This window comes from Pseudomonas ulcerans (genome assembly GCF_036324125.1).
Classification (GTDB): domain Bacteria; phylum Pseudomonadota; class Gammaproteobacteria; order Pseudomonadales; family Pseudomonadaceae; genus Aquipseudomonas; species Aquipseudomonas ulcerans.
The window spans coordinates 1-56,058 of record NZ_JAZDQN010000008.1 but is presented as its reverse complement, the minus strand read 5'-3'; the positions used below and the strand labels follow the sequence as shown (position 1 = coordinate 56,058).

General features: G+C 63.4%; 51 protein-coding genes (1 of these 51 only partly in view). 28 read left to right on the top strand and 23 right to left on the bottom strand.

The window, feature by feature from the left end; genetic code table 11:
* The 3 genes from V0R59_RS09700 to uvrD all read right to left on the bottom strand — a co-directional run.
* Positions 1-270, bottom strand: the 5' portion of a protein-coding gene (locus V0R59_RS09700) for an SMI1/KNR4 family protein (protein ID WP_330072864.1). 138 nt of this gene lie to the left of the window's left edge; only the first 270 of its 408 coding nucleotides appear in the window; its start codon is at positions 268-270; its stop codon lies beyond the left edge, outside the window.
* Positions 271-388: 118 nt separating this feature from the next.
* Positions 389-1,246 (bottom strand): Tim44 domain-containing protein, encoded by an 858-nt coding sequence (locus tag V0R59_RS09695; RefSeq protein WP_330072863.1) that lies wholly within the window; start codon positions 1,244-1,246, stop codon positions 389-391.
* Positions 1,247-1,425: 179 nt separating this feature from the next.
* Positions 1,426-3,606, bottom strand: a complete 2,181-nt coding sequence (gene uvrD / locus V0R59_RS09690) for a DNA helicase II (RefSeq protein ID WP_330072862.1) — start codon at positions 3,604-3,606, stop codon at positions 1,426-1,428.
* Positions 3,607-3,841: 235 nt separating this feature from the next.
* Between uvrD and V0R59_RS09685 the strand changes: the two genes are divergently transcribed.
* Complete coding sequence (locus V0R59_RS09685) at positions 3,842-6,712, top strand: putative bifunctional diguanylate cyclase/phosphodiesterase (RefSeq protein ID WP_330072861.1); 2,871 nt, start codon at positions 3,842-3,844, stop codon at positions 6,710-6,712.
* A gap of 16 nt (positions 6,713-6,728) precedes the next feature.
* On the opposite strand, the gene zwf is transcribed toward V0R59_RS09685, so the two are convergent.
* A complete protein-coding gene (zwf, locus tag V0R59_RS09680; RefSeq protein ID WP_330072860.1) occupies positions 6,729-8,171 on the bottom strand; it encodes a glucose-6-phosphate dehydrogenase in 1,443 nt (480 codons plus the stop codon).
* 103 nt (positions 8,172-8,274) lie between these two features.
* Between zwf and hexR the strand changes: the two genes are divergently transcribed.
* Both hexR and V0R59_RS09670 read left to right on the top strand, forming a co-directional pair.
* Positions 8,275-9,141, top strand: a complete 867-nt coding sequence (gene hexR, locus V0R59_RS09675; RefSeq protein ID WP_330072859.1) for a transcriptional regulator HexR — start codon at positions 8,275-8,277, stop codon at positions 9,139-9,141.
* Between the two features lie 132 nt (positions 9,142-9,273).
* Positions 9,274-9,492: a PA3496 family putative envelope integrity protein gene (locus tag V0R59_RS09670; protein ID WP_330072858.1), complete on the top strand. Its 219-nt coding sequence runs from the start codon at positions 9,274-9,276 to the stop codon at positions 9,490-9,492.
* Here V0R59_RS09670 and V0R59_RS09665 read toward each other — a convergent pair.
* Positions 9,434-10,381, bottom strand: a complete 948-nt coding sequence (locus V0R59_RS09665) for a LysR family transcriptional regulator (RefSeq protein ID WP_330072857.1) — start codon at positions 10,379-10,381, stop codon at positions 9,434-9,436. The genes V0R59_RS09670 and V0R59_RS09665 overlap by 59 nt on opposite strands.
* A 204-nt stretch (positions 10,382-10,585) precedes the next feature.
* Here V0R59_RS09665 and V0R59_RS09660 point away from each other — a divergent pair, with 204 nt between their 5' ends.
* Both V0R59_RS09660 and oadA read left to right on the top strand, forming a co-directional pair.
* The gene (locus V0R59_RS09660) at positions 10,586-12,001 is read left to right on the top strand and encodes an acetyl-CoA carboxylase biotin carboxylase subunit (RefSeq protein ID WP_330072856.1); all 1,416 of its coding nucleotides are present in this window, start codon (positions 10,586-10,588) and stop codon (positions 11,999-12,001) included.
* A 10-nt stretch (positions 12,002-12,011) separates the two neighbouring features.
* Positions 12,012-13,820 (top strand): sodium-extruding oxaloacetate decarboxylase subunit alpha, encoded by a 1,809-nt coding sequence (gene oadA / locus V0R59_RS09655; RefSeq protein WP_330072855.1) that lies wholly within the window; start codon positions 12,012-12,014, stop codon positions 13,818-13,820.
* Positions 13,821-14,040: 220 nt separating this feature from the next.
* Here oadA and V0R59_RS09650 read toward each other — a convergent pair whose 3' ends face one another.
* Complete coding sequence (locus V0R59_RS09650) at positions 14,041-14,862, bottom strand: amino acid ABC transporter permease (protein ID WP_330072854.1); 822 nt, start codon at positions 14,860-14,862, stop codon at positions 14,041-14,043.
* A complete protein-coding gene (locus tag V0R59_RS09645) occupies positions 14,859-15,680 on the bottom strand; it encodes an ABC transporter substrate-binding protein (RefSeq protein WP_330072853.1) in 822 nt (273 codons plus the stop codon). Before V0R59_RS09645 ends, V0R59_RS09650 begins: the two co-directional genes overlap by 4 nt.
* Before the next feature lie 106 nt (positions 15,681-15,786).
* On the opposite strand from V0R59_RS09645, the gene V0R59_RS09640 reads away from it, so the two are divergent.
* Positions 15,787-16,686: a homocysteine S-methyltransferase family protein gene (locus tag V0R59_RS09640; protein ID WP_330072852.1), complete on the top strand. Its 900-nt coding sequence runs from the start codon at positions 15,787-15,789 to the stop codon at positions 16,684-16,686.
* 108 nt (positions 16,687-16,794) lie between these two features.
* Here the strand turns inward: V0R59_RS09640 and V0R59_RS09635 are convergent, their stop codons facing one another.
* From V0R59_RS09635 to V0R59_RS09625, 3 genes are read right to left on the bottom strand one after another with little or no spacing between them, the layout of a single operon-like run.
* Entirely contained in the window at positions 16,795-17,463 is a 669-nt protein-coding gene (locus V0R59_RS09635; RefSeq protein WP_330072851.1) for a GNAT family N-acetyltransferase, read from the bottom strand.
* 14 nt (positions 17,464-17,477) lie between these two features.
* On the bottom strand, positions 17,478-17,927 hold the full coding sequence (locus V0R59_RS09630; RefSeq protein WP_330072850.1) for a GNAT family N-acetyltransferase: 450 nt from the start codon (positions 17,925-17,927) through the stop codon (positions 17,478-17,480).
* Positions 17,928-17,940: 13 nt separating this feature from the next.
* Entirely contained in the window at positions 17,941-18,570 is a 630-nt protein-coding gene (locus tag V0R59_RS09625; RefSeq protein ID WP_330072849.1) for an FMN-binding negative transcriptional regulator, read from the bottom strand.
* A 93-nt stretch (positions 18,571-18,663) separates the two neighbouring features.
* Between V0R59_RS09625 and pdxR the strand changes: the two genes are divergently transcribed.
* Positions 18,664-20,193: a MocR-like pyridoxine biosynthesis transcription factor PdxR gene (pdxR, locus tag V0R59_RS09620; protein ID WP_330072848.1), complete on the top strand. Its 1,530-nt coding sequence runs from the start codon at positions 18,664-18,666 to the stop codon at positions 20,191-20,193.
* A 94-nt stretch (positions 20,194-20,287) separates the two neighbouring features.
* Here the strand turns inward: pdxR and V0R59_RS09615 are convergent, their stop codons facing one another.
* The 5 genes from V0R59_RS09615 to aspA all read right to left on the bottom strand — a co-directional run bounded on the left by V0R59_RS09615 (position 20,288) and on the right by aspA (position 26,217).
* The gene (locus tag V0R59_RS09615; RefSeq protein WP_330072847.1) at positions 20,288-21,391 is read right to left on the bottom strand and encodes a polyamine ABC transporter substrate-binding protein; all 1,104 of its coding nucleotides are present in this window, start codon (positions 21,389-21,391) and stop codon (positions 20,288-20,290) included.
* Entirely contained in the window at positions 21,388-22,434 is a 1,047-nt protein-coding gene (locus V0R59_RS09610) for a histone deacetylase family protein (protein ID WP_330072846.1), read from the bottom strand. The genes V0R59_RS09615 and V0R59_RS09610 overlap by 4 nt, the downstream gene beginning before the upstream one ends.
* 128 nt (positions 22,435-22,562) lie before the next feature.
* Entirely contained in the window at positions 22,563-23,555 is a 993-nt protein-coding gene (locus tag V0R59_RS09605) for an AraC family transcriptional regulator (protein ID WP_330072845.1), read from the bottom strand.
* Positions 23,556-23,606: 51 nt separating this feature from the next.
* Entirely contained in the window at positions 23,607-24,602 is a 996-nt protein-coding gene (locus tag V0R59_RS09600; RefSeq protein ID WP_330072844.1) for an asparaginase, read from the bottom strand.
* Between the two features lie 190 nt (positions 24,603-24,792).
* Entirely contained in the window at positions 24,793-26,217 is a 1,425-nt protein-coding gene (gene aspA / locus V0R59_RS09595; RefSeq protein WP_330072843.1) for an aspartate ammonia-lyase, read from the bottom strand.
* A 183-nt stretch (positions 26,218-26,400) separates the two neighbouring features.
* On the opposite strand from aspA, the gene V0R59_RS09590 reads away from it, so the two are divergent.
* Entirely contained in the window at positions 26,401-27,330 is a 930-nt protein-coding gene (locus V0R59_RS09590) for a LysR substrate-binding domain-containing protein (RefSeq protein ID WP_330072842.1), read from the top strand.
* On the opposite strand, the gene V0R59_RS09585 is transcribed toward V0R59_RS09590, so the two are convergent.
* Positions 27,311-27,940, bottom strand: a complete 630-nt coding sequence (locus V0R59_RS09585; protein WP_330072841.1) for a hypothetical protein — start codon at positions 27,938-27,940, stop codon at positions 27,311-27,313. The two genes, V0R59_RS09590 and V0R59_RS09585, sit on opposite strands and share 20 nt — an antisense overlap.
* A 258-nt stretch (positions 27,941-28,198) precedes the next feature.
* On the opposite strand from V0R59_RS09585, the gene purE reads away from it, so the two are divergent.
* The 4 genes from purE (at position 28,199) to V0R59_RS09565 (ending at position 30,704) form a co-directional block, all read left to right on the top strand.
* Positions 28,199-28,690: a 5-(carboxyamino)imidazole ribonucleotide mutase gene (purE, locus tag V0R59_RS09580; protein WP_009402441.1), complete on the top strand. Its 492-nt coding sequence runs from the start codon at positions 28,199-28,201 to the stop codon at positions 28,688-28,690.
* Positions 28,691-28,700: 10 nt separating this feature from the next.
* Positions 28,701-29,783 (top strand): 5-(carboxyamino)imidazole ribonucleotide synthase, encoded by a 1,083-nt coding sequence (locus tag V0R59_RS09575; RefSeq protein ID WP_330072840.1) that lies wholly within the window; start codon positions 28,701-28,703, stop codon positions 29,781-29,783.
* 91 nt (positions 29,784-29,874) lie between these two features.
* On the top strand, positions 29,875-30,120 hold the full coding sequence (locus V0R59_RS09570) for a GlsB/YeaQ/YmgE family stress response membrane protein (protein WP_330072839.1): 246 nt from the start codon (positions 29,875-29,877) through the stop codon (positions 30,118-30,120).
* 50 nt (positions 30,121-30,170) lie between these two features.
* A complete protein-coding gene (locus V0R59_RS09565; RefSeq protein ID WP_330072838.1) occupies positions 30,171-30,704 on the top strand; it encodes a DUF3299 domain-containing protein in 534 nt (177 codons plus the stop codon).
* Between the two features lie 35 nt (positions 30,705-30,739).
* Here the strand turns inward: V0R59_RS09565 and V0R59_RS09560 are convergent, their stop codons facing one another.
* On the bottom strand, positions 30,740-31,636 hold the full coding sequence (locus V0R59_RS09560; RefSeq protein WP_330072837.1) for a D-hexose-6-phosphate mutarotase: 897 nt from the start codon (positions 31,634-31,636) through the stop codon (positions 30,740-30,742).
* Positions 31,637-31,706: 70 nt separating this feature from the next.
* Positions 31,707-32,108: an acyl-CoA thioesterase gene (locus V0R59_RS09555; protein WP_009402429.1), complete on the bottom strand. Its 402-nt coding sequence runs from the start codon at positions 32,106-32,108 to the stop codon at positions 31,707-31,709.
* A gap of 361 nt (positions 32,109-32,469) precedes the next feature.
* Between V0R59_RS09555 and V0R59_RS09550 the strand changes: the two genes are divergently transcribed.
* From V0R59_RS09550 to V0R59_RS09500, 11 genes are all read left to right on the top strand, one after another.
* Positions 32,470-33,759: an MFS transporter gene (locus V0R59_RS09550; RefSeq protein ID WP_330072836.1), complete on the top strand. Its 1,290-nt coding sequence runs from the start codon at positions 32,470-32,472 to the stop codon at positions 33,757-33,759.
* Between the two features lie 146 nt (positions 33,760-33,905).
* On the top strand, positions 33,906-36,521 hold the full coding sequence (locus V0R59_RS09545) for an S-type pyocin domain-containing protein (protein WP_330072835.1): 2,616 nt from the start codon (positions 33,906-33,908) through the stop codon (positions 36,519-36,521).
* A complete protein-coding gene (locus V0R59_RS09540; protein WP_330072834.1) occupies positions 36,518-36,982 on the top strand; it encodes a DUF6392 family protein in 465 nt (154 codons plus the stop codon). Before V0R59_RS09545 ends, V0R59_RS09540 begins: the two co-directional genes overlap by 4 nt.
* A gap of 63 nt (positions 36,983-37,045) precedes the next feature.
* Positions 37,046-38,584: a bacteriocin immunity protein gene (locus V0R59_RS09535; protein WP_330072833.1), complete on the top strand. Its 1,539-nt coding sequence runs from the start codon at positions 37,046-37,048 to the stop codon at positions 38,582-38,584.
* 170 nt (positions 38,585-38,754) lie between these two features.
* A complete protein-coding gene (locus tag V0R59_RS09530; protein ID WP_330072832.1) occupies positions 38,755-39,753 on the top strand; it encodes a phosphate ABC transporter substrate-binding protein PstS in 999 nt (332 codons plus the stop codon).
* Positions 39,754-39,890: 137 nt separating this feature from the next.
* The gene (locus V0R59_RS09525) at positions 39,891-42,179 is read left to right on the top strand and encodes an ABC transporter permease subunit (protein ID WP_330072831.1); all 2,289 of its coding nucleotides are present in this window, start codon (positions 39,891-39,893) and stop codon (positions 42,177-42,179) included.
* An 18-nt stretch (positions 42,180-42,197) separates the two neighbouring features.
* On the top strand, positions 42,198-43,868 hold the full coding sequence (gene pstA, locus V0R59_RS09520; protein ID WP_330072830.1) for a phosphate ABC transporter permease PstA: 1,671 nt from the start codon (positions 42,198-42,200) through the stop codon (positions 43,866-43,868).
* Positions 43,869-43,953: 85 nt separating this feature from the next.
* Positions 43,954-44,787 carry a phosphate ABC transporter ATP-binding protein PstB gene (gene pstB / locus V0R59_RS09515; RefSeq protein WP_330072829.1) on the top strand — a complete coding sequence of 278 codons (834 nt, stop codon included), beginning with the start codon at positions 43,954-43,956 and terminating at the stop codon, positions 44,785-44,787.
* A gap of 87 nt (positions 44,788-44,874) precedes the next feature.
* A complete protein-coding gene (gene phoU / locus V0R59_RS09510; RefSeq protein WP_330072828.1) occupies positions 44,875-45,630 on the top strand; it encodes a phosphate signaling complex protein PhoU in 756 nt (251 codons plus the stop codon).
* A gap of 166 nt (positions 45,631-45,796) precedes the next feature.
* Positions 45,797-46,693 (top strand): response regulator, encoded by an 897-nt coding sequence (locus V0R59_RS09505; protein ID WP_330072827.1) that lies wholly within the window; start codon positions 45,797-45,799, stop codon positions 46,691-46,693.
* Between the two features lie 180 nt (positions 46,694-46,873).
* On the top strand, positions 46,874-47,770 hold the full coding sequence (locus tag V0R59_RS09500) for a peptidoglycan DD-metalloendopeptidase family protein (RefSeq protein WP_330072826.1): 897 nt from the start codon (positions 46,874-46,876) through the stop codon (positions 47,768-47,770).
* 6 nt (positions 47,771-47,776) lie between these two features.
* On the opposite strand, the gene V0R59_RS09495 is transcribed toward V0R59_RS09500, so the two are convergent.
* The 3 genes from V0R59_RS09495 to phoB all read right to left on the bottom strand — a co-directional run bounded on the left by V0R59_RS09495 (position 47,777) and on the right by phoB (position 51,402).
* Positions 47,777-49,117: a hemolysin family protein gene (locus tag V0R59_RS09495; protein WP_330072825.1), complete on the bottom strand. Its 1,341-nt coding sequence runs from the start codon at positions 49,115-49,117 to the stop codon at positions 47,777-47,779.
* A gap of 114 nt (positions 49,118-49,231) precedes the next feature.
* Positions 49,232-50,542, bottom strand: coding sequence for a phosphate regulon sensor histidine kinase PhoR (phoR, locus tag V0R59_RS09490; RefSeq protein ID WP_375547333.1), 1,311 nt, complete (start codon positions 50,540-50,542; stop codon positions 49,232-49,234).
* 170 nt (positions 50,543-50,712) lie between these two features.
* Positions 50,713-51,402 (bottom strand): phosphate regulon transcriptional regulator PhoB, encoded by a 690-nt coding sequence (gene phoB / locus V0R59_RS09485; protein WP_075805828.1) that lies wholly within the window; start codon positions 51,400-51,402, stop codon positions 50,713-50,715.
* 150 nt (positions 51,403-51,552) lie between these two features.
* Here phoB and V0R59_RS09480 point away from each other — a divergent pair, with 150 nt between their 5' ends.
* Complete coding sequence (locus V0R59_RS09480) at positions 51,553-51,921, top strand: COG4315 family predicted lipoprotein (RefSeq protein ID WP_330072824.1); 369 nt, start codon at positions 51,553-51,555, stop codon at positions 51,919-51,921.
* Positions 51,922-51,980: 59 nt separating this feature from the next.
* Here the strand turns inward: V0R59_RS09480 and ubiA are convergent, their stop codons facing one another.
* The gene (ubiA, locus tag V0R59_RS09475) at positions 51,981-52,871 is read right to left on the bottom strand and encodes a 4-hydroxybenzoate octaprenyltransferase (protein ID WP_330072823.1); all 891 of its coding nucleotides are present in this window, start codon (positions 52,869-52,871) and stop codon (positions 51,981-51,983) included.
* A complete protein-coding gene (locus V0R59_RS09470) occupies positions 52,871-53,437 on the bottom strand; it encodes a chorismate--pyruvate lyase family protein (protein WP_330072822.1) in 567 nt (188 codons plus the stop codon). Before V0R59_RS09470 ends, ubiA begins: the two co-directional genes overlap by 1 nt.
* A 160-nt stretch (positions 53,438-53,597) precedes the next feature.
* Between V0R59_RS09470 and V0R59_RS09465 the strand changes: the two genes are divergently transcribed.
* The 4 genes from V0R59_RS09465 to V0R59_RS09450 all read left to right on the top strand — a co-directional run bounded on the left by V0R59_RS09465 (position 53,598) and on the right by V0R59_RS09450 (position 55,903).
* Complete coding sequence (locus tag V0R59_RS09465) at positions 53,598-53,765, top strand: rubredoxin (protein WP_330072821.1); 168 nt, start codon at positions 53,598-53,600, stop codon at positions 53,763-53,765.
* Between the two features lie 33 nt (positions 53,766-53,798).
* Positions 53,799-54,947: an NAD(P)/FAD-dependent oxidoreductase gene (locus V0R59_RS09460; protein WP_330072820.1), complete on the top strand. Its 1,149-nt coding sequence runs from the start codon at positions 53,799-53,801 to the stop codon at positions 54,945-54,947.
* Between the two features lie 186 nt (positions 54,948-55,133).
* Complete coding sequence (locus tag V0R59_RS09455) at positions 55,134-55,406, top strand: HU family DNA-binding protein (RefSeq protein WP_330072819.1); 273 nt, start codon at positions 55,134-55,136, stop codon at positions 55,404-55,406.
* Positions 55,407-55,528: 122 nt separating this feature from the next.
* Positions 55,529-55,903, top strand: coding sequence for a helicase (locus V0R59_RS09450; protein WP_330072818.1), 375 nt, complete (start codon positions 55,529-55,531; stop codon positions 55,901-55,903).
* Positions 55,904-56,058: the final 155 nt, after the last annotated feature.

Here is a 56,058-nt window from a genome sequence, read left to right as displayed (position 1 = left end):
CAGCGGAATCAGGTCGCGCGGCACGCCGGCGTCCCAGGCGTTGGCGGCAACGTCCGGCAGGTAGGTGTGGGATTGCGGGTCGGTGACGGTGACCGGCTCCAGGCTGCCGTAGACCACGTCGCTGACGGTGAGGAGGAATTCCTTGAAGACGAACGGGATGTTGATGAACAACTGCTCTTCGATCTCTACCAGCAGGTCTTCGTCGGGCAGTTCGAGCGGTACCGGTACCGGCTCGTTGGCTTCCCGAAGCTGTTCAATGACTTCTTCCACGATTCGCGTCCTCTATGTCCTGTCCTGTTGTAAGCGTTGCGCGTTATACCCTAGTAGTGCGGTGCGCTAAAAGCAAAACCCCGGGCAAGCCCGGGGTTTTTTCTGCAAAGCCTCAAGATCAGCCGTTCTGGCGGATCCCCGCGACCAGCCAAGGCTGGTTTTCGCCCTGGGCGCGTTCCATGTTCCAGCTCTCGCTGAACACTTCGCCCTGGTCGAAACGGGAGGACTTCGACACACCGCTGAAGGTCAGGGTGGCGATGGTCTTGTCGGCGCGATCGTCGACGCCTTCCAGCTGCACATCGAGGTTGTCGATGTAGGTGGACTGGAAGCCGTCACCCAGCTCGGCGCGCTCGCGCTTGAGGAACTCAAGCAGCTGCGGCGTCACGAACTCGGCGATCTTGTCCATTTCGTTGGCGTCCCAGTGCTGCTGCAGCGTCTGGAAGTGGTTGCGCGCGGCAGCCAGGAAGTTCTGCTCGTTGAACCAGGCCGGAGCGTTGATCACCGGACGTGCAGCTGGGGCAGCCGAACCACCGAAGATCGACGGTTGGGCCTGTGCAGGCTGCTGCTCGTAGGCTTCGCGCTGGTAGGCCGGGTGGCCGGCGGCGGCCATTTGCGGCTGCTGCTTGCGGCGACGGGCGGCGATGAAGCGGAAGACCAGGAACGCGATCAGCGCCATGATCAGGATGTCGAAGATCTGCATGCCTTCGAAGCCATCACCCATCAGCATCGAGGCCAGCAGGCCACCGGCGGCGATGCCGGCCAGTGGGCCGAGCCACTTCGAGGCACCGCTGGCAGCGGCGGGAGCACGGCCTGGCGCAGTCGGGGTTGCGGCAGGGTTGGCAGGGGTGGCCTGACGGGCCTGGTGCGTCGGCGCGGCGCCAGAGCTCTTGCCGCCGCCGAAGCGCTTGGCGTTGGCGTCGAGGCTCATGGTGAGACCGATGCACAGCGCCAGGGCGATGCTGAGAAAACGTTGCATAGAAGGGTATTCCCATTTGTGGATTACACGCGCGCCATGGTGCACAAGTTCCGGGGCGCATGACAGCGACAAGATGTTTCTATCTTTTGCCTGAAATTTCTGACTGCCTACACAGGATGCCGTAGGCCTCTCTTTCCTTTGATGAAAGAAAGGCCTACGCCGACGGTCGGAATTATCTTTTAGATGGCTTCGAGCTTGGCGTAGCCGAGCATCAGCCACTTGCTGCCCTCGGCGAAGTTCACCTGGACCCGGGCCTGGGCGCCGGAGCCTTCGAAGTTGAGGATGACGCCTTCGCCGAACACCGCATGCTGCACGCGCTGGCCCAGGTTGAAGGCGGTCTGCGGGATGCTGGCGTTGGCGAACAGGCTGCTGGCGGTCTGCTTGGCCCCGGCGAACGGGCGGCTGACGCTGTTGGACAGGCGGACTTCCTGCACCAGCCCGGCGGGAATCTCGCGGACGAAGCGCGACACCTTGTTGTAGGTCTCGCTGCCGTACAGGCGCCGGGTTTCCGCGTAGGTCATGACCAGGTGCTGCATCGCCCGGGTCACGCCAACGTAGGCCAGGCGACGTTCCTCTTCGAGACGGCCGGGTTCTTCCAGGCTCATCTTGTGCGGGAACAGGCCTTCTTCCATGCCGACCAGGAACACGTAGGGGAATTCCAGGCCCTTGGCGCTGTGCAGGGTCATCAGCTGGATGCTGTCCTCGTGCTCGTCGGCCTGGGCATCGCCGGCTTCCAGCGATGCGTGGCCGAGGAAGGCGGATAGCGGCGAGAGGTCGGCGTCTTCTTCGGTGGTTTCGAAGTTGCGCGCGGCGCTGACCAGTTCCTCAAGGTTTTCCACCCGGGCCTGGCCCTTCTCGCCTTTCTCTTCCTGGTGATAGACGATCAGCCCGGATTGCTCGATGACGGTCTGGGTCATCAGGTGCAGCGGCATGTCGAGCACCTTGGCCGAGAGGTTCTCGAGCAGCTCGATGAAGGCCGCCAGGGCGCTGGCGGCGCGGCCTTTGAGGGCCTTGTTGGCGAGCAACTGGAGCATGGCTTCCCACATCGAAAGCTGGGCATGCCGGGCATGCTCGCGGATGCTTTCGACGGTCTTCTCGCCGATGCCCCGTGGCGGCACGTTGATCACCCGCTCCAGCGCCGCGTCGTTGCCACGGCCCTCCAGCAGGCGCAGGTAGGCCATGGCGTTCTTGATCTCGGCACGCTCGAAGAAGCGCTGGCCGCCATAGATGCGGTACGGGATGCGTTCGCGCAGCAAGGCTTCTTCCAATACCCGCGACTGGGCGTTGGAGCGATAGAGGATGGCGATGTCGCTGCGGGCCAGGCCGGTCTTCAGCGCGCTCTCGATGGTTTCCACCACGTAGCGGGCTTCGTCGTGTTCGTTGAAGGCGGCGTACAGGCTCAGTGGCTCGCCATCGCCGCCTTCGGTCCACAGTTCCTTGCCCAGGCGCCCGCTGTTGTTGGCGATCAGGGCGTTGGCGGCCTTGAGGATGCCGGCGGTGGAGCGGTAGTTCTGCTCCAGGCGGATCAGCTCGGCGTCCGCGAAGTCGCTGGAGAACTGCTGGATGTTCTCGATACGCGCGCCCCGCCAGCCATAGATCGACTGGTCGTCGTCGCCCACCACCATCAGGCTGTCGCCACCCTGCGCCAGCAGGCGCAGCCAGGCGTACTGCACGGCGTTGGTATCCTGGAACTCGTCCACCAGCAGGTGGCGGAAGCGGCGCTGGTAGTGCTGCAAGAGGCCGGGCTGGTCGCGCCACAGGTCGAGGGCGCGCAGCAGCAGCTCGGAGAAGTCGATCACGCCGGCGCGCTGGCAGGCGGCCTCGTAGGCTTCATAGATGCTGCGCATGGTGCCGAGGAACAGGTCGCCATTGACCTGCAGGTGCTGCGGTCGCAGGCCTTCGTCTTTCTGTCCGTTGATGAACCACTGCGCCTGGCGCGCCGGCCAGCGCTGCTCGTCGAGGCCGAGGTCGCGGATCACCCGCTTGACCAGGCGCTGCTGGTCATCGCTGTCGAGGATCTGGAAGTTCTGGTTCAGCCCGGCTTCCTGCCAGTGCGCACGCAGCAGGCGGTGCGCCAGGCCGTGGAAGGTGCCCACCCACATGCCGGCCGGGTTGATGCCCAGCAGTTGCTCGATGCGCTGGCGCATCTCGGCGGCGGCCTTGTTGGTGAAGGTTACCGACAGGATCGAGTGCGGCGAGGCCTGCTCGACCTGGATAAGCCAGGCGATGCGGTGCACCAGCACACGGGTCTTGCCGGAGCCGGCACCGGCCAGGACCAACTGACGCCCGACCGGCGCGGCGACGGCCTGGCGCTGGGCATCGTTGAGGGAGTTCAACAGGAGAGAGAGATCGTCATGCATCCGCCCATTCTATGGGGGCAGGGGATCCAGGGGCAAACCCGCCTGGCAAAAAGACATGCGCGACGACCGACCGGTCATCGGCTCCAGCCCTTGGCCCGCGTGCTTGAGCGGTCGGCTCCTACCAAGGAATGAGAATTGCGGGGTGCGAATTTATGACACAGAGCAGTTTGGCACCGCGCGATGCTTGTGTATGCTCCGTCCACGTTTGTGGCTCACCATTACAAGAACACTGCCCATGACACTCGCATCTGCTCCTGCCGGTGTGCCGCTGGAGGCACGCCGCGGCATTCGCAAGCAATTCGCCACGCAGCTGGCGGTTGAGCGTACCCGCTTGTTGTACCAAGGTTCTCTGTTGCCCACCCTGTTCATGCTGTTGAACGGCCTGGTCTGTGCCTGGTTGCTGTGGAGCCCGCAGCGCTACCTGCTGGTCAGTGTCTGGGTGGTATGGCTGATGGCGCTGGTGTCGCTGCGGGTGATCCAGGTGGCGGCGTTCGACGCGGCGATGCCCGATCGCCAGGCCAAGCCGACCTGGTGGCGCATGTTCCTGATCGGTTCGGCCTTCAGCGGCCTGACCCTGGCCAGCGCGGCGATTGCCCTGGTCCCTGTGGACAACTTCGTGCAGCAGGCCTGGGTCTTCGGCCTGCTCGGCGCTGCGGCGCTGTCCGCCAGCGTGGCCTACGCGGTCAGCTTGCCGGCCTTCCTCAGTTTCGTCCTGCCATGCCTGTTGCCGCCCATCGCCTTCCTGTTCTGGAGTGGCGACCCGCAGCACCGTGGTTGGGGCCTGCTCGGCCTGTTGCTGCTTGGGGCCTTGCTGGTGGTGGCCTGGCAGGTCAACCGGCTGATCGAGAACAGCTTGCTGCGGCGCTTCCAGAACCAGGCGCTGATCGAGCATCTGCAGGCGGCCCATGCCCGCAGCGAGCAGCTCAACAAGGCACTGGCCGACGAGGTCGAGCAGCGTCGCGGCGTCGAGGAACAACTGCGTGAGGCCCAGGCCGGGCTGGAAAACCGGGTGTCGCAGCGCAGCGCCGAGCTGGACGTGGCCAACCAGGCCCTGAGCAAGAGCGAACAGCGCCTGGCCCTCGCCCTGGAGGCCAGCGAACTGGGGCTGTGGGACTGGAACCTGCAGACCGACGAGGTCCACCACACCCAGTTGCGCGAGCTGTTCGGCCTCAACCCCGACGACGTCAAGGCCATGCTGGTCCACCTCAAGCCGCGTCTGCACCCGGATGACGTGCCGGCGCTCAAGCGCACCCTGGTCGAGCACCTCAAGGGCCGCACCGACGACTACCGCATCGAATATCGCTTCCGCCACAACCATGGCCACTGGTGCTGGATCGAGGACCGCGGCCGCGCCGTGGAGCGCGACCACGAGGGGCGGGTGGTGCGGATGATCGGCACTCGCCGCGATATCAGCGCGCGCAAGGCCCAGGAAGAGCAGCAGCGCCTGGCGGCGACGGTGTTTGAGGCCGCCAGCGAGGGCATTGCCATCCTCGGTCCGGACTATGAACTGCTGGCCCTGAACCAGGCGTTCTGCCGCATGACCGGCTACAACCGCCAGGAGCTGCTCGGTCGCAATGCCCTGGAGCTGCCGTGCAGCCTGGATGCCCGGCGGCACTACGGGGCGATCGACCAGGCGCTGGAGCAGCAGGGTCGCTGGCAGGGTGAACTGGTCGAGGCACGCAAGGACGGCACGCTGTATCCACAGTGGCTGCAACTCAATGGCGTGGTCGACAGCCGCGGCAAGATCAGCAACGTGGTGGGCTTCTTCAGCGATCTCTCGGAACGCCGCGAGTCCGAGGAACGCCTGCGCTACCTGGCCCATTACGACGAACTGACCGGCCTGGCCAACCGCGCCCTGTTCCGCCTGCGCCTGCATGAGGCCGGCGCGCGCCTGCGCACCAGTGGGCGCAGCCTGGCGCTGATGCATATCGACCTGGACCGCTTCAAGCTGCTCAACGACAGCCTCGGCCATGAGGTCGCCGACCAGTTGCTCAAGCAGATCGCCCTGCGCGTCGCCAACGCCATGCCTGAGGCGGATACCGTGGCGCGGCTGTCCGGCGACGAATTCGTGGTGCTGTTCGACGGCTACAGCAACCTGTCGAGCCTGGTCCGGGTGGCCAGTCGCCTGCTCGACAAGCTGCGGGTGCCGGTGCGCTTCGACAACCATGAGCTGGTCATCAGCGCCTCGGTGGGCATCGCCCTGCTCTCGGACATGACCCTGGACCTCAACCAGCTGGTCAGCCAGGCCAACATGGCCATGCAGCACGCCAAGCACCTGGGCGGCGACAACTTCCAGTTCTACACCGAAAGCCTGCAGGCCAGCACCCTCGATCGCCTGCAACTGGAAAACCAGCTGCGCAAGGCCATCGACGAGGGCCAGCTGGAGGTCTACTACCAGCCCAAGGTCTTCCTTGCCAGCGGCCGCCTGCATGCCGCCGAGGCGCTGGTGCGCTGGAATCATCCGGTCATGGGCATGGTGCCGCCGGGGGATTTCATCGGCCTGGCCGAGGAAACCGGGCTGATCGCGCCGATGGGCGAGTTTGTCCTGCGCCAGGCCTGCTGGCAGGCCTGTGAATGGCAGCGCCAGGGGTTGGAGCCGATCCGCGTGTCGGTGAACCTGTCGGTCTACCAGCTACGCCAGGGCAAGCTGGTCAGCCTGGTGCGTCAGGTCCTGGAGGAAAGCGGGCTGGCACCGCACCTGCTGGAGCTGGAACTGACCGAAAGCCAGTTGCTCGATAGCGTCGAGCACATCATCGCGACCTTCCAGCAACTGCATGCGCTGGGCGTGAAGCTGGCGATCGACGATTTCGGTACCGGTTATTCCTCGCTCAGTTACTTGAAGCGCCTGCCGGTGGACTACGTGAAGATCGACCAGGCCTTTATCCGCGGTCTGAAGGAAGGCAGCGAGGACGCGGCGATCACCCGGGCGATCATCGTCATGGCCCACAGCCTGGAACTGATGGTGGTTGCCGAGGGCGTGGAAACCGAGGAGCAGTTGCGCTTCCTGCGCGAACAGGACTGCGATGAGGTCCAGGGCTACCTGATCAGCCGGCCGGTGCAGGCCAGCGAGCTGGCCAGGCTGCTGCGGGAAGAGACGGTCTGGTAGGGCTGGGCTCCGAAGCCTAGCCGTGCCAGGACCGTCCATGGCGGGCCAGCAGGCTGTGGGCCTGCTCCGGGCCGTTGCTCCCGGCGTGATAGGGGCGCGGTGGCTGGAAGTGTTCCTGCCAGCCATTGAGGATCGGGTCGATCCAGGCCCAGGCCGCCTCCACTTCGTCGCGGCGCATGAACAGCGTCGAGTCACCGTCCAGCACGTCCAGCAGCAGGCGTTCGTAGGCATCCCAGCGGCGGGTCTGGCCGAATACCTGGGCCAGGTTGAGATTCAGCTCGACAGGTTCCAGGCGCATGCCCTTGCCGGGGGTCTTGGTCATCATCTGCAGGCTGATGCGCTCGTCTGGCTGTAGCTGAATCAGCAGCTGGTTGGCGCGGTCACCTTCGAACAGGCGATGGGGTACCGGCTTGAACTGGATCACGATCTGCGACGAGCGCTTGGCCAGGCGCTTGCCCGTGCGCAGGTAGAACGGCACGCCGGCCCAGCGCCAGTTGTTGATATGGGCCTCGACGGCGACGAAGGTCTCGGTGTCGCTATCGTTGTCCACATCCTTCTCGAAGTAGTAGGCGGGCACTTCCTGGCCGCCGATCTTGCCGGCGCTGTACTGGCCGCGCACGGTCATTTCCTGCACGTCCTGGTCGCTGATCGGCTTCAGCGCGCGCAGGATCTTCACTTTCTCGTCACGCACCGCCTCGGCGTCGAACTGCGCCGGCGGCTCCATCGCCACCAGGCAGAGCAGCTGCAGCAGATGATTCTGCAGCATGTCGCGGGTGGCACCGGCGCGGTCGTAGTAGGCGCCGCGGTTCTCCACGCCGAGGGTCTCGCAGACGCTGATCTGCACATGGTCGATCTGGCTGGCGCGCCACACCGGCTCCAGCAGGGCGTTGGCGAAGCGCAGGGCCATGAGGTTCTGCACGGTCTCCTTGCCCAGGTAGTGGTCGATGCGGAACACCTGGGATTCGTCGAACACCGCGCCGATGGCGCTGTTGATCGCGGTGGCCGATTCCAGCGAATGGCCGATGGGTTTTTCCAGGACGATGCGCGATTCGGTGTCGACCAAGCCGGCGATGTTCAGGTGGGTGACGATGGGGACGAACAGGTTGGGCGCGGTGGCCAGGTAGTAGATCCGCGCCAGGCCTCCCGGCTCGCCGAGGAAGTGCGCCAGGCGGCCGAAATCGGCGCTCTGCGAGGCGTCCATGGAGAAATAGTCGAGGCGGGTGGAGAAGCGGTCCCAGGTGTCTTCGTCGAAGTCGTTGCGGGCGATCTGGGCGCGGCAGCGGCGTTCCGCAAGCTTTTGAAAACTATTGCGCGGCATCGGGCTGCGGGCCAGGGCGACGATGCGCACCGCCGGGTGCAGACGATCCTCGCGATACAGGTGGTAGAGCGCCGGGAGCAGTTTGTGCAGGGCCAGATCGCCGGTGCCGCCGAAGACCAGAATGTCACATGGAATAGTCAAACCCACTACTCTCCTGTCTCGTTTAGCTGGGCGGTTTGCCAGCCATGTAGTATAACTACAAGATTGCTACAACCGGCCAGCCGATCATAACCGAGTCCAGCCATTGAATCTGTTGCAACACATCGCCCAGTCGCGGCATCTGCTACGCAAGTCGGAACTCAAGGTTGCCGATCACGTATTGCTTGACCCTGCGGCGGTCATGCATAGCTCCATGGCTGACCTGGCGCACAGCGTCGGCATCAGCGAACCGACCATCGTGCGTTTCTGCCGGGCCATCGGCTGCTCGGGCTTCCAGGACCTGAAGCTGAAGCTGGCGCAGAGCCTGGCCGCCGGAGCCAGTTTCGGCCAGTTCGCCATCCATGAAGACGACTCGGTCGCCGACTACAGCCTGAAGATCTTCGACACCACCCTGCATACCCTGATGGAAGTGCGCGAGCACCTCGATCCGGTGGCCCTGCAGCGCGCGGTGACCGCCATGGCCCAGGCGCAGCGGGTCGAGTTCTACGGTTTCGGTGCCTCCGGCGCGGTAGCGGCGGATGCCCAGCACAAGTTCTTCCGCCTGCTGCTGAGCGCGGCGGCCTATTCCGACCCGCACATGCAGGCCATGTCGGCGGTGACCCTCAAGCCCGGCGACGTGGCGGTGTGCATTTCCCAGTCCGGTCGTTCCAAGGACCTGCTGATCACCGCGAACATCGTTCGCGAAAGCGGCGCCAACCTCATCACCCTGTGCCCGAGCCAGACCCCGCTGGCCGAGCTGTCGACGGTCAACCTGGCCATCGACGTGCACGAGGACACCGAGATCTACACCCCCCTGACCTCGCGCATCGCCCACCTGGTGGTGATCGACGTGCTGGCGATGGGCGTGGCCATGGCCCGCGGACCGAGCCTGGTCAATCACCTCAAGAGCGTGAAGCGCAGCCTGCGCAGCTTGCGCCTGTCGCCCAAGTCGCTGAAGAACGCTGACGAGTGAATGCCGTCGGGCCTGCCAGGCAGGCCCGACTTGTATCTCATCAGCCTTCACACCCCTGTCACTCTCCCGCCCTCAAACCGTCAACTTGCCACTCCAGTCTGAAGCTCCCGCACTCGATCAGGGAGATATGCAATGGCTCGTGAACTCGATGGCTCGTTTCAACCCAACGCCAAATCCCGCAAGCAGCAGGAAAAGGATCAACGTCGGATGGAATTCCGCCGTGCGATCGAAAGCTATTCCGACCAGCGTCGCCTGCTGCAGGACATCGCCGACTTCCCCGACCTGAAAGACTTCAACGTATGGCAGGTTTCGGCGGCAGAACCCCGGAGAACCGCTCAACAAGCCCGCTGATCTGTGCACGTTCGCTGCGGATGAACGCAAGGAACGCCAAGGCCACCGGCGACTGCCGCTTGGCCTTGGACTGCACCACGCACCAGCTCCGATACAGCGGCAATTCCTCCACCGGCAGCTCGCGCAGCACCCCGGTGGCCAGTTCCAGATTCAACGCGTGACGGGTCAGCAGGGCGATGCCCAGGCCGGCAATCACGCATTCGCGCTGGGCGTCGGCGGAGGCCACCTCCAGCGTCTGGGTGAAGTGCACGCGCTTCTCCTTGAAGTATTCCTCGCAGGCTTTGCGCGTGCCCGAGCCCTGCTCGCGGACCAGCAGGGTATGCGGCTCCAGGTCCTGCAGGCGCAGGCGTTCCATCCGGCACAGCGGATGATCCGGCGGGGCGACGGCGACGATGGGATTGTTGAGGAACGGCAGGAACTCCAGGCCCATGTCCTGCGGGACCATGGACATGATGATCAGGTCGTCGCGGTTATCGGACAGACGCCGGATGGCCTGGGCGCGATTGACCACGGTAAGGGTCAGGTTGACCTCCGGGTGCAGCTTCTTGAAGGCCGCGAACAGGTGCGGCACGAAGTACTTGGCGCTGGATTCCACCGCCAGCTTCAGCTGGCCCTGCAGCGAGCCCTGCATGTCCGAGAGCTGCATGTCGAGGCTTTCCAGGCGCCCGAAGATGTCGCGGCTGGCGCGTTGCAAGGCTTCGGCGGCCTCGGTGAGATAGAGTTTTTTGCCGACGTATTCAAAAAGCGGCTGGCCGACCAGCTCTTCCAGCTGGCGGATCTGTAGACTAACGGCGGGTTGCGTCAGCGCCATCTCCTCCGCCGCCCGGCTGTACGAACGCAAATCACACACTTCATTGAAGATCTGCAATTGACGCAATGTCATACGCATCAATGACTTACGCACGTTATCCCCAGCCCTGTGAAAAACCTTGTTACGGCACTATAAGCAATTGCTAATGGAGCCCCTAATAATTATTGATTTTTGTTTATTCACACACGGCGCTAGGGTGATTGCACGACTGGCCAGTTGATTCTGGTCACGCGCCGACCCGCATTTCCGGGTCGTTTGTCCAGCGGCTTTGGGAAGACTCCAGTGATAAAAAAAATCCTGATCGCCAACAGGGGTGAAATCGCAGTTCGGATCGTGCGGGCCTGCGCCGAGATGGGCATTCGCTCCGTGGCGATCTATTCCGACGCCGACCGTCACGCCCTGCACGTGAAGCGCGCCGACGAGGCCCACAGCATCGGTGCCGAGCCCCTGGCGGGCTACCTGAACCCGCGCAAGCTGGTCAACCTGGCGGTGGAAACCGGTTGCGACGCCCTGCACCCAGGCTATGGCTTCCTCTCGGAAAACGCCGAACTGGCGGATATCTGCGCCGAACGCGGGATCAAGTTCATCGGCCCGGCCGCCGAAGTCATTCGCCGCATGGGCGACAAGACCGAAGCCCGCCGCAGCATGATCAAGGCCGGCGTCCCGGTCACCCCCGGCACCGAAGGCAACGTCGCCGACATCCATGAAGCGCTGGAAGAAGGCGACCGCATCGGCTACCCGGTGATGCTCAAGGCCACCTCCGGTGGTGGCGGCCGCGGCATTCGTCGCTGCAACAGCCGCGACGAGCTGGAACAGGCCTTCCCGCGGGTGATTTCCGAAGCGACCAAGGCCTTCGGCTCGGCCGAAGTCTTCCTGGAAAAATGCATCGTCAACCCGAAACACATCGAAGCCCAGATCATTGGCGACAGCTTCGGCAACGTGGTGCACCTGTTCGAGCGCGACTGCTCGATCCAGCGCCGCAACCAGAAGCTGATCGAGATCGCCCCGAGCCCGCAGCTCACCCCGGAACAGCGCGCCTACATCGGCGACCTGGCGGTGCGCGCGGCCAAGGCGGTCGGTTATGAAAACGCCGGTACCGTGGAGTTCCTGCTCGCCGAGGGCGAGGTGTACTTCATGGAAATGAACACCCGCGTGCAGGTGGAGCACACCATCACCGAGGAAATCACCGGCATCGACATCGTTCGCGAGCAGATCCGCATCGCCTCGGGCCTGCCGTTGTCGGTCAAGCAGGAAGACATCCAGCACCGCGGCTTCGCCCTGCAGTTCCGCATCAACGCCGAAGACCCGAAGAACAACTTCCTGCCGAGCTTCGGCAAGATCACCCGTTACTACGCCCCTGGCGGCCCCGGCGTGCGCACCGACACGGCGATCTACACCGGCTACACCATTCCGCCGTTCTACGACTCCATGTGCCTGAAACTGGTGGTCTGGGCGCTGACCTGGGAAGAAGCCATGGACCGCGGCCTGCGCGCCCTGGACGACATGCGCGTGCAAGGGGTGAAGACCACCGCCGCGTACTACCAGGAAATCCTGCGCAATCCGGAATTCCGCAGCGGCCAGTTCAACACCAGCTTCGTGGAAAGCCATCCGGAACTGACCAACTACTCGATCAAGCGCAAACCCGAAGAGCTGGCGCTCGCCATCGCCGCCGCCATCGCCGCGCATGCAGGCCTGTGAGGAACCCATAATGTCCAAGAAAATCTTCGTAACCGACACGATCCTGCGTGATGCCCACCAGTCCCTGCTGGCCACCCGCATGCGCACCGAAGACATGCTGCCGATCTGCGAAAAGCTCGACAAGGTCGGCTACTGGTCGCTGGAAGTCTGGGGCGGCGCGACCTTCGACGCCTGCGTGCGCTTCCTCAAGGAAGACCCGTGGGAGCGCCTGCGCAAGCTGCGCGCCGCACTGCCCAACACCCGCCTGCAGATGCTCCTGCGCGGCCAGAACCTGCTGGGCTACCGCCACTACAGCGACGACGTGGTCAAGGCCTTCGTCGCCAAGGCCGCCGTCAACGGCATCGACGTATTCCGCATCTTCGACGCCATGAACGACGTGCGTAACCTGCGCGTCGCCATCGAAGCGGTGAAGGCCGCCGGCAAGCATGCCCAGGGCACCATCGCCTACACCACCAGCCCGGTACACACCATCGATGCCTTCGTCGCCCAGGCCAAGCAGATGGAAGCCATGGGTTGCGACTCGGTGGCGATCAAGGACATGGCCGGCCTGCTGACCCCGTTCGCTACCGGCGAGCTGGTCAAGGCACTGAAGGCCGAGCAGTCGCTGCCGGTGTTCATCCACTCCCACGACACCGCCGGCCTGGCCGCCATGTGCCAGCTGAAAGCGGTCGAGAACGGTGCCGACCATATCGACACCGCCATCTCCAGCTTCGCCTGGGGCACCAGCCACCCGGGCACCGAGTCGATGGTCGCCGCGCTCAAGGGCAGCGAGTTCGACACCGGCCTGGACCTGGAACTGCTGCAGGAAATCGGCCTGTACTTCTACGCCGTGCGCAAGAAGTACCACCAGTTCGAAAGCGAGTTCACCTCGGTCGACACCCGTGTGCAGGTCAACCAGGTGCCGGGTGGCATGATTTCCAACCTGGCCAACCAGCTGAAAGAGCAGGGCGCGCTAAACCGCATGAACGAAGTGCTCGCGGAAATCCCGCGGGTCCGCGAAGACCTCGGCTTCCCGCCGCTGGTGACCCCGACCTCGCAGATCGTCGGTACCCAGGCGTTCTTCAACGTGCTGGCCGGCGAGCGCTACAAGACCATCACCAACGAAGTGAAGCTGTACCTGCAAGGCGGCTACGGCAAGGCCCCTGGTGTGGTCGACGAGAAACTGCGGCGCCAGGCCATCGGCAGCGAAGAGGTGATCGACGTGCGCCCGGCCGACCTGCTCAAGCCGGAAATGGCCAAGCTGCGCGCCGATATCGGCAGCCTCGCGCACTCCGAAGAAGACGTGCTGACTTTCGCCATGTTCCCCGATATCGGGCGCAAGTTCCTCGAAGAGCGTGAAGCCGGCACCCTGACCCCTGAAGTGCTGCTGCCGATTCCGGAAGCTGGCGCGGTGGCCTCGGCCAGCGGCGAAGGCGTACCGACCGAGTTCGTCATCGACGTCCACGGCGAGACCTACCGCGTCGACATCACTGGTGTCGGCGTCAAGGCCGAAGGCAAGCGTCACTTCTACCTGTCCATCGACGGCATGCCGGAAGAAGTGGTGTTCGAGCCGCTCAACGAGTTCGTTGGCGGTGGCGGCAGCAAGCGCAAGCAGGCCAGCGAGCCGGGCCATATCAGCACTTCCATGCCGGGCAACATCGTCGATGTGCTGGTCAAGGAAGGCGACACGGTCAAGGCCGGCCAGGCAGTGCTGATCACCGAAGCGATGAAGATGGAAACCGAAGTGCAATCGCCGATCGCCGGCAAGGTTGCCGCGATCCACATCGCCAAGGGCGACCGCGTGAACCCGGGCGAAATCCTCATCGAGATCGAGGGCTGAGAAAGCCCTCGGCGGTAAACGGTTAACCTCATTGGGGAGCGAATTGCTCCCCTTTTTTTTGCCTTGAAATCCTGCATATCCAAGCGAAATCGTTCTGACGCAGCTTCGGAGCGGCACGGACTCTGTGGGAGCGGGTTTACCCGCGATGGCGTCGGTGAGTTCAGCATCGTAATCGCGGGTGAACCCGCTCCCACAGGAGACGCAGTGATCTCAAATAGGATTACCGCTCGAAGCCCTTGCCGAAATGCCCCTCCAACCGCGCCTGCACCAACTCCAGCGCCACCGACAACAACCAGTAGATCAGCGCCGCCGTGGTCAGCATCTCCAGGTAGCGATAGCTCGAACGCCCATACGACTGCGCCAGGAACATCACTTCCCACACCCCCATCACCGAGATCAGTGACGAGTCCTTGAGCATCGAGATGAACTGGTTGGCGCCCGGCGGGATGATGGTGCGCATGGCCTGGGGCAGGGTGATGTGCCAGAAGATGGTCGCGGGCTTCATGCCCAGGGCCAGTGCCGCCTGGCGCTGGCCTTGGGCGACGCCGAGGATGCCGGCGCGGAAGATCTCGCTGAGGTAGGCGCCGTAGTTCAGCGACAGGGCGATGATCCCCGCGCTGATCGCTCCCGGCACCAGGCCGATCTGCGGCAGGCCGAGGTAGATCAGGAGGATCTGGATCAGCAGCGGCGTACCGCGGAAGAACGAGGTGTAGAAGCTGGCGACTCCCAGCAGCACCGCGCTTTGTGACAAGCGCGCCAGGGCTGCAGCGAAGCCCAGCGCCACCGAGCAGAACATCGAGCACAGGCAGAGGAACAGGGTCAGCGCCGCGCCCTGCAGGAAGCCGTTCGGGCCGAGTTTGAAGCCGGCCAGGTTGGGAAACTTCTCGATGATGATCGAAAACTTCAGATCAAAACTCAGGAAGAAGCCGACGAAGATCGCCAGCAGGACCAGCCAGGTCAGGTACAGCCGCGTCCGGAAGCCCGGTAGCGGCAGGCCCGCGCGCGTGGCGGCGGGCTTTGGCGAGGGTTCGTGAGCACTCATTTACTGATGTCGGCACCGATCCATTTGTTCGACAGCCTGGCCAGCGTGCCATCGGCTTTCAGCTGGGCGAAGACTTCGCGAACCTTGGCGTCCCACTCGGCATCGCCCTTTTCGATGGCGACCGAGTTCGGCTCTTCATACAGCGGCGCGCCGGCCAGTTTGAAGCGCTGGTCCTGGTTCAGGCGCGGCTTGGCGGTGACCAGGTTGGTGAGGATGGCATCCAGGCGCTTGCCGGCGCCCAGGCCGAGGTCCTGGAAGGCGACGTTGTCGGTGTCGTACGGGGCGATCTGCACGGCTTCGAACGGGTAGTCGATCTTCTGGTCCTCGGCACCTTCGATCACCAGGTTCTTGTTCAGGTAGCTCTCGTAGCTTGAAGCGCTGGTCAGGCCGACCTTGAGGCCGTTCAGGTCCTTGGCCGAGTGGATGCGCTCGTCCTTGGCATTGACCACGATCACCGCCGGCGAGGCGTAGTACTCCACCGGGAAATCGAAGACTTCGGCGCGGGCCTTGCTCGGGGTCATGGAGCAGATGCAGATGTCGTAGCGACCGCTCCAGCGGCCGGCGGCGATCACGTCCCAGGACGGGGTTTCCAGGCGCAGCTTGACGCCCAGCTTGTCGGCGACGGCCTTTGCCACGTCGACGTCGAAGCCATCCAGTTGGTTCTGCTCGTTGAGGAAGGAGAACGGTGGATAACTTTCCATCAGCACGTTGACCAGTTCCTTACGGGATTCCACGCGGTCCAGGGTGGCGCCGGCGAAGGCTTGGGTGGCAGCGGTCAAGGCCAGCAGGCCCGCGCCCAACAGGGAGGAAAGTTGCATGGGAATCACCGGAAAAAGTTGTAAGACAAAACGTGACAGGTATTAAATAGTTATAAGTAATAAGGCACTAATACGTTTTATTTATATTTATAGAAGCGAGTGTTATATGGGCGAAAAGTCGTTGGTCATTCTCGATGGCGGCATGGGTCGCGAACTGGCGCGCCGTGGTGCGCCGTTCCGTCAGCCGGAGTGGTCGGCGCTCGCGTTGAGCGAGGCGCCGGAAGCAGTGGTGGCGGTGCATCGGGCGTATATCGATGCGGGTGCCCAGGTGATCACCAGCAACAGCTACGCCGTGGTGCCCTTCCATATTGGCGAGGAGCGCTTCAAGGCTGAAGGCCGCGCCCTGGCCAGTACCGCCGGGCAACTGGCCCGCGCTGCAGCGGATGCCGGCCCGCAAAAGGTCCGGGTTGCCGGTTCGTTGCCGCCGTTGTTCGGTTCCTACCGTCCGGACCTGTACCAGCCAGAGCGCGTCGGTGAAGTGCTGACCCCGCTGGTGGAAGGCCTGTCCGAGCATGTCGATCTGTGGCTGGCGGAAACCCAGAGCGCCATTGCCGAGGTCCGGGCGATCCGTGCCGGCCTGCCGCAGGATGGCAAGCCGTTCTGGGTGTCGTTCACCCTGCAGGACGAGGATGTGGATAACGTGCCGCGCCTGCGTTCCGGCGAGCCGGTCAGTGAAGCGGCCGAAGCCGTGGCGGCGCTGGGCGTGCAGACCCTGCTGTTCAATTGCAGCCAGCCGGAAGTGATTGGCGATGCCATCGACGCAGCCCTGGCGACCTTCCAGCGCCTGGCTGTGGATATCTCCGTCGGTGCCTACGCCAACGCGTTCCCGCCGCAGCCGAAGGACGCCACGGCCAACGACGGTCTCGATGAACTGCGCGAAGACCTCGATCCGCCGGGCTACCTGCACTGGACACAGAACTGGCGCCAACGTGGCGCCAGTTTGCTGGGTGGTTGCTGCGGTATCGGTCCGGAGCATATCGAGTTGTTGGCCAAGCAACTGAAGTAAGTCTTCATTATTGGGGCCGCTTTGCGGCCCTTCGCGAGCAAGCTCGCTCCCACGTTGAGTCTGTGGGAGCGAGCTTGCTCGCGAAGGGCTGCAAAGCAGCCCCAAAGACTAGACCCGGCACTCCTCCAGCGTCCTGAGCTGACCCTCCGGCCGCTGGTTCTCCGCGCTCAACCAGCGCTCGAACCCGGCCGCGATCGCCGGCCATTCGTCATCGGTAATCGAGTACCAGGCCGTATCGCGGTTCTGGTCCTTGACCACCATATGCTTGCGGAACACGCCCTCGTAGGTGAAGCCGAAACGCTCCGCCGCCCGTTTGGAGCGCGCGTTGGCGTTGTTGCACTTCCACTCCAGGCGGCGATTGCCCAGCTCGAACGACAGCCTGCCCAGCAGATACACCGCCTCGGTGCCCTTGGGCGTGCGCTGCATGGCCGCGCCGAAGGCGATATGCCCGATCTCGATGCGGCCCTGGGCCGGGACGATGGACATCAGGCTGAGAATGCCCTGGACCTGCCCGCTGGCCAGGTCGACCACGCTGTAGAACAGCGGGTCGCGGCTGGCGGCATTGCCTTCCAGCCATTGATCGAAGGGCGCACGCTCGGTAAACGGGCCGTAAGGCAGGTAATCCCACAGCGCGGTGTCGGCGTCGCGGCCTTGCAGGACTTCCCAGAGATCGTCGCCATGCTGGCGCGGATCGAGTTTTTCCAGGCGGATGAAGCGGCCGGTCAGCGGCTCGGCCTGGGGCTCCCTGGCCGGATGCCAGTTCAGATTGCTGCTCATCGATGCACCTCGGCTTATGGAATCTGTTTGCGGAACTGGATGAAGCCAGGCCGCTCGGCGACCTGCTCATACAGGGAAATCGCGGTGGCGTTGGTTTCGTGGGTCAGCCAGTGGACCTTGACGCAGCCAGCCTCTGCAGCCGCGGCATAGACATGCTCGATCAGCTTGCGGCCGATGCCCAGGCCACGCTGCTGGCCGTCGACGTAAAGATCCTGCAGGTAGCAGGAGTTTTCCACAGACCAGTTGGAACGATGGTAGATCCAATGGACCATGCCCACCGCCTCGCCGTCGACCCAGGCCAGGGCCGCGTTGGTGGGCTCGGCCGGATCGAGGAAACGCTGCCAGGTGACGGCACTGACTTCATCGGCCAGCGAGGTTTCATAGAAGCGCAGGTACGCCTGCCACAGCGGGTACCAGGCATCGTGGCTGGCGGCGGTAACCGGGAGGATCTGTACGTTGGACATGTGACGCGTTCCTTCAGGGTTGCTGCATCAGCGCAGCGAGGTGGTTGTCCAGCGGGTCGGCGCTGGCGGCCAGGCCGCTGCGCACACCTTCGTGGTCGATGGTCGAGCGGTTCTGGCTCAGCTTGCGGCTGCATTGCAGGCGCTCGATGGGCACTGCGAAGCCGACGATGGCCTTGAGCATGCCCTCCAAATAGTCGGCCGGTGCATCGTCTACCGACCAGGGGCGGGCGCGGCCTTGTTCGTGGTGGTCGCTCAGGCGGCGGACGATGTCCAGCAGGCGATCCGGGCTGTGGATAACCTGCGGGGCGCCCCAGGCATGCACCGAAACGTAGTTCCAGGTCGGTACGGTGCGCGGGTCTTGTGCCTTGCTCGGATAGTAGCCAGGGCTCACGTAGGCGTCGGCGCCGGGAAACACCAGCAGGACCTCGGCGCCGCTTTCCAGGTCGCGCCACTGCTTGTTGCCACGGGCAAGATGACCGTAGAGCGTGCCCTTGGCACCGGCGGTCGGGTCCAGCAGCAGCGGCACATGGCTGGCTTGCAGGCCCTGCTCGCCATTGCTGACCAGCAGCGCCAGACGGGTATTGGCGATATGGTCGAGCTGGCGTTGCAGGTCGTCGTCTTTGAAAGCGCTGGGTGTGTACATGGAAAAAATCCCTTGGCGAGTGGGAGCAATCCTAGGCAGGCTATTGGTTCAGAGTAAGAGCCATTCCTTGTCAATTTCGTAGGTCCATTGATCATGGTCGAGCCGTCCGTTTCCCTGCCTTTCGATCCGTCCGGCATCGTCCTCGACCGCCGCCAGGGCCTGAGCCGCCAGCTGTACCAGGCGTTGCGCGTGCGGGTGCTGGACGGTCGCCTCGGCAGCGGCACGCGCCTGCCGGCGAGCCGGGACATGGCGGCGATCCTCGGCCTGTCGCGCAACAGCGTGGTACGTGCCTACGACCAGCTGTACGCCGAGGGCTTCATCGAAAGCCGGGTCGGTGACGGGACCTATGTCAGCCAGCTGCCAAAACTGTCCACAAAAGTATCCACAGGGTTATCCCGGGGTTTATCTACAGGGTTATCCACATTTTCGTCTGAAAATACTGGTGATTCGTCCAGTAAAGTTATCCACACAGCGCCGCTTTTTCGCTTGGAAACCCATCATTTGCCTACGCCAAGAAGTGGGCCGCCACGGGCGTTTCGCGTCGGCGTGCCGGCTTACGATCTGTTCCCTTTCGAGGTCTGGGCCAAGCTGCAGGCGGGTTTCTGGCGAAATCCCGGGATGGCGGCGTTGGGTTACGGCGATCCGGCCGGGGAACCGCTGCTGCGGGAACTCATTGCGGCCTATCTGCGTCGATCGCGCGGACTTTCCTGCACGCCTGAACAAATTGTGATCACCTCCGGCGCACAGCAGGCGATAAGCCTTTGTGCACAGCTGCTGCTGGAGCCGGGGGCGGCCGTGGCTGTGGAAAACCCAGGCTATCGGGCGGCCGCTTGCGCCTTCGCCTTGACCGGGGCGGCAGTGCACGGCGTGGCTGTGGATAACGATGGGCTGGATTGCGCCGCGCTGTCCCGCTTGAGCAATTGCCGCCTGGCCTATGTCACGCCATCCCACCAATACCCCACCGGGGTGGTGATGAGCCTGGCCCGTCGCCTGGAGCTGCTGGCCTGGGCCGAGCGCAACGACGGCTGGATCGTCGAGGATGACTACGACAGCGAGTACCGCTACAGCGGCGCGCCCCTGGCTCCGCTGGCGGCGTTGGACCGTGGTGGCCGGGTGTTGTATGTCGGCACCTTCAGCAAGGTGGCGTTTCCGGCCCTACGCTTGGGCTACCTGGTATTGCCACGGCAACTGGTGCAGCCGTTTTCGCGCTGCCGCGCGCTGATGGTGCGGCATTCGGAAGTGGGAACCCAGGCGGTGATGGCGCAGTTCATGGCTCAGGGGCACTTCCAGCGGCATATCCGCCGTATGCGCCGGGCAGCGCTGGTACGGCGCAACGCCTTGCTGGCCGGGTGGCCTGTGGATATTCCCGGGGTCGGGGGATTGCCGGAAATGGTCGCTGGCTTGCACGTCAAGGTGGATGTGGATAACTCCGCCCATGAGCGCTGGCTGGTGGAAAAGGCTTTGGAAGTGGGGGTGGAGCTGAACGGGCTGGGGGATTACTGGTTCTGCGAGCCGGATCGGGCTGTGGATAAGACGGCGGGACTGGTGCTGGGATTTGCGGCGGTGGGGGAGGCCGGGATTGCCGAGGCGCTGGGCAAGCTGAGGAAGGTGTGGAAGGGATGAAGATACCTGGTGTTCTTCAGGGCCCTATCGCTGGCAAGCCAGCTCCCACAGGGTCCGCGGCGCTGCCGAACTCTGTGGAGCTGGCTTTCTCAACCTAGGTTCCTGCCTTGATCTTGGTCCAGGCTCTGGTCCGCGCCCGCTCGCCGTCACGATTCAGCGGCTGCAAGGTATAGAGCTTGGTCATCGCCTCCGCCGTCGGGTACAGGTTCGGGTTGTTGCGGATCGCCGGGGCGACCAGGTCGGTGGCGTCCTTGTTCGGGTTCGGGTAGCCGACGAAGTCGCTGATCGGCGCAATCACCTTCGGTTGCAGCAGGTAGTTGATGAACGCATGGGCATCCTCCGGATTCGCCGCGCCCTTCGGAATCGCCAGCATGTCGAACCAGATCGGCGCGCCTTCCTTCGGCAGGCGCATGTCCACCACCACGCCGTTCTTCGCCTCGATGGCGCGGTTGGCGGCCTGCGAGAAGCTGCCGGAATAACCCACCGCCACGCAGATGTCGCCGTTGGCGATGTCGGCCATGTACTTCGACGAGTGGAAATAGGTGATGTACGGCCGGATCTTCAGCATCAGTTCCTCGGCCTTCTTGTAGTCGGCCGGCTTGTCGCTGTTAGGTGGCAGGCCCAGGTACTGCAAGGCCAGCGGCATGATTTCCGACGGTGAATCGAGCAGCGCCACGCCGCACTGCTTGAGCTTGGCGATGTTCTCTTCCTTGAAGATCAGGTCCCAGCTGTCCACCGGCGCGTTGTCGCCCAGGGCGGCCTTGACCTTGGCCGGGTTGAAGCCGATCAGCACGGTGCCGTACATGTACGGCACGGCGAACTTGTTGCCCGGGTCGTTGGCTTCGATCAGCTTCATCAGCGCCGGATCCAGGTGCTGCCAGTTGGGCAGCTTGCTGCGGTCCAGCGGCTGGAACACGCCGGCTTCGATCTGCTTGGCGAGGAACACGTTGGACGGCACCACCACGTCGTAGCCGGAGTTGCCGGTGAGCAGCTTGGCTTCCAGCGCCTCGTTGGTATCGAAGATGTCGTAGACCAGCTTGACCTGGCCGTCCTTCTGGAAGTCGGTCAGGGTTTGCGGGGTGATGTAGTCGAACCAGTTGTAGACCCGCAAGGTACGCTGCTCGGCGACGGCCTGGAGGCTGCCGGCGAGCAGGGTGGTACACAGCAGGGGGGCGAGCAGTCGCTTGAGTCGGGTCATGCGTGGGCTTCCTGTTGGGCGCGTTCGAAACCTTCGAGAACGTTCACGGCGTTGATGCCGATTTCTTCCACTGCGTAGCCACCCTCCATGACGAACAGGGTCGGCTTGCCCAGGCGCGCGATGCGTTCGCCCATGGCCAGGTAGTCGGGGCTGTCGAGCTTGAACTGGGAGATGGGGTCGTCCTTGAAGGTGTCGACGCCCAGGGAAATCACCAGCACGTCCGGTGCGTAGGCGTCGATGCGGGCGCAGGCCTGGTCGAGGGCAGCACTCCAGGCTGCCCAGTCGCTGCCGGCGGGCAGCGGGTAGTTGACGTTGTAGCCCTCGCCGTCGCCTTCGCCGTGTTCGTCGGCATAGCCGAGGAAGAACGGGAATTCCGCTTGCGGATCGCCGTGGATCGAGGCGAAGAACACGTCGTTACGCTGGTAGAAGATCTCCTGGGTGCCGTTGCCGTGGTGGTAGTCGACATCGAGGATCGCCACGCGCTTGTGGCCCTGGTCAAGGAAGGCCTGGGCGGCGATCGCGGCGTTGTTCAGGTAGCAGTAGCCACCCATCACGTCGCTGGCGGCGTGGTGTCCCGGCGGACGGCAGAGAGCGAAGGCGCTATGGGCACCGGCCTGGATCGCGGCCTGGGCAGTAAGGGCGACCTGCGCCGCGCTGTAGGCGGCCTGCCAGGTACCGGCGGTGATCGGTGCACCGGCGTCGAAGCTGTAGTAGCCCAGTTCGCCCAGCAGGCTGGTGGGCTTGACCCGGCGCAGGGTGCGGGCTGGCCAGGTGAACGGCAGCAGGTCGCCGTCGCGTTCCAGCTCGGCCCAGCGTGCCCAGGCACCCTCGAAGAAGGCCAGGTAGTCGGCGCTGTGCACCCGTTGCAGGGGCGCGCGGCCGAAGTCGGTGGGGCCGCTGATGGGGCCGATATTGCGCGCCTTGACCCGATCCAGGACGTGGTCGGCGCGCGAAGGCATCTCGAAGCAAGGCTTGAGCTGGCCGTCGATCAGCTCGCAGCGGCCGTGGTGCAGGCGGTGGTCATCGGAATAGATCGTCAGCATTGTTGTTCTCCAAATCACTGGCGTTTTTCCCGAATGGTGCGGGGCGACGCGGTGAAGCAGAACGGCGCAAACGGCCAAAAGGGGATCGAAATGGCCAAGGCCGGTGACCGGATTTGATTCGGTGTCTGTCAGGCCCTGAAATGGCTGGGAGCCACTCCGCTCCAACGCATGAACGCATGGCGGAAACTGGCCGTCTCGCTGAACCCCAGCACCTCGGCGATCCGGTAGATCGGCATCTGCCCCTCGGCCAGCAGTTGCTTGGCCCGCTCGAAGCGTAGTTCATCGAGCAATTGCTGGTAGCTACTGCCCATTTCAGCCAGATGGCGACGCAAGGTTCGCGATGAGCAGTTCATCTGCCGCGCCAGGCCTTCCAGCCCGGGCGGCGCGTCCAGTTGGTCGACGAGCAGTTGGCGGATCTTGCCGAGCCATGCCTGGCGCCCGGTGAATTCCAGGTTCAACTGTCGGCAACGCTCGCTCATCGCCCGGTGGGTCACCAGGTCTGCCAGCGGCAGGGGTTGGTCCAGCCAGGCCCGGTCGAAGGCGAAGGCGTTGTCGTCGGCGGCGAAGTGCAGCGGACAGGTGAAGGTTGTCACGTACTGGGCGTGATAGTCCGGCTGGGCATGGGCGAAGCGCGCACCGAGCAGCGGCAGCGGCTGCCCCAGCAGGTCGTCGCAGATGACCTTCAGCGACACCAGGCAGAACTCGGCATTGAATGCCGCCAGCTGTGGCTCCTCACGGTAGTCGCTGGCGCTGAACCAGATACGCTTGCCGTCCTCGATCAGGCGCAGGCGGAAAAGTGTTCCCAACAGCGCGGGGTAGTGCAGCGCCAGGCGCAAAGCGTCACCTAAGGTGGCACTGGAGAGCAGGGCATAGCCGAGCATGCCGTAGGACGAAACGTGCATGCGGCGTCCCAGTTCAAGGCCGATATCGCGCCGCCGGGCGACCGCGTTGGCGCAGACCTGCATTTCCTGGCGGGTGGTGATACGCGGGTCGGCGCGCCCCAGGTCGGCTGCGCTGATGCCGCTGCCGTGCAGCAGGGCATCGTCGGCCAGCCCCTGGTCCTGGAAGGTCTGCAGGACCAGGGAAACCGCGTTCAGGGTGGTCAGGTGGGAGTGCAGCATGCTCGATACCGGGCTGATGGACTGTTCGGGGAGCGAGCAAATTGCATGCCTTCAGCGCAATTCGCCGGCCAGGTCCTGTTCCACCAAGCGACGCACATCCTCCACCGGCAGGCCGCTGCCGAGCAGCAGTTGCAGCTTGCCGAACGCCGCTTCGCGGGTCATGCCGCCGCCGGAGAGTACGCCGGCCTGGCGCAGGCGGCTGCCGGCCTCGTAGATGTCCAGCTCGACGCCGCCTTCATGGCACTGGGTGATCGCGACCACCACCAGGTCGCGTGAGTGCGCCTGCTCCAGGGCGGCAAGGAAGTCCGCATCGTCACTTGGGCCGGTGCCGCTGCCGAAGCACTCCAGGATCAGGCCCTGCGCGCCGCTGTGGATAACTGCCCGCAGCAGATCCGCAGAAATGCCGGGGACCAAGGGCAGCACGACGATATCCACAGGCTGGCGTGGCTGACGATAGTCCAGTGTTGTCGGCAGCGCGATGGTTTCATCCGCCGTCGCGTTGCGGTCGAGGGCAACAAAGGGCTGCCGTCCATAGCTGCGCACCTTGGCGGTGCGGTGTGGCGGTAGCAGGTGACCATGGAAGAACAGCTGCACCCCGGCCGGCTGGCCAGCCGTCAGGGCTTCCAGGGCACCGGTGAGGTTTTCCCAGGCATCGCTGTCATCCACGCCCGCCGGCAGCATCGAACCGGTGAACAGCACCGGCACGTCCAGGCCGAGCAACTGGAAGGTCATGGCTGCCGCGCTGTAGGCCAGGGTGTCGGTGCCATGCAGCACCAGCACGGCATCGCAGCCGGCGTCCACCGCCTCGATGATCGCCGTGCGCAGGCGCAGCCAGTACTGCGGCGTCATGTTGGCGCTGTCGATCAGCGGTGCCATTTCGCGGAAGCGCCACGGAGCCAGGTCGGTCCTTGTGGATAACCCGTCGCGCATGCGCTGCTCGAAACCGGAAGCGGGGGTCAGGCCGTTGGCACTGGCTTGCATGCCGATGGTGCCGCCGGTGTACAGCACCATGATGCTGTGGGCGGGGCGGGGGGACGCCGAAATCATGCGCCATTCTCCATGGTCGGTCTTGTTCGTAGCCGGGCACAGTACGACATCCGGAGAAAGGCTGTAAGACGAATCGCGTGGCAGGGTATTTCGCAGGCATAAAAAAAGGACCCAGGGGTGTAAGCCATGGGCCCTTGAAAGGTGAGAGGTGTCTAGTCCCTCGACCTGGTGAGACGGTTGTCGCGGGTGGTTACGCCTTCAGCGGAACCAGACGCGGAGCGATCATGTTTTCTGGACGCAGGATGTCGTTGAGCATCGCTTCGTCCAGCAGCTGTTCTTCGCGCACCAGTTCCAGTACGCCGCGGCCGGTTTCCAGGGCAACGCGGGCGATACGGGTGGCGTTTTCGTAGCCGATGTACGGGTTCAGGGCGGTGACCAGGCCGATCGAGTGCTCTACCAGTTCACGGCAGCGCTGTTCGTTGGCGGTGATGCCGACGATGCAGTGCTCGCGCAGCATGTCCATGGCGCGTTGCAGCAGGCGGATGGAGTCGAAGATCTTGTAGGCGATCAGCGGTTCCATGACGTTCAGCTGCAGCTGGCCACCTTCGGCCGCGACGGTCAGGGCCAGGTCGTTGCCCATGATGGCGAAGGCCACCTGGTTGACGGCCTCAGGAATAACCGGGTTAACCTTGCCTGGCATGATCGAGCTGCCTGGCTGGCGCGCCGGCAGGTTGATCTCGTTGATGCCGGTGCGCGGGCCGCTGGACAGCAGGCGCAGGTCGTTGCAGATCTTCGACAGCTTGACCGCGGTACGCTTGAGCATGCCGGAGAACAGCACGAAGGCGCCCATGTCCGAGGTAGCTTCGATCAGGTCGGCAGCCGGTACCAGTGGCTGGCCGCTGATGGTGGCCAGGCGCTGTACGGCCAGGGCCTGGTAGCCCGGGTCGGCGTTGATGCCGGTACCGATGGCGGTACCGCCCAGGTTAACTTCGGTCAGTACTTCCGGAGCCAGGGTACGCAGGCGGTTCAGGTCTTCGGTCAGGGTGGTGGCGAAGGCGCGGAATTCCTGGCCCAGGGTCATCGGTACCGCGTCCTGCAGCTGGGTACGACCCATCTTCAGTACGTGGCTGAATTCTTCACCCTTGGCAGCGAAGGCCTGGATCAGGCTGTCGAGGCTGGCCAGCAGTGCGTCGTGACCCAGCAGCAGACCCAGGCGGATCGCGGTCGGGTAGGCGTCGTTGGTCGACTGCGCCATGTTCACGTCGTTGTTCGGGTGCAGGTATTTGTACTCGCCTTTCTGGTGGCCCATGGCCTCCAGCGCGATGTTGGCGATGACTTCGTTGGCGTTCATGTTGGTAGAAGTACCAGCACCGCCCTGGATCATGTCGACCACGAACTGCTCGTGGAAATCACCGCGGATCAGGCGGGCGCAGGCCTCGCTGATGGCGGCGTGCTTGGCATCGCTCAGGTGACCCAGCTCACGGTTGGCGTCGGCAGCGGCCTGCTTGACCATGGCCAGGGCCACGACCAGCTTCGGGTAGTGCGACAGCGGAACACCGGAGAGGTGGAAGTTGTTGGCAGCGCGCAGGGTCTGGATGCCGTAGTAGGCATCTGCAGGGACTTCCAGGGTACCAAGCAGGTCTTTTTCAACGCGGAACGATGCAGCAGCGGACATGATGAGTATCATCTCGAAATAACCCGGCATGTGCCGGAATGGCGCTAATCGTAGGGGCGCAGGCCATTTTGCTGCCAATGCTGTTGCACGCTAACCTATGCACAAACGGCATAACGCCTCATGTGACGTTCTTCCTCGTTCGAGCGTGTGCCATTTTGGTGCATGTTTTTGGAGCAGTGACCGATGAACCTTGAAAGCAAATGGCTGGAAGATTTCAGCGCCCTGGCCGCGACGCGCAGTTTTTCCCAGGCCGCCGAGCGCCGCTTCGTCACCCAGCCTGCGTTCAGCCGGCGTATCCGCAGCCTTGAGGCGGCGCTGGGGCTGACCTTGGTCAACCGCTCGCGAACGCCGGTCGAACTGACCGCAGCCGGCCAGCTGTTTCTCGTCACTGCCCGTACCGTTGTCGACCAGTTGAGCGAAGTTCTTCGCCATTTGCACCACCTTGAAGGCGGTCAGGGCGAGGTGATTCAGGTTGCTGCGGCGCACTCCCTGGCCCTGGGTTTCTTCCCGCGCTGGATCGCCCAGTTGCGCAATGACGGCCTCAATATCGCTACGCGCTTGGTGGCAACCAACGTCGGCGATGCCGTGCATGCCCTGCGCGAAGGCGGATGCGACCTGATGCTGGCGTTCTACGACCCGGACGCCGCCCTGCAGATGGACGCGGAAATCTTCCCCTCGCTGCACCTGGGACACACGGAGATGCTGCCAGTCTGCGCCGCCGGTGCGGATGGCCAGCCGCTGTTCGATCTGGAGGGAGAAGGCAGTGTGCCGCTGCTGGCCTACAGCGCCGGTGCTTTCCTCGGTCGTTCGGTGAACCTGCTGCTGCGCCAGCGCAACCTGCGTTTCACCACGGTCTACGAGACCGCCATGGCCGACAGCCTGAAAAGCATGGCCCTGGAAGGCCTGGGCATCGCCTGGGTGCCACGTCTGTCGGCGCGGGCCGAGCTGGAGCGAGGCGAACTGGTGATCTGTGGCGGTCCCCAGTGGCACGTGCCGCTGGAGATCCGTCTGTATCGCTGTGCCCTGGTGCGCAAGGCCAATGTGCGCCTGCTCTGGCGCAAGCTCGAATCGGGTCGGCAGGAGCCTGGCATGGTCAGTGCCGCAGGCGTTTGAGGTAGGTGGCGATGTTCTCCCGGTTCTTCTCCGAATAGCGGTAGCAATTGGAGCGGATGCTGAGCCGGGTCGGAAACATGTAGGTCTCGCAGAACCAGCCATTGAACAGCACTTCGGACGCTTCGTGCGTGGCGCTTAGGGTATGGCCCAGTTCGTGGCCGGCGGTGGCGTAGGAATGAATCGAGGCGATGGCGGCGGTGCCGGTCTGGTGGGCCAGGCCCAGGGTGGTGCCTTCCTTGTCCAGCGGGCTGCGGGTCAACAACAGGTAGCGGATCATCCCGCCCGGCTGGTTCTGCTGTCGGTGCCAGGCTGCAGTGGCGTCGGACCAGGCGGAGAGGGCATTCAGCCCATCCATCTCGCTGTAGGAAAGGTCGGTCAGGCCTGGGGTCTGGCGGCGGAAATGAATCTCGATGGGGACGTCCTGGATCTCGCGCATCTCCACCAGCCAGTTGGCGAAGTAGTCCTGGTGCAGTTGCTCGTCGGAAATGTCCGCCAACTCATCGTGGACAAAGGCCCAGATGGTCAGGGAGCGGTGATCGGCGCCGGCGAAAGTGGCGTGGAACATGGCGGCGAGGGCCAGTGGCAGGGTGGTGCGGAGGTGTTTGCGCATGATGTCATCCTTGACGTTCGGCTTCGGATGGCTGCGACAGTAGTCCCCAAGCCGCACGCCGGAGCATCTGGAAGCCTGTCAGCGGGGTAGTTTTCGAGCTTACCAACGGGGCTGGGCGCCCCGGCCCCGACTGCGCTATAATCCCGCGCCTTCGGCCGACCCGGTCGATTCAGAATCCGTATGACGAGCCACGCCGGTCTTCCTGCGTGGCTCGTTGCTTTTGGCGCGTCACAAGACGCTTGCAGGAGAGGCTCGACGATGAGTGCACTGGTTGGCGTGATCATGGGCTCCAAGTCCGATTGGTCCACCCTTAGCCACACCGCCGATATGCTGGAAAAACTCGGCATTCCCTACGAAGTGAAGGTGGTTTCCGCCCACCGCACCCCGGATCTGCTGTTCCAGTACGCCGAAGAGGCGGAAGGCCGCGGTATCGAGGTGATCATCGCCGGAGCCGGGGGCGCTGCCCACCTGCCGGGCATGTGCGCCGCCAAGACCCACCTGCCGGTGCTGGGCGTGCCGGTGCAGTCGTCGATGCTGTCCGGCGTCGACTCGCTGCTGTCCATCGTGCAGATGCCCGCCGGTATCCCGGTGGCGACCCTGGCCATCGGCAAGGCCGGTGCGATCAACGCCGCGCTGCTTTCGGCGAGCATCCTCGGCGCCAAGCACCCGCAGTTCCACACTGTGCTGAAGCAGTTCCGCGCAGAACAGACAGACAGCGTTCTGGACAATCCAGACCCGCGTCAGGCCTGAGGTCACACGCATGAAGATCGGTGTAATCGGTGGCGGCCAGCTCGGTCGCATGCTGGCCCTGGCGGGCACCCCGCTGGGCATGAACTTCGCCTTCCTCGACCCGGCCCCGGACGCCTGCGCCGCCCCGTTGGGCGAGCACCTGCGCGCCGACTACGGCGACCAGGACCACCTGCGCCAGCTGGCCGACGAAGTTGACCTGGTGACCTTCGAGTTCGAAAGCGTGCCGGCCGAGACCGTGGCTTTCCTGTCGCAGTTCGTGCCGGTCTACCCGAGCGCCGAAGCGCTGCGCATCGCCCGCGATCGCTGGTTCGAGAAGAGCATGTTCAAGGACCTGGGCATCCCGACCCCGGCCTTCGCCGACATCCAGTCGCAAGCCGACCTGGACGCCGCCGTGGCCAGCATCGGCCTGCCGGCCGTGCTCAAGACCCGCACCCTGGGTTACGACGGCAAGGGCCAGAAGGTCCTGCGCAGCGCCGCCGACGTGGTCGACACCTTCGCCGAACTGGGCAGTGTGCCGTGCCTGCTGGAAGGCTTCGTGCCGTTCAGCGGTGAAGTCTCGCTGGTCGCCGTGCGTGCCCGCGACGGTGAAACCCGCTTCTACCCGCTGGTGCACAACACCCACGAGAGCGGCATCCTGCGCCTGTCGGTCGCCAGCAGCGAGCATCCGCTGCAGGCCCTGGCCGAGGACTACGCCGGTCGCGTCCTGGAGAAGCTGGACTACGTTGGCGTGCTGGCCTTCGAATTCTTCGAAGTCGATGGTGGCCTGAAAGCCAACGAGATCGCCCCGCGGGTCCACAACTCCGGGCACTGGACCATCGAAGGCGCCGAGTGCAGCCAGTTCGAGAACCACTTGCGGGCCGTGGCCGGCCTGCCGCTGGGCTCGACGGCCAAGGTCGGCGAAAGCGCCATGCTCAACTTCATCGGCGCAGTCCCGCCTGTGGATAAAGTGGTCGCCATCGACGATTGCCACCTGCACCACTACGGCAAGGCCTTCAAGGTCGGACGCAAGGTCGGTCACGCCACCCTGCGCTGCAGCGACCTGGCCACGCTGGAGCAGAAGATCCAGCAGGTCGAAGCCCTCATCGCGGGTTGAGCTGAACCTCTCCCGCCGGCAACCCTCTGATGGCAGGACACCGAAGCACTGACTAGGCTTGGGTGGCGCATTCATCATCAGAGGGATTGCCATGGGTATCATCGGAACCATCTTCATCGGCCTGATCGTTGGTCTGCTGGCGCGTTTTCTCAAGCCCGGCGACGACAGCATGGGCTGGATCATGACCATCCTGCTGGGTATCGGCGGCTCGCTGGCGGCGACTTACGGCGGCCAGGCCCTGGGCATCTACCAGGCGGGTCAGGCAGCCGGTTTCTTCGGCGCACTGGTGGGCGCGATCATCCTGCTGGTGATCTACGGTTTCATCAAAAAGAGCTGACTCCGGGCTAGAATGCTCGGCAACTTTTCCTACGGTTGCCGAGCTTTTTCATGCGTGCGCTTTTCCTGATTCCCCTGCTGCTGTGCAGCACTCTCGCCCGAGCCGAGTTGCCCGAGACCGACTGGCTGGAGCTGATGCCCAAGTCGGACCAGAAAGCCCTGGAAGAAATGCCGGAAATCGACCACAACTCCCCGGAAGCCAAGGGCACCTTCGATGCCAAGGGTGGCTTGAAGCAGAGCAAGGGCCTGCCGGCGGTGATGTATTCGACCAAGACCGTGGCGACCATGAACGGCAAGTCCATCCGCCTTGGCGGCTATCCGGTACCGCTGGAGGCCGATGCCAAGGGCAATAGCACGCTGTTCTTCCTCGTCCCTTATCCTGGTGCGTGCATCCACGTGCCGCCGCCGCCGCCTAATCAGCTGGTGCTGGTGCGCTATCCGAAAGGCGTGAAACTGGCGGACATCTATACGCCGCTGTGGGTCAGCGGGACGCTGAAGGTGGAGAAGGTCAGCAATGATCTGGCGGATGCGGCTTATGCCATGGATGCAGGGAAAGTGCGGGTAGTAGAAGACTCGGATCTGTAAGCGACGCAGACCCCGCAGGGTCCGCGTCGCTTTTCTCAGATTTGCTCGCTGGCCAGGGTCAGGCCTAGCGTGTGGCTGGCTCCCGGTGCCAGTTCCACCACATCGTCCCAGACATTCGCCGTCTCGATGCACAGCATGCGTTGCCAGCCATCATCAGCCATGTCCGGTAACTGCGCGGCACGCTCGGTCCAGGGGTTCCAGATCACCGCCGAACGCGAACCCCGGGTGCTGACCCGCACGCGGCGGTTCCACGCCGGATCGACGATGGCCAGTTCGGCCGGCGTATCGAGGTAGATGCGGTCGGTCTCGCCGCTGAAGGTCAGGTCTGCCTGCTGGGTGCGTTGTTCCCAGTCCGCGAGGGTCTCGATGTAGTCCCGGCCTTTCACCCCTTCGACGCTCACCGAACGCACGTCGCTGACCGCGAAGTAGCTGTGCAGCGCCTGGCTCAGGGTGACGGGCGCGCTGCCCAGGTTGCGGCTGGTGAGATCGAGGCTCAGATGCTCGCCCATGCGGATATCGAGGGTCAGCTCGACCCGATGCGGCCAGCCGGGCAGGTCGCCCTGGGTTTCCGGGAGGGTGAAGGACAGTTGCAGGGCCTCGTCGCTGCTGTCGATGCCGAGCAGTTGCCAGTCGCGGCCGCGGACCAGGCCATGGGCCGGAGCCTCGCTGCCGTTGACCTGCTGGCGTACGGCTTCGGGATTGCGCTGCAGGTTGCCGAACCACGGCCAGCACACCGGAACACCGGCGCGTACCGACTTGCCGTGGTTGAACAGGGCCTGGTCGCTCAGCCAGAGGAGGGGAGGCTCGCCCAGTCGCTGGTAGCTCAGCACCTGCGCACCCTGCTGGGCCACCAGCAGCTCGGCGCTGTCGCTGGTGATGCGCCAGCAGTTGAGTTCGCCGTGTTGTTCCGATTCGACCTTGGGTGTGGACATGCGTTGATCTCGATGAAGTGACGTAAGGGTTGGACCTTGCGTGATTCAGCGAGTTTACCGCGCACCCGGCTCAGCGACGAGGCGGTACCGAGCGGGTGCGGCCACTGCCGTCGATGGCGACGAAGACGAAGACCGCCTCGGTGACCTTGCGCCATTCGCTGGAGAGCGGGTCGTCGCTCCACACCTCGACCATCATCTGGATCGAGCTGCGGCCGATTTCCAGGGTCTGGGTATAGAAAGACAACTGTGCGCCGACAGCCACCGGCACCAGGAAGGCCATGCGATCGATCGCCACGGTGGCGACCCGGCCACCGGCGACGCGGCTGGCCATGGCGGTGCCGGCGAGGTCCATCTGGGCGACCAGCCAGCCGCCGAAGATATCGCCGAAACCGTTGGTTTCGCGGGGTAATGCGGTGATCTGCAAGGCCAGGTCGCCTTGCGGGATCGGATCTTCTTGTTCGAGTTCAATCATGCCGGGGTGCCTCTGACCCGTGACGCTTCATTGGTTGACGCAGAAGGGCGCCGCAAAAAACGATTCAGCTGATCAATACTGCGCTGCTTTCGTTTCGAAGGGCGGCGAAGGGAAACTCTGCGAAACCGACCAAGCCTACTTGGCAGCGTTTTCGCACAATATCCCACCTTGGACTCAACCGGTTGCTACGAGGGGCCAGTATATAGAGCCTCGCAGACACCGACGACCATGCAGCCCGGATTATCTGCGTGGATTATGTAGATCTGTGTCGCTTTCGGACAATTTGTTATCGTTCGACGTTCTTCCAGGCCATAAAACCCTTGCTGCCAGGCCTGCGTACCTTCCAATAAGAGAAGTCTCAATGACATCGGTTCCCTCCAGCCTCGACCAGCCGGCCCGGCCGCTGACCCGCAACGACTACAAGACCCTGTCGCTGTCCGCCCTCGGCGGTGCGCTGGAGTTCTATGACTTCATCATCTTCGTATTCTTCGCCACCGTGGTGGGCAAGCTGTTCTTCCCGGCGGACATGCCGGAATGGCTGCGCCTGATGCAGACCTTCGGCATCTTCGCCGCGGGCTACCTGGCGCGGCCGCTGGGTGGCATCGTCATGGCCCACTTCGGCGACCTGCTGGGGCGCAAGAAGATGTTCACCCTGAGCATCTTCATGATGGCCGTGCCGACCCTGATCATGGGCCTGCTGCCGACCTACGCGCAGATCGGCATGGCGGCGCCGATCCTGCTCCTGCTGATGCGGGTGATCCAGGGTGCGGCGATCGGCGGTGAAGTGCCGGGTGCCTGGGTGTTCGTCTCCGAGCACGTGCCGGCACGCAACACCGGCTTCGCCTGCGGCACCCTGACCGCCGGCCTGACCGCCGGCATCCTGCTCGGCTCGCTGGTGGCGACCCTGATCAACAGCGTCTACACGCCGACGGAAGTCTCCGACTACGCCTGGCGCATCCCGTTCCTGCTGGGCGGCGTGTTCGGCCTGTTCTCCGTGTACCTGCGTCGCTGGCTGCACGAGACCCCGGTGTTCGCCGAGCTGCAACAGCGCAAGGCGCTGGCCGAGGAAGTGCCGCTGCGTGCGGTATTGCGTGACCACCGTGGCGCCATCGTCCTGTCGATGCTGCTGACCTGGCTGCTCTCCGCCGGGATCATCGTGGTGATCCTGATGACTCCCACCGTGTTGCAGACCGTCTATGGCTTCACCCCGAGCATTGCGCTGCAGGCCAACAGCCTGGCCATCGTGTTCCTGACCCTGGGCTGTGTCGGTGCCGGCAAGCTGGTCGACCGCTTTGGTGCGGGTCGTGTATTTGTCCTGGGTAGCCTGGCCTTGCTGTTCACCTCGTGGACCTTCTACCACACCCTCGCCGAGCACAAGGACCTGCTGTTCCCCATGTATGCCCTGACCGGCCTCTGCGTCGGCATCGTCGGCGCCGTGCCCTACGTGATGGTTCGCGCCTTCCCGCCGGTGGTGCGCTTCAGCGGCCTGTCGTTCTCCTACAACGTTGCCTACGCCATCTTCGGCGGCCTGACCCCGATGGCGGTCACCGCACTGCTCAAGTTCAGCCCGATGGCACCGGCGATGTACGTCGCCGGAATCTGCACCATCGGCTTCCTGGTCGGCCTGTACCTGCTGGCGACCAAACGCTGACGCAAGCCCTTGCCGCTGCCGGGCAATCCGGCGGCGGCGCCTTTGCAACATGCTGATTCATATGCCCTTCACCCGGGCATAAAGATCTACCTCAGCCGCTTTCTCCCCGCCCGACACCCTGCGCCATACAGACAAGGAGATTCTGTATGGACAAGGGATTACCCGATAACTCGACGGGCGACGTGGTTATCCGCGACGGTTCCGTTGAAACGCAAGGACCGAGGGACGGTGGCTTTTTCACCATCGGAGGTGGCGGTGGATTTTCGGGCGGTTTCGGAGGGTCGAGCCGCAGGCGGGCGAAGAAGCGTGCCAGGGCCCGGGCAGAAGCCATCGCCAAACGCCGTGCCGAGCAACAGGCCGCTGCCGACGCGGCGCATCAGCAACAGCTTGCCGCCCAGGCAGCAGCCCAAGCCGAAGCCCACCGGCAATGGGTGGCGCACTTCTCGCAAACCCAGCAGGCCACCCAGGCCACCATCGACCGGCATTACACCGCCCAGCGGGAGAATGTCGGGCAAGCGCTGAAGACCGAGCTGGAAGCGGTCCGCAAATATCCCGCCTATGACGGCAGCGAGCGCTGGCAACTGCATCTGATCACCCGGGAAAGACAGGTGATCGAGGAGATCATCGCGGCGAAGGCCGCCGAGCTGCAGCGCAAGACCCAGATGGCTCTGGCTTTCGACGGTCAGGACCCGCTCCAGCGCACCGCGCAGGACTACGCGCAACGCCTTGCGCAACAGGGCTCCAGCCAAGCCTTCCAGCAACTTCATCAGGACTGGGAGGCTGCCTACATCGCGGCCCAGGAAGCGCAGCTGCTTTCTGAAGCCATCCGCCAGCTGACTGAGCGATCCAACGCCCTTGCGGCCAGCCATGCCGAGCAGAAGGTGGTGTGGAAGGCCCGCGAGGAGGAATGGGAGCGCCAGAGGCAATACAAGGAATTGCGCGAGGAGCGGGTCCGGTTCAAGCAACTGGCGGACGAAAACCTTCGGCTCAAGCGGATCCGCGAGGCCAATTCGCTGACGATGCCGATGGCGGCCAGTGCAGGCGGGGTGGTTTTGGCCTGGGGTGGTTCCGAGGTCGTGCAGGAGGTGGGCAAGGACATCGAGCGCCTGGTCAGGGCCGCAGTCCAGGAGTTGAGTGCAGCCGGGCTGCTAGCGACCAAGGTATTCAAGCACCCGGCCTTGGTTGCCGCTTTCCATATTCCCGAGACTGGAAACTCGGAGCTTACGACAGAGCAGCGCCAACGGCTCCAGGGTATTGGTATTTCGTCTGACCTGATGGGTGTGCGTCCGGGGCAGGATCTGCAAGCACTGGCTGATGCAGGGCAGATGGCCGAGCTCGATTACCGGGTGAAGCTGGAAACGCATCAAGGAACGACCGCGATCATCGTCGCCAGCACCGGTGAGGACATCCCGTCCCGGGTTCCGGTCAGAAGCGCTGTTTTCGACCCGCTGACCAACACCTTCCGGGCAGAAGGGGCGGCGGCTACCGACCGTGACCTGGTGTTCAGCGCCGATCCCGCGCCGGGAGACTTGCCAAGGCTTGAGCCACACCCATCGTCGGGCCTGCTGTCGGGCGAGCCGGAGGTGTTTGCCGCTCCGGATGGTGCGGATTTCCGTATCAAGGACTGCATCGTCTGCATCCCGGGCATGGTGCCCGTGTACTTCTCGTTCGACGTGCCGCCGGTTGGAACGGGCGTTGTCAGTGGCACCGGACAAGCTGCCACTGTGAGCTGGTGGCAAGCCAGCACGCAGCCGGGTGGTGCGGGCATCCCGGCAAAGGCAGCCGCTACGCTGCGGGGCAAGGCCTTCGCCTCGTTTGCTGGCTTCGAGCGCGCCCTGTGGCAGGCAATCAGTCAAGAGGCCGCTCCCGGTTGGGACTTCAGCGAGCCCAACCAGCGGCGTATCGCTGATGGTCTTGCACCTTATGCGCCGAAAAGCAGTTGGGTTGGCCAACGTCGCGAGTTGGAGGTGCGCTACCTGCAAGGTGCCCTGGGAACGGCGCCCTACGATCTCGACCAGATCAGCCTGCAGACGCCTGCCAGTGCCGTTGGCGTACGACCCGAGACCCGGCCTTTTGCACCATGGCTACAACTGGGCGAGCCGATTTCTCTCGAAGCGGCGAAGTCGCTGGCGCATTCCTCGGGTGGGCGTCGCACCTGGACGCCGCTAGTACCGCCGGGTAGCGATCTGCTTGGCTCGACGGATCTGCCCCAAGGGCCAACGCTGCCGGGAACGATTCCAGGTGCCGAACTGGATCCCTACCGACCACAAATCGAAACACTTCCAGGCCTGGACGGAGGACAAACCGGGTCCACTATTCCTGGTTATGGAGGAGGGGTCGAGCTGCCGACGTCGGGTCTCGTTTTCTCGGATCCACTGGACGTGGGGCCATACAGTGATCTGGGGCGAGATAGTGTGAAAGACGGTCTGGATATTGATCACATCGTCTCAAAGAAAGCATTGGAACTGTTTATACGAAGAAATTTTCCGGAAATGACCAGTGGTGAAATCGATGACGCAGTTCGTAAAGCTCCTAGCATGGCTATCCCGAGTGAAATTCACAGGAAGTTCAGTGAGACATATGGCGGTAGAAATAGCAGAGATAAACAGATACAGGATTCTATCGATCTGAAAGCCGGAGTGAACAGCAACGTTGATGCCCTGAAGTCGGGGCTCTTGGAGTATGGCTTGAAAGAGTCAGATATTGAGCAGGCGCGTCAGAAACTGCACGAACTATACAAATCGCAGGGGTGGACTGAATGAGGGCAAGCGAGCTTGAAAAAATTCTTGAGTATCTGGGGCGGTCTCACGCCGATCTCGTGGCGAATCACGTTATTCCCGACTTGGAGCTTCAGGAAATTTACCCAGGATCGGAAAGGCGGCACATCACACTGGAGCAGGGGCTGGAACTGGACTTTCTACCGGACGACAAAGTCTTTACAGCGCTCTTTATAACGTTGAGGACAACAACACCTTCCACGACAAAATATCTGGGTGAGCTTCCAGAGGAGTTTTTCTCAGAAATGGATCAGGAAATGGTGATCGATTTGTTCGGTGATCCAGTAGCGTCTAGAGGTCCGGTAAGAATGCCCGAACCCATTGGTCAGACTGGGGGATGGGCATCATACATCTATGACGAAGAGATGTTTCCTGGTGTCGAACTGCAGTTCCAGTACACCGCGGATATGCAGGTAAAAACCATCGTTTTCGCTCTAGGAAAATAATTACTGATTGCCACCTTGCTACGGCCGCATGGTGGCATTTCCCCCTCAAATGGATCTGTTGAAATGGAATTCAAAGCACAACTATCCGACTACACCCGTGACGAGTTCAAGGCACTGGTCTCGGCAATCTGGCACGGTGAAACCGACAACGATACCCGTACCCTGCTGATCAACCACTTCGATAGCATCGTTGGCCATCCATTGGGCTCGGACCTGATCTTCTATCCTCCGGACAGCGACACTGCCAGCGTCCATTCAATCGACAACGTCGTGTTCCATGTTCAGAACTGGCACAACAGCAAGGGTCTGGCCGCTTTCAGGAACGAACCTGCACCGCAGGCTCCCCCTGGGCCGTCCCTTCGCCTGAGCCAGCAGGAGCGAAAGGTCCTGGCATCACAGCAGGACCTGGCCAAGGCACGCCAGTTGGTTGCCGACGTCGATGCCGCTGTGCAGGCGGTCGACCAGGCAATGTTGCACCTTGGCCGCTTGTTGGATGAATGGCAGGCTCAGACGCTCGATTCGCGCACCATTGCCGGACATATAGAAGAAATGACTCGGCTTGAAAGGACTCAGTCCGATATGGTCCGTGCGATTAACAAGCTCGAGTTCATGAAACAGAAGGTCCAGTTCGCCAAATCGGGTGCCGAGCGGGATGTCACCAGTCCGTTTCGCGATCCGGGCATCCAGTCAGACGTCTTGGCGATCGTCACTGCCGCCAGCAATCGCTATCTGGAAGCATTGGCCGATGTTGAACGACGCCATCGTCAACTGCATGACCGTTGCATGCCGCTATTCGAGGAAGCAGAAGCTCATCTCGCTCATCGTCTGTCGGCTCCAGGGGCGCAAACACAGCAAGCACCGCATGTCGTGCAGATCACCTCGTGGCCAGCCCAGTTGCGTCCGTGCCTGATGTTCGCCACCGACAGCGCGGCCATCGGGCGCCGGGAGCTGGATGCAATGAAACAGTCGATTCGTTCGGCGATAGCAGAATTCGCTTGGCAGGCGACTTCTCTCAATGCCGAGCACCCTGGCACTTTTTCGGGAGTCGCGGGCTTCTTCTACGATCATTGGAAAAGTCACGACGGATATGTCGTCAGCGTGCCACTTGGTGATTTCATGCCAATCGATGGGCATGACTGGCAGCAGCTTGCCCGAAGTGGGGCTCAGGTAGATTTGCCTTATCGCCTGTTCCCGCGAAGTGCTCCAGTCACTCCAGGAAAGATCGCTGTCGGCTTGAAAGCGATCACCGAGCTCCAGCAGGTATGCCTGACCCCGACCAGCGGCGACAGCCTGTCATCGAAAGTGCCTGTAGTAATGGTGGCGCGGGAGCCGTCCAGTGCAACCTTCAGCCTTGCAGTGTCAGGCCAGACGCCCATGGTCATTCACTGGCACAGGTCGGTGGGTATTCAAGACCTTTCGCCGGAGGCGCCCGCAACTTATCCCATGGGAGGACTGGTTAGAACGCCTGAAACGCCGCTGATGGAATCTTTGGAAACAAATGGTCCGGTAGTTTTTGACGATTGCGTGCTGGTCTTTCCGACGGACAGCGGGCTCGATCCGCTTTACCTGATGTTCAAGCGCAGCGGGGGTATTCCTCTGTAACCAGCGGGACAGAGCAGGGGAGAGAGATGGCTTGCGCAACCATATTTCGCGCCCACGGCAACTGATGGCTTTTCATCTAATTGTCATATTCGAGTCATAGAGTAGTCATGCGGCCTGCAGATACTTGGGCCCGATCCATCTCACCCCCGAATTCCTGCTAGGAGCAAGGCATGAAACTGAAGCGTTTGATGGCGGCCCTGACCTTTGTCGCCGCTGGCGTTGCCACCGCCAACGCGGTAGCCGCTGTTGACCCAGCTATTCCGACCTACACCAAGACCACCGGTGTGTCGGGCAACCTCTCCAGCGTTGGTTCCGATACCCTGGCCAACCTGATGACGCTGTGGGCTGAGGCGTACAAGAAGGAATACCCGAACGTAAACATCCAGATCCAGGCCGCCGGTTCCTCCACAGCGCCACCCGCGCTGACCGAAGGCACCGCCAACCTCGGCCCTATGAGCCGCAAGATGAAGGACGTCGAGCTGCAGGCGTTCGAGCAGAAGTACGGCTACAAGCCGACTGCCATCCCGGTTGCCGTTGACGCCCTGGCTGTCTTCGTTCACAAGGACAACCCGATCAAAGGCCTGACCATGGCCCAGGTCGATGCCATCTTCTCCTCCACCCGCCTGTGCGGTGGCAAGGCCGACGTCAAGACCTGGGGCGACCTGGGCGTGACCGGCGACCTGGCCAACAAGCCAGTCCAGCTGTTCGGCCGTAACTCGGTATCCGGCACCTACGGCTACTTCAAGGAAGAAGCCCTGTGCAAAGGTGACTTCAAGCCTAACGTCAACGAGCAGCCAGGTTCGGCTTCCGTTGTTCAGTCGATCAGCTCCTCGCTGAACGGCATCGGCTACTCGGGCATCGGCTACAAGACTGCTAGCGTCAAGACCGTAGCCCTGGCCAAGAAAGAAGGCGGCGAGTTCGTTGAAGACAACGAAGCCAACGCCCTGAACGGCACCTACCCGCTGTCGCGCTTCCTGTACGTCTACGTCAACAAGGCCCCGAACAAGCCTCTGGCCCCGCTGGAAGCCGAGTTCGTGAAGCTGGTCCTGTCGCAAGCCGGCCAGCAAGTGGTAGTGAAGGACGGCTACATCCCGCTGCCAGCCAAAGTGGCTGAGAAAGCCCTGGCTGACCTGGGTCTGACCCACGCTGCCGGTGTAGCCAAGAACTAAGTGTGACCAGGCGGGGTTCGGAGGATGCCGAGCCCCGCTGCAAATTCTCAGTCCGCTGCCAGGACATCTGCGCGGCGGGCTTTTTTGCGTCACTGCATTGTCATGTTTCTGTCATACGGGACCGCTAGGGTGTGCGCATGAATGATCTGGCCAACTCCACAATGACCCAAAATTCTCCCCCCGTGCGGATTGATTTCAATACGCCCGAGTTGCAACGCAAGCGCCGCATTCGCGCGCTCAAGGATCGCCTGACCCGCTGGTATGTACTGGTAGGCGGGCTTGCCGTGCTGGCGGCGATCACCCTGATCTTCTTCTACCTGGCCTATGTGGTCGTGCCGCTGTTCCAGGGCGCGAGCCTGACCAGCAAGAAGGCCCTGGAGCCAACCTGGCTGCAACAGGACGCGGGTAAACCGCTGATGATTGCCCTGGAAGAGCAGAACCTCGTCGGCATGCGTGTCTCCGACAAGGGCCAGGCCCTGTTCTTCGATACCAAGACCGGCGCCGAGATCAAGCGCGTCGAGCTGCCCCTGCCGGCTGGCGTCCAGGTGACGTCGATCGGTGCCGACCAGCCGGGTAGCCCGCTGATCGTGTTGGGCCTGTCCAATGGTCAGGTGCTGGTGTTCCACCACACCTACAAGATCACCTACCCGGACAACAAGAAAACCATCACACCGGCCATCGACTTCCCCTACGGCCAGGAGCCCATCGCCCTGGACAACGAGGGTCGTGCGCTGGAACACGTGAGCCTGAACGTCAACGGCGACACCCTGATGCTTACCGGTTCCGCCGGCGCGCATCTGCAGGTGCTGCAACTGAGCCGTTCGGAAAACATGATGACCGGCGAAGTCACCAACGAGCAGAACCGCATCGACCTGCCGCAGATGACCGAGCCGGTGAAGCAGATCTTCATCGACCCGCGCCAGCAGTGGCTGTACGTGATCAACGGTCGCGCCCAGGCCGACGTGTTCAGCCTGCGCGACAAGAGCCTCAACGGTCGCTACAAGCTGGCCGAGGACGGCAACGTCGAAATCACTGCCAGCGCCCAGCTGGTCGGCGGCATCTCGCTGATCATCGGTGACTCCAAGGGCGTCCTTTCGCAGTGGTTCATGGCCCGCGACCCGGATGGCGAGCAGCGCCTGAAGCGCATCCGCGACTTCAAGATGAGCGATGCCCCGATCGTGCAGATCGATGCCGAAGAGCGCCGCAAGGGCTTCATCGCCCTGGACGCCGCCGGCAAGCTCGGTGTGTTCCACAGCACCGCGCACCGTACCCTGCTGGTCGAGCAGGCGGTCGAAGGCCCGGGCATCCTGGCCCTGTCGCCACGCGCCAACCGCGTGTTCATCGAGGAAGGCAACAAGCTGCAGCCGCTGACCCTGAAGAACCCGCACCCGGAAGTCTCCTTCAGCGCGCTGTGGGGCAAGGTCTGGTACGAGAACTATGACGAGCCTAAATATGTCTGGCAGTCGACCGCCTCGAACACCGACTTCGAACCCAAGCTGAGCCTGTCGCCGCTGACCTTCGGTACCCTGAAGGCCGCGTTCTACGCGATGATCCTCGCAGCTCCCCTGGCCATCGCCGCCGCTATCTACACCGCCTACTTCATGGCGCCCGGCATGCGCCGCAAGGTCAAGCCGGTGATCGAGTTGATGGAAGCGATGCCGACGGTGATCCTCGGCTTCTTCGCCGGCCTGTTCCTCGCGCCGTACCTCGAAGGTCACCTGCCGGGTGTGTTCAGCCTGATGCTGTTGCTGCCGCTGGGCATCTTGGTCGCCGGCTTCAGCTGGAGCCGCCTGCCGGAGTCGATCCGCCTGCGCGTCCCGGATGGCTGGGAAGCCGCGATCCTGATCCCGGTGATCCTGGTGACCGGCTGGTTCGCCCTGTACATGAGCCCGTTCCTGGAAACCTGGTTCTTCGGTGGCGACATGCGCCTGTGGATCACCAACGACCTGGGCATCACCTACGACCAGCGCAACGCCCTGGTAGTCGGCATCGCCATGGGCTTCGCGGTCATCCCGAACATCTACTCGATCGCCGAGGACGCCGTGTTCAGCGTGCCGCGCAGCCTGACCCTGGGTTCGCTGGCGCTGGGTGCCACGCCATGGCAGACCCTGACCCGCGTGGTCATCCTGACCGCCAGCCCGGGCATCTTCTCCGCGCTGATGATCGGCATGGGCCGCGCCGTGGGTGAAACCATGATCGTGCTGATGGCCACCGGCAACACGCCGGTGATGGAGCTGAACCTGTTCGAAGGCATGCGCACCCTGGCGGCCAACGTCGCGGTGGAAATGCCCGAATCGGAAGTCGGCGGCAGCCATTACCGCGTCCTGTTCCTCGCCGCGCTGGTGCTCCTGATGTTCACGTTCATCATGAACACCTTGGCCGAGCTGATTCGCCAGCGTCTGCGCAAGAAATACTCGTCGCTTTGATAGAGAAGGTAGAGATCCGTGAAAAAGGATTCCCTCAACAGTTGGTTCAAGAGCGGCGCCCCCGGCGTCTGGATCAGCGGTGGCTCGGTTGCCATCGCGGTCATCATGACCATCGGCCTGCTCGCCGTGATCGCCGTCCGCGGCCTGGGTCACTTCTGGCCCGCTGACCTGATCCAGGCCAGCTACAACGTGCCGGGCCAACCCGCGCACGTGGTGGTTGGCGAGGTGGTACAGAAGGAAGAAGTGCCACGTGCGCGTCTGAAAGGTGCCGGCCTACCGGTGCCGGATGACGGCCCGGAGTTCATGACCCGCGAACTGATCAAGGTCGGTAACCGCGACCTGAACGGCAGCGACTTCACCTGGGTGGTCGGTGAGTGGCTGGTCGACCAGCAGCGTCCGGCCGAGCTGATTGCCCTGGAGCGCCGCGAGTGGGGCAACTTCTACGGCTACCTGGTCAGCGTCAAGGAAAACGGCAAGGTCGTCGCTGAAGGCCAGGCCGCCTGGGCCGAACTGCAAAACCGTCTGGCCCGCTCCGAGAAGCTTGCCCGCGATCTGCAGAGCCTTGAGAAAAAGGACATCGGCGCCATCAACCATGGCCTCGAACGCCTGCGCCTGCACAGCCGCAAGCTGGAACTGGAAGGCAAGCTGGACGCCGCCGCCCAGGCCGATATCGAAGCCGAGCGCGCCGAGCTGAACAACCGCTACAAGGCCATCGAAGAGCGTCTGGGCACCCTGCACCAGGACTTCGCCCGCGATGCCCTGGTCGCCCGCGACGGCAACGGCCGCGAAGTGGAGATCAACCTGAGCAAGGTGGTGCACGCCTACCAGCCTAACGGCATGGGCCTGGCCACCAAGATGGGCGTGTATTTCAGCAAGGTCTGGGAATTCCTCAGCGACGACCCGCGTGAAGCCAACACCGAGGGCGGTATCTTCCCGGCCATCTTCGGTACCGTGATGATGACCCTCATCATGGCCGTGATCGTGACCCCGTTCGGCGTACTGGCCGCAGTCTACCTGCGCGAATACGCTCGTCAGGGCCCGGTGACCCGCCTGATCCGCATCGCGGTGAACAACCTGGCCGGTGTTCCGGCGATCGTCTATGGCGTATTCGGCCTGGGCTTCTTCGTCTACGTGCTGGGTGGCTCGCTCGACCGCCTGTTCTTCCCTGAAGCGCTGCCGGCGCCGACCCTGGGTACCCCGGGTCTGCTCTGGGCCTCGCTGACCCTGGCCCTGCTGGCGGTACCTGTGGTGATCGTCGCCACCGAGGAAGGCCTGGCGCGGATCCCGCGGACCGTGCGCGAGGGCTCCCTGGCCTTGGGCGCGACCAAGGCCGAGACCCTATGGAAGATCGTCCTGCCGATGGCCAGCCCGGCGATGATGACCGGCATGATCCTCGCGGTGGCCCGTGCCGCCGGTGAGGTGGCACCGCTGATGCTGGTGGGCGTGGTGAAACTGGCGCCTTCGCTGCCGGTGGACGGCAACTACCCGTATCTGCACCTGGACCAGAAGATCATGCACCTGGGCTTCCACATCTATGATGTCGGCTTCCAGAGCCCGAACGTCGAGGCCGCCCGTCCGCTGGTGTACGCCACCGCGCTGCTGCTGGTGCTGGTGATCGCCACCCTGAACCTTTCGGCGGTGTGGATCCGTAACCACCTGCGCGAGAAGTACAAGGCGCTGGACAGCTGATCGACACCCCTTTTTTGCGATTGCCGCCCGTGCCCAGCGCCGGGCGGTGCGATGAAACGAAATTGATAGCGTATGGAGTCTGACCATGCAGCATGAATCCCACGCCCACGGCATCGATATGTCGGCCCTGGGTCGCGACAAACAGAGCCTGCGCCTGGCCGAAGAAACCGTGGCCATCGAAGTACCCGGCCTGAGCCTGTTCTACGGCGAGAAACAAGCCCTGTTCGACGTGCAGATGAACATTCCGAAACAGCGCGTGACCGCCTTCATCGGCCCGTCCGGCTGCGGCAAGTCGACCCTGCTGCGGACCTTCAACCGCATGAACGACCTGGTGGATGGCTGCCGCGTCGAGGGCGCCATCAACCTGTACGGCAACAACATCTATCGCAAGGGCGAAGACGTTGCCGAACTGCGCCGCCGCGTCGGCATGGTGTTCCAGAAGCCCAACCCGTTCCCCAAGACCATCTATGAAAACGTGGTCTACGGCCTGCGCATCCAGGGCATCAACAAGAAGCGCGTGCTCGACGAGGCCGTCGAGTGGGCACTCAAGGGCGCGGCCCTGTGGGACGAAGTGAAAGACCGTCTGCACGACTCGGCCCTGGGCCTGTCCGGTGGTCAGCAGCAGCGTCTGGTCATCGCCCGTACCATCGCCGTCGAGCCGGAAGTCCTGCTCCTCGACGAACCGTGCTCAGCACTCGACCCGATCTCGACCCTGAAGGTCGAAGAGCTGATCTACGAGCTGAAATCCAAGTACACCATCGTCATCGTGACCCACAACATGCAACAGGCGGCGCGGGTCTCCGACTACACCGCGTTCATGTACATGGGCAAACTGGTCGAGTTCGGCGATACCGACACCCTGTTCACCAACCCGGCCAAGAAGCAGACCGAAGACTACATCACCGGTCGCTACGGCTAGGAACAGGCGCAAGCGCCAGGTGCCCGGGACAGACACGAATGACTTGAAGCTTGCGGCTCGGAGCCGGCAGCTTTGCGGAGCGAAAGCATGATCGATAAAGACAGCCTCACCCATCACATCTCCCAGCAGTTCAACGCCGAGCTCGAAGAGGTGCGCAGCCACCTCCTGGCCATGGGCGGCCTGGTCGAGAAACAGGTAAACGACGCGGTCACCGCGCTGATCGAGGCCGATTCCGGCCTGGCCCAGCAGGTGCGTGAAGTCGACGAGCAGATCAACCAGATGGAACGCAACATCGACGAGGAGTGCGTGCGCATCCTCGCCCGTCGCCAGCCTGCCGCGTCCGACCTGCGCCTGATCATCAGCATCTCCAAGTCGGTGATCGACCTGGAGCGCATCGGCGACGAATCGACCAAGATCGCCCGCCGTGCCATCCAGCTGTGCGAGGAAGGCGAGTCGCCGCGTGGCTACGTCGAAGTCCGTCACATCGGCGACCAGGTACGCAACATGGTGCGTGACGCCCTGGACGCCTTCGCCCGCTTCGACGCCGACCTGGCGTTGTCCGTGGCCCAGTACGACAAGACCATCGACCGCGAGTACAAGACCGCCCTGCGCGAGCTGGTCACCTACATGATGGAAGACCCGCGTTCGATCTCGCGCGTGCTCAGCGTCATCTGGGCCCTGCGTTCGCTGGAGCGGATCGGTGACCACGCGCGCAACATCTCCGAGCTGGTGATCTACCTGGTGCGCGGCACCGACGTGCGTCACCTGGGCCTCAAGCGCATGAAAGAAGAAGTACAAGGCGCCGAAGTGCCTAATGTTCCGGCTGAAACTGACGATAAATAAGGTTGCCCCGAGAACTGACGCCCGGCTCTGGCCGGGCGTTTTCGTTTGCGGCAGCGCAATAGAAGGCACCCGCGAACGAATATGTTGTTGTGTCCCGGCGTGACCGAAGTTTTGGCAAATCGCCATCAGTCAACGTTATGCTAGTCGGGATCAGGAAGGAGTGGCGATGAGTAAAGTCAGTGTGCTTGTTGTGGATGATGCGCCGTTCATCCGCGACCTGGTAAAGAAATGCCTGCGTAACTATTTCCCCGGCATGGTCATCGAAGATGCGGTCAACGGGCGCAAGGCCCAGGCCCTGATGGCCAAGGAAGCCTTCGACATGGTCCTGTGCGACTGGGAGATGCCGGAGATGTCCGGTCTCGAACTGCTGACCTGGTGCCGTCAGCAGGATGCGCTCAAGGCCTTGCCGTTCATCATGGTGACCAGCCGTGGCGACAAGGAAAACGTGGTGCAGGCGATCCATGCCGGTGTTTCCGACTATGTCGGCAAGCCGTTCACCAACGAACAGTTGCTGACCAAGGTGAAGAAAGCCCTGGCCAAGGTCGGCAAGCTCGACGCCGCCATGGCGGGTGGCCCGGCGCGTTCCTCGACTGGCTTCGCAAACGATTCCTTGTCGGCTCTGACCGGCGGCGCCAAGCCTGCCGCGCCAAATGCGCCGGCTGCGGCTCCGGCCGCCAAGCCGCTGATCAGCGCCCCGCCGGTACCGACCCAGCCCGCGCCCCCTACCGGTCGTGGCCAGGGCCAGCTGCGCCTGTCCAGCGGCAACCAGCCGTGCATCATCAAGGCCCTGACGTTGAAGGAAGCTTCGCTGGTGGTTCGCCGCAGCGATGCCCTGCCGCAGGTGCTGGAAGGTGCCGTGCTCGACCTGGAACAGGGCGAACAGTCGGAAGTCGCCCGTCTCAACGGCTACCTGCACTCGGTGGCGGCCCTGGAGCCAAAGCCGGACAGCGACTGGCTGCAACTGATCTTCCGTTTCGTCGACCAGGACGCGCAGAAGCTCGACTACCTGTCGCGCCTGATCGCCCGTGGTACCGCGCAGAAGCAGTACATCCCGAGCGCCTGATTCATCTGCGGGAGCTAGCTTGCTCGCTCCCGCAGTGTTTGATGGCCGTTTAGCGGCAAATTGCCACCGCTGATCGGTTGCAACCCTCTCAAGCCGTTTCCCCGCCTTCTACCGTAACAGTGCACTGCTAGTCTTCGACGACAGACCCGAAACAACCCCGTCGTCGGAAGGCTTCCTGCCATGCCATCTCGCCTCCTGCTGTTCTGCGCACTGCTGTTATCCGCCGGACCGGCGCTGGCCATGACCATCTACCAGAGTCGCGACGCCTACGGCGTGGTGACCTACTCCGACCGCCCCATGGTCGGCTCGCGGCCCTTCGTGTTCCGCGACCGCATGGACGAGAAGCTCGACAGCCAGGTGCACCTGCAGACCACCCCCCATCCCCAGGGCGTGCACTTCTCGGTGTACAACGAACTCTATGCGCCGGTGGAAGTGGAACTGCGCCTGGAGCGCCTGGGCAACGCCCGGGAAAGCGGGCCGCGGGTGGTGCGTCGGGTGATCGGGCCACGGGCCACGGTGGCGCTGACCGGCCTCACCGCCGTACGTCCGGGACAGAAGGTCAGCTACCGGGAAACCTTCCGTACCGCCCTCGGCGATCCCGCGCAGCGGCCCCAGGCCTATCGTTATCCCTTGCCGTGGCGCGGCGGGCCGTTCCGCCTGACCCAGGGGCCCAACGGGCGCTTCAGCCATTTCGGTCCGAAAGGCCGCTATGCCATGGATATCGCCATGCCCGAGGGTACGCCGATCATCGCCGCCCGGGCCGGGGTGGTGGTGAAGATCGAGAACCAGCAGAGCGGGCGGGGCACGCAGCCGTCGGGCAACTTCGTCAGGGTCCTGCACAACGACGGCACCATGGGCGTGTACCTGCACTTGATGCGCGGTTCGGTGGTGGTGCGTGAGGGCCAGCAGGTGGCGTACGGCACGCCGCTGGCGCGTTCGGGGAATACCGGGAGGAGCACCGCGCCGCACCTGCATTTCGTGGTGCAGCGCAATGTCGGGCTGGCGGTGGAGTCGATTCCCTACCAGTTCAACCAGCCCGTCGGTGGGTTGCCAAGCTTTACTGCCGGCAACCCGTGAGGCGGCTCAATCGAGCTTGAGCACCTTGGCCAGCACGATCTTCGGCCCTTTCATCTTCTTGATGATGATGCGCAGGCCTTCGACTTCCAGCACTTCTTCCTCTTCCGGGACCCGCTTTAGCGTCTCGTAGACCAGGCCGGCGAGGGTTTCCGCCTCGATATGGTCGAGGTCGATACCCAGCAGGCGCTCGACCTTGAACAGCGGGGTGTCGCCCCGTACCAGCAGCTTGCCTGGCTGGTAGGCGAGGATGCCGCGTTCGGTCTTGCGGTGTTCGTCCTGGATATCGCCGACCAGCACTTCCAGCACGTCTTCCATGGTCAGGTAGCCGATGACCTTGCCGTCGGCTTCCTCGACCAGGGCGAAGTGCGCGCCGCCCTTGCGGAACTGCTCCAGCAGTTGCGACAGCGGCATGTGCCGGGACACGCGCTCCAGCGGACGGGTCAGCTCGACCAGGTTGAACGACTCCGGCACATGGTCCAGGGCCGCCAGTTCCAGGAGCAGGTCCTTGATGTGCAGCAGGCCGACGAACTCGCCGCGCTCGGCGTCGTACACCGGGTAGCGGCTGAACTTGTGGCGACGGAACATCGCCAGGATTTCCTTCAGCGGCGCGTTGACGTCGAGGCTGATCATGTCTTCCCGGGAGTTGGCCCAGTCGACTACTTCCAGCTCGCCCATCTCCACCGCCGAAGCCAGTACGCGCATGCCCTGGTCGCTGGGGTCCTGGCCGCGGCTGGAGTGCAGGATCAGCTTCAGTTCCTCGCGGCTGTAATGGTGCTCGTGGTGCGGACCCGGTTCGCCCTGGCCGGCGATGCGCAGGATGGCGTTGGCGCTGGCGTTGAGCAAGTAGATGGCCGGGTACATCAGCCAGTAGAACAGGTACAGCGGTACCGCGGTCCACAGCGACAGCAGCTCCGGCTTGCGGATGGCCCAGGACTTGGGGGCTAGCTCGCCGACCACGATGTGCAGGTAGGAAATCACGAAGAAGGCGCTGAAGAACGAGACGGCCTTGATGATTTCCGGCGACTGCACGCCGACTGCGGCCAGCAGCGGCTCCAGGAGGTGGGCGAAGGCCGGCTCACCGACCCAGCCCAGGCCCAGCGAGGCGAGGGTGATACCCAGCTGGCAGGCGGACAGGTAGGCGTCCAGCTGGCTGTGTACGGTGCGCAGGATGCTGCCCCGCCAGCCGTGCTGTTCTGCGATCGACTCGACGCGGGTCGAGCGCAGCTTGACCATGGCGAACTCTGCGGCAACGAAGAAGCCGTTGAGCAGGACCAGGAGCAGGGCGAAGAGAATCATGCCGAAGTCGGCGAAAAGAGAGGCGAGACTGATACTGGAGGAAGGATCCATGATGGGGTTTTACGGGGTTCCGTGTTCTTGAAATAGTAAGAAATAGGTGCCAGCTGATGCTGGCACCGGTCCGCCAATGTAGCGGCTGAGGGCGCAAATGCAAAGTGCGCTGGATCAGTAGGCCCTTTGTGGGGCGAGCTGGGCGCTGGGGAAGTGGCAGGTGAAGGTGCTGCCATGGCCCGGCACGCTGCTGATCTCCAGGCGGCCGCGGTGGCGCAGCAGCACGTGCTTGACGATTGCCAGGCCCAGGCCGGTGCCGCCGGTGTTGGAGGCGCGGCTGGAGTCGACCCGGTAGAAGCGTTCGGTCAGGCGCGGCAGGTGCTTGGCGTCGATGCCGATGCCGGAGTCCTGCACGCTGAGGTGCGCGCCCTGCTCGTCGGCCCACCAGCGGATGCGGATGTTGCCTTCGTCCTGGGTGTACTTCACGGCGTTGAACACCAGGTTGGAGAAGGCGCTGCGCAGTTCCGCCTCGCTGCCCTTGAGGCGGATGCCGGGCTGGGCTTCCAGCGTGATGCGCTGGTTACGCTGGCCGGACAGGGCCTGGGCATCGCCCTTGATGGATTGCAGCAGGCTGTCGACCGGCACTGGATGGTTGTCCGACGGATAGTCGGTGGCTTCCAGCTTGGCCAGGAGCAGGAGGTCGTTGAGCAGGGTCTGCATGCGCGAGCCCTGTTGCGCCATCTGCTGCAGGGCGCGGACCCAGCGCGGGTTCACGTCCTCGACGTTGTCCAGCAGGGTCTCCAGGTAGCCGGCGATCACCGTCAGCGGCGTGCGCAGCTCGTGGGAGACGTTGGCGACGAAGTCCTTGCGCATCTGCTCCAGCTGGTGGATGCGGGTCACGTCGCGCACCAGCATCAGGTGCTCGTTGTTGCCGTAGCGGGTGATATGGAACTGGATACGCATCCGGTCGCTGATCGGTGACGGAATTTCCAGCGGCTCGACGTAGTTTTCCTGTTCGAAGTATTCCTTGAAGCGCGGATGGCGAACCAGGTTGGTCACGGCCTGACCACTGTCCTGCGGAGTCTTCAGGCCCAGCAGGGTCTCGGCGGCGCGGTTCCACCATTCCAGGTTGCCTTCGCTGTCGAGCATGATGATTGCGTCCTTCAGCGCGGCGGTGGATTCCTGGACGCGGTCGATCACCGCTTGCAGGCGCCCGCGGACGCGCTGGTCGCGGCGTTGCAGGTGGTAGATGCTGTCGAACACCTCACCCCACAGGCCGTAGCCATCCGGTGGCGGCTCGTCGGGTTTGTGTGCTTGCAGCCAGTGGTGCAGGCGCAGCATCTGCTTGAGGGTCCAGCCCAGGTAGACCGCCAGGCCCAGGGCCAGGCTCCAGCCGTAGTAGCCGCTGACCAGTCCGACCAGCAGGCAGACGGTGATCAGCAGCAGCATGTGGCGAATCAGGGTGCCGTGCCAGTTCTGGTTCAATTGCGGGATCCTTGCGGATCAGCTGCAAGTTGCAAGCGGTAAGCTGCAAGATTGAAGCGGATCGTCTTAATGCTTGTGCTCTTCTTGAGCGGTAAGCTCCAAGCTGCAAGTCGGAGCACATCGGTTGTGCTGTTTCTTGCAGCTTTCGGCTTGCAGCTTACGGCTGTTCCTCAGCTCTTGGTCGAGAACCGATAGCCCGTGCCGCGAACGGTTTGTACCAGATTTTCGTAGGCATCACCCAGTGCCTTGCGCAGGCGACGGATGTGTACGTCGACGGTGCGTTCCTCGACGTAGACGTTGCCGCCCCAGACCTGGTCCAGCAATTGGCCACGGGTGTAGGCGCGTTCCTGGTGGGTCATGAAGAATTGCAGCAGGCGGTATTCGGTCGGGCCCATCTCGGCAGGCTTGCCATCGATAGTCACGCGGTGGCTGATCGGGTCGAGCAGCAGGCCGCCGACTTCGATTGGCGCTTCGCCATCGGTCGGGCCGGCACGGCGCAGGACCGCCTTGAGACGGGCGACCAGCTCGCGCGGCGAGAACGGCTTGGTGATGTAGTCGTCGGCGCCGACTTCCAGGCCCTGGATCTTGTTGTCTTCCTCACCCTTGGCGGTGAGCATGATGATCGGCACGTCGCTGGTCAGCTCGTCGCGCTTCAGGCGGCGGGCCAGCTCGATGCCGGAAGTGCCCGGCAGCATCCAGTCGAGCAGGATCAGGTCCGGCTTGCGGTCGACGATGATGGCATGCGCCTGCTGCGAGTTCTCGGCCTCCAGGCAGTCATAGCCGGCCATTTCCAATGCAACGGCGATCATCTCGCGAATTGGCGCTTCGTCGTCAACGATCAGAATGTTTCTGCCAACCATGCTTAAACCTCTCCCCAGCTTCAGGTGTCTTGGCCCGCATTAGATAACGGAATTATTGCAGCTGTGTGACAGGTCGGGGGCCGTTGCAGCAACTTCCTGTTACTGAACTAGGCTTGAGAGTCCTGCTATTCAACAAAAACGGTGAATCCAATGACACGACATACGCTGAACTGGATGGCGCTTTGCGCAACCCTGGCAATCCCGGGGGTGGCAGCGGCGCAGCCGGCCATGGAGAAGGGCGGCATGCTGGTGGACCACGCCGGCATGACCCTCTACACCTTCGACAAGGACAGCGGTGGCAAGTCCATGTGCAACGGCGACTGCGCCACCAACTGGCCGCCGCTGGCGGCGAAGGCGGGCGACAAGGCCGAGGGCAAGTGGACGCAGATCAAGCGCGACGATGGCAGCATGCAGTGGGCTTATGACGGCAAGCCGCTGTACACCTTCGTCAAGGACAAGAAAGCCGGGGACATGACCGGTGATGGCATGAAGGATGTGTGGCACGCGGCCAAGCCGTAAGGCTTGAGGGCCTCATCGCTGGCTTGCCAGCGATGGGGCCATCAGCAAAAACAGAAGAATCAGCGGGTCGCGTAATCGATCACGATGCTGACAAAGATGATGAACCCCGCCCAATGGTTATGCAGGAACGCCTTGAAGCAGGCTTCCCGCTCCAGCCCGCGGGTCGACCAGTATTCCCAGGCGAAGCACAGCGCCGCACCCAGCAGCCCCAGATGGAACCAGCCCCCCAGGCCGAACTGGTTGCCTGCCAGCAACAGGCACAGCAGCGACGCGCCCTGCAGCGACAGGATGATGATGCGATCGGCCTCGCCGAACAGGATCGCCGTGGATTTCACGCCGATTTTCAGGTCGTCGTCGCGGTCGACCATGGCGTAGTAGGTGTCATAGCCCACGGTCCACAGCAGGTTGGCGATGTACAGCAGCCAGGCGATCGCCGGCAGCTCGCCGGTGGCTGCGGTAAAGGCCATGGGGATACCCCAGGAATAGGCGGCGCCGAGGACCACCTGCGGGTAGTAGGTGTAGCGCTTCATGAACGGATAGCACGCCGCCAGCGCCACGGCGCCGAACGACAGCAGCACGGTCTTCTGGTTGGTGCACAGCACCAGCAGGAAGCTGATCGACACGAGGATGGCGAACAGGGCCAGGGCTTCGCGGGCGCTGATCCGCCCGGCGGCCAGCGGGCGCTCGGCGGTGCGCTTGACGTGGCCATCCACCTTGCGGTCGGCGAAGTCGTTGATCGCGCAGCCGGCGGCACGCATGAACACCACGCCGAACAGGAAGATCAGCACGTTGGCCAGGGTTGGCGAGCCATTGCCGGCGATCCACACCGCCGACAGGGTCGGCCACAGCAGCAGGTAGATGCCGATCGGCTTGTCCATGCGGCTGAGCTGGATGAAGTCCCAGGCCCGCGGGTGCAGGCGGTTGAGCGACTTGAGCAGATCCAGGTACATCAGCGCACCTCCTTGAACGCTGCGCTGGCCTGCCACAGGGCAGGCAGGAACACTTCGGCCACCAGCAGGCGCAGAGCACCCCGGTCGAAGCGCGAGCGCCGGCCCCACAGGTCGTCGGCGGCCTGTTCGGCGGGCAGCCAGGCAGACGGGTAATGGCAGACCTCGATGGCCTGGCGGGCGAAGCCCTGGTCGCAGAACAGCAGTTCGCCCAGCGAGCGGCTGCCCAGCGCCTCCATGTCCAGGCCGTCGTCGCGCAGGGCCTCGCGGCCGGCCACGCTGCGGGCGAACACCCACGGCTCGCCATGACCACGCAGGTACACCTCGCGGACCCAGCCTTCGCTGCCGGGCGCCAGGCCCAGGCTCAGGCATTCGTCATCGCGCAGCGGCTGCCAGCCTTCGAACAGCGGGGTCACGGAGAAATTGTCAGTGGAAAGACGGGTCAGACGACGGGTCAAGGAGCCCTGGTCGAACAGCCAGTCGAGGATCAGCGCCGGGGTCTTCGCGGCGAGCCGCGGCGTATGCGGCGTCCATTGTGCGGCGGGGTAATGCGGGGATTCGTTTGGCACGGTAGATAGACGGTTACAGGCCAGTGAAGCGCCGGAGCTTAACATGTTTATCAGGGCGGCTTGCATCGTCTGGCCGGGGTCAGTACAAAGCCCGCTGAGGGCTGATCGCCCATTCGATAAAAGCAAGATCGCCCCGAGCCTGAAATGAGGAGAGCGAGTGATGAAAAAGTGGCAATGCGTGGTGTGTGGCCTGATCTATGACGAGGCCGAGGGCTGGCCGGACGACGGCATCGCTCCGGGCACCCGCTGGGAAGACGTACCGGAAGACTGGCTGTGCCCGGATTGCGGCGTCGGCAAGATCGATTTCGAAATGATCGCCATCGGCTGATCTGTTTTTCACCCTGACAAGGATATTCAAGGCATGACCGATCCCGTCGTGATAATCGGCACCGGACTGGCGGGCTACAACCTCGCCCGCGAATTTCGCAAGCTCGACGGCGAGACGCCGTTGCTGCTGATCAGCGCGGACGATGGCCGCTCCTATTCCAAACCGATGCTCTCGACCGGTTTTGCCAAGAACAAGGACGCCGACGGCCTGAGCATGGCCGAACCGGGTGCCATGGCCGACCAGCTCAAGGCCGAGATCCGCACCCATACCCGCATCAGCGGCATCGATCCGGGCCACAAGCGGCTGTGGATCGGCGAGGAACAGGTGCGCTACCGCGACCTGGTCCTGGCCTGGGGCGCGGAGACCGTGCGGGTGCCGATCGAGGGCGACGCTGGCGATGCGGTGTTCCCGATCAACGATCTCGAAGACTACGCACGGTTCCGCGCCGCTGCGGTCGGCAAGCGCCGGGTGCTGATCCTCGGCGCCGGCCTGATCGGCTGCGAATTCGCCAATGACATGAGTCTCGGCGGTTTCGAGGTGGAGCTGGTGGCGCCGTGCGAACAGGTCATGCCGACCCTGCTGCATCCGGCAGCTGCGGCGGCGGTCCAGGCTGGCCTGGAAGGCTTGGGCGTGCGTTTCCACCTGGGCCCGGTACTGAACCGCCTGCAACGGGTGGGCGAAGGGCTTGAGGCGCATCTGTCGGACGGTTCCGTCATCGGCTGCGAGCTGGTGGTGTCGGCGGTCGGCCTGAGGCCGCGCACCGACCTCGCCGCCGCCGCCGGCTTGCGCATCAATCGCGGCGTGGTGGTGGACCGGGAGTTGCGTACGTCCCACGCCAATATCTTCGCCCTGGGCGATTGTGCCGAGGTCGATGGTCTCAACCTGCTCTACGTGATGCCCCTGATGACTGGCGCACGGGCGCTGGCGCAAACCTTGGCCGGCAAGCCGACGGCAGTCAGCTACGGGCCGATGCCGGTCACCGTGAAAACCCCGGTGTGCCCATTGGTGGTATCGCCTCCGCCCTTCGGCACGGAAGGAAAATGGAGCGTCGAAGGCCAGGGTGGCGACCTGAAAGTGCTCTGCCACGATGCTCAGGGGCAACTGCTGGGTTACGCACTCACTGGCACTGCGGTGATGGAGAAGTTGGCATTGAATCGCCAGCTTCCGGCCCTGCTGGCGTAAATACCGGTCGTTCTGTCGGATTTACCCTTCCATTGCCCGCTCAATGGCCGCGCTGACACTGGCGCGGCCCTTGGCGGCGTGCCATCCTCACTTCCGTCTGCCGCAGTTTAGAGCCTGCGGTGCCTTGGGCGCTGCTTGAGGGCAGCACGGCATAACAACAAAAATTTCCGTCAAAGAGGCTTCACCATGCGTAAACCCGAACTCGCCGCAGCCATCGCCGAAAAGGCCGACCTCACCAAAGAGCAGGCCAACCGTGTACTGAACGCCCTGCTGGAAGAAATCACCAACGCATTGGGGCAGAAGAAATCCGTGACCCTGGTCGGTTTCGGTACCTTCGAACAGCGTCACCGCGGTGCCCGCACCGGCAAGAACCCGCAAACCGGCGAACCGGTCAAGATCAAGGCCAGCAACACCGTGGCATTCAAGCCAGGCAAGAATCTCAAGGACGTCGTCAACTGACGTGATGGTCCTGCGCAGCAGCCAGAACGGGCATCCCAGGGGATGCCCGTTTTGTTTTGTGGATTTCGTTCACTAAAAGGATAAACTGCGCCCGCCAGTCACTTTTTCACCGAGGCGCATTCATGAAGTTCCGCTTTCTCCTTTGGGCCATGGGGCTGCTGATGTCCCGGGCCAGCCGCAAGAATCCGGCGTTCCAACAGCAACTGAAGGACAAGGACCTGGTGTTCCAGCTCCAGACCCTGGATGGCAAGGCCGCCCGGCATTTCATCGTGAAGGACAGCCGTATCAGCAGCAGCGGCGGCACCTATCCGGAGCCCGCCTTCGCCATTGCGTTCAAGGATGCGGCATTCGGCTTCGAGACCCTGCAGGCGAAGAACAAGCAACTGGCGTTCATGCAGGGGATTCAGGACAAGAGCATCCAGATCAAGGGCAATCCGGCGCTGGTGATCTGGTTCCAGGGCTTGATGAAGTACCTGAAACCGAAGAAGAAAGGCTGAAACAAGAAGCTCAAACATTACGCGGACCTTGTGGGAGCGGGTTCACCCGCGATTGCAGTGGTGAATTCACCGGCCTCATCGCGGGGGGAACCGCGCCCCCCACGCCCCCGCGCACGAAGGGGGGGTGGTGTGTGCGCAGTTTTTGGGGACGCCCG

Excerpts from the sequence above, each read along its gene's own strand:
- phoB (WP_075805828.1), bottom strand. The coding sequence starts at position 51,402 with ATGGTTGGCAGAAACATTCTGATCGTTGACGACGAAGCGCCAATTCGC.
- V0R59_RS09530 (WP_330072832.1), top strand. The coding sequence starts at position 38,755 with ATGAAACTGAAGCGTTTGATGGCGGCCCTGACCTTTGTCGCCGCTGGC.
- uvrD (WP_330072862.1), bottom strand. The coding sequence starts at position 3,606 with ATGCATGACGATCTCTCTCTCCTGTTGAACTCCCTCAACGATGCCCAG.
- V0R59_RS09540 (WP_330072834.1), top strand. The coding sequence starts at position 36,518 with ATGAGGGCAAGCGAGCTTGAAAAAATTCTTGAGTATCTGGGGCGGTCT.
- V0R59_RS09605 (WP_330072845.1), bottom strand. The coding sequence starts at position 23,555 with ATGCTGCACTCCCACCTGACCACCCTGAACGCGGTTTCCCTGGTCCTG.
- V0R59_RS09635 (WP_330072851.1), bottom strand. The coding sequence starts at position 17,463 with ATGAGCAGCAATCTGAACTGGCATCCGGCCAGGGAGCCCCAGGCCGAG.
- V0R59_RS09650 (WP_330072854.1), bottom strand. The coding sequence starts at position 14,862 with ATGAGTGCTCACGAACCCTCGCCAAAGCCCGCCGCCACGCGCGCGGGC.
- V0R59_RS09545 (WP_330072835.1), top strand. The coding sequence starts at position 33,906 with ATGGACAAGGGATTACCCGATAACTCGACGGGCGACGTGGTTATCCGC.
- V0R59_RS09450 (WP_330072818.1), top strand. The coding sequence starts at position 55,529 with ATGAAGTTCCGCTTTCTCCTTTGGGCCATGGGGCTGCTGATGTCCCGG.
- V0R59_RS09585 (WP_330072841.1), bottom strand. The coding sequence starts at position 27,940 with ATGCGCAAACACCTCCGCACCACCCTGCCACTGGCCCTCGCCGCCATG.
- V0R59_RS09630 (WP_330072850.1), bottom strand. The coding sequence starts at position 17,927 with ATGTCCAACGTACAGATCCTCCCGGTTACCGCCGCCAGCCACGATGCC.
- pstB (WP_330072829.1), top strand. The coding sequence starts at position 43,954 with ATGCAGCATGAATCCCACGCCCACGGCATCGATATGTCGGCCCTGGGT.
- V0R59_RS09555 (WP_009402429.1), bottom strand. The coding sequence starts at position 32,108 with ATGATTGAACTCGAACAAGAAGATCCGATCCCGCAAGGCGACCTGGCC.
- V0R59_RS09570 (WP_330072839.1), top strand. The coding sequence starts at position 29,875 with ATGGGTATCATCGGAACCATCTTCATCGGCCTGATCGTTGGTCTGCTG.
- V0R59_RS09575 (WP_330072840.1), top strand. The coding sequence starts at position 28,701 with ATGAAGATCGGTGTAATCGGTGGCGGCCAGCTCGGTCGCATGCTGGCC.
- ubiA (WP_330072823.1), bottom strand. The coding sequence starts at position 52,871 with ATGTACCTGGATCTGCTCAAGTCGCTCAACCGCCTGCACCCGCGGGCC.
- V0R59_RS09610 (WP_330072846.1), bottom strand. The coding sequence starts at position 22,434 with ATGCTGACGATCTATTCCGATGACCACCGCCTGCACCACGGCCGCTGC.
- V0R59_RS09525 (WP_330072831.1), top strand. The coding sequence starts at position 39,891 with ATGAATGATCTGGCCAACTCCACAATGACCCAAAATTCTCCCCCCGTG.
- V0R59_RS09590 (WP_330072842.1), top strand. The coding sequence starts at position 26,401 with ATGAACCTTGAAAGCAAATGGCTGGAAGATTTCAGCGCCCTGGCCGCG.
- V0R59_RS09685 (WP_330072861.1), top strand. The coding sequence starts at position 3,842 with ATGACACTCGCATCTGCTCCTGCCGGTGTGCCGCTGGAGGCACGCCGC.
- oadA (WP_330072855.1), top strand. The coding sequence starts at position 12,012 with ATGTCCAAGAAAATCTTCGTAACCGACACGATCCTGCGTGATGCCCAC.
- aspA (WP_330072843.1), bottom strand. The coding sequence starts at position 26,217 with ATGTCCGCTGCTGCATCGTTCCGCGTTGAAAAAGACCTGCTTGGTACC.
- pdxR (WP_330072848.1), top strand. The coding sequence starts at position 18,664 with ATGGTCGAGCCGTCCGTTTCCCTGCCTTTCGATCCGTCCGGCATCGTC.
- V0R59_RS09495 (WP_330072825.1), bottom strand. The coding sequence starts at position 49,117 with ATGGATCCTTCCTCCAGTATCAGTCTCGCCTCTCTTTTCGCCGACTTC.
- V0R59_RS09460 (WP_330072820.1), top strand. The coding sequence starts at position 53,799 with ATGACCGATCCCGTCGTGATAATCGGCACCGGACTGGCGGGCTACAAC.
- V0R59_RS09455 (WP_330072819.1), top strand. The coding sequence starts at position 55,134 with ATGCGTAAACCCGAACTCGCCGCAGCCATCGCCGAAAAGGCCGACCTC.
- V0R59_RS09565 (WP_330072838.1), top strand. The coding sequence starts at position 30,171 with ATGCGTGCGCTTTTCCTGATTCCCCTGCTGCTGTGCAGCACTCTCGCC.
- V0R59_RS09480 (WP_330072824.1), top strand. The coding sequence starts at position 51,553 with ATGACACGACATACGCTGAACTGGATGGCGCTTTGCGCAACCCTGGCA.
- V0R59_RS09640 (WP_330072852.1), top strand. The coding sequence starts at position 15,787 with ATGGGCGAAAAGTCGTTGGTCATTCTCGATGGCGGCATGGGTCGCGAA.
- V0R59_RS09505 (WP_330072827.1), top strand. The coding sequence starts at position 45,797 with ATGAGTAAAGTCAGTGTGCTTGTTGTGGATGATGCGCCGTTCATCCGC.
- V0R59_RS09560 (WP_330072837.1), bottom strand. The coding sequence starts at position 31,636 with ATGTCCACACCCAAGGTCGAATCGGAACAACACGGCGAACTCAACTGC.
- V0R59_RS09550 (WP_330072836.1), top strand. The coding sequence starts at position 32,470 with ATGACATCGGTTCCCTCCAGCCTCGACCAGCCGGCCCGGCCGCTGACC.
- V0R59_RS09600 (WP_330072844.1), bottom strand. The coding sequence starts at position 24,602 with ATGATTTCGGCGTCCCCCCGCCCCGCCCACAGCATCATGGTGCTGTAC.
- V0R59_RS09500 (WP_330072826.1), top strand. The coding sequence starts at position 46,874 with ATGCCATCTCGCCTCCTGCTGTTCTGCGCACTGCTGTTATCCGCCGGA.
- phoU (WP_330072828.1), top strand. The coding sequence starts at position 44,875 with ATGATCGATAAAGACAGCCTCACCCATCACATCTCCCAGCAGTTCAAC.
- V0R59_RS09625 (WP_330072849.1), bottom strand. The coding sequence starts at position 18,570 with ATGTACACACCCAGCGCTTTCAAAGACGACGACCTGCAACGCCAGCTC.
- purE (WP_009402441.1), top strand. The coding sequence starts at position 28,199 with ATGAGTGCACTGGTTGGCGTGATCATGGGCTCCAAGTCCGATTGGTCC.
- V0R59_RS09465 (WP_330072821.1), top strand. The coding sequence starts at position 53,598 with ATGAAAAAGTGGCAATGCGTGGTGTGTGGCCTGATCTATGACGAGGCC.
- V0R59_RS09670 (WP_330072858.1), top strand. The coding sequence starts at position 9,274 with ATGGCTCGTGAACTCGATGGCTCGTTTCAACCCAACGCCAAATCCCGC.
- V0R59_RS09665 (WP_330072857.1), bottom strand. The coding sequence starts at position 10,381 with ATGCGTATGACATTGCGTCAATTGCAGATCTTCAATGAAGTGTGTGAT.
- V0R59_RS09535 (WP_330072833.1), top strand. The coding sequence starts at position 37,046 with ATGGAATTCAAAGCACAACTATCCGACTACACCCGTGACGAGTTCAAG.
- V0R59_RS09695 (WP_330072863.1), bottom strand. The coding sequence starts at position 1,246 with ATGCAACGTTTTCTCAGCATCGCCCTGGCGCTGTGCATCGGTCTCACC.
- V0R59_RS09615 (WP_330072847.1), bottom strand. The coding sequence starts at position 21,391 with ATGACCCGACTCAAGCGACTGCTCGCCCCCCTGCTGTGTACCACCCTG.
- V0R59_RS09645 (WP_330072853.1), bottom strand. The coding sequence starts at position 15,680 with ATGCAACTTTCCTCCCTGTTGGGCGCGGGCCTGCTGGCCTTGACCGCT.